The sequence below is a fragment of the Halobacillus trueperi genome (genome assembly GCF_003386945.1).
Lineage (GTDB): Bacteria > Bacillota > Bacilli > Bacillales > Halobacillaceae > Halobacillus > Halobacillus aidingensis.
The window spans coordinates 1-51,028 of the sequence record NZ_QUAE01000022.1; the positions used below are offsets into that span (position 1 = coordinate 1).

The following is a 51,028-nucleotide window of genomic DNA, read 5'->3' on the forward strand; positions in this document are numbered from 1 at the left end:
TCGCTTCCCGCGCTCGACTTGCATGTATTAGGCACGCCGCCAGCGTTCGTCCTGAGCCAGGATCAAACTCTCCATAAAAGTTAAGTTTGACTTGCTCATTTGCACACCGAATGTGCTTGTTTCAAATCTCTTCTATAAAGAAGAAATGTTTTGACGTACTGGTTGGTTCGTTCAGTTTTCAAAGATCAAATATTTTCTGTGCCGCTTCAAAACAGCGACTTAATTAATATATCATGTGCAGTTGTTTTCGTCAACAACTTTTTATGATTTATTTTGTTAAGCCGTTTGCGGCTGGCCGCTCTGTTAATGCGACAAGTAATAATATATCACGGGATCCAAAACCACGCAATAGGTTTTTCGTAAAAAGATAATTCAGATTATTGCCCTTCATATAGTGAGTGATCCTATAGATAAAAGAACAATCCCCCCAGAAGAATCCGGGGGGATTGATAACCTTATGATTCACGATTTCTCATTTGCGGGAACAGTAGAACGTCACGAATAGAAGGGGAATCTGTCAGCAGCATGACTAGACGATCGATTCCGATTCCTAGACCACCCGTTGGAGGCATTCCATATTCAAGGGACTCAAGAAAGTCTTCATCCATCATATGTGCTTCATCATTTCCTTCTTCTCTTTCTTTCAGTTGAGCTTCGAAACGTTCTCTTTGATCGATCGGATCATTCAACTCAGAGAAAGCATTCGCATGTTCACGTCCAACAATGAACAATTCGAAACGATCCGTAAATCTTCCATCCTCTGGATTTTTCTTCGCAAGAGGAGAGATCTCTGTCGGATGGCCATAAATAAAGGTAGGCTGAAGTAATTTTTCTTCTACGCGCTGTTCAAAGAATTCATTCACAATATGACCAAATGTCATCGTATCTTTAATTTCAATGCCATGCTCTTTAGCAAGCTCTTTGGCACGATCATCAGTCATTTGCTCCCAGAAGTCCACCCCTGTGTGTTCTTTGATGGCATCTACCATATGAAGACGTGTCCACTCTGGCTCTAAATCGATTTCTTGTTCATTGTAAGTGACTTTCGTTGTACCAAGAACCTCTTTAGCAATATGAGCAACCATGTTTTCCGTCAGGTTCATGATGTCATGGTAATCGGCATAAGCTTCATACAGCTCAATCATCGTAAACTCAGGGTTGTGACGAGTTGAGATTCCTTCATTACGGAATACACGTCCGATTTCATATACTTTTTCCAAACCACCTACGATCAAACGCTTCAGGTGCAGCTCGATAGCGATACGCATATACAACTGCATGTCCAGTGCATTGTGGTGTGTAATGAAAGGACGGGCGGAAGCTCCACCTGCGATCCCGTGCATCAATGGAGTTTCTACTTCTAAGAAACCTAAACCATCTAGATAACGGCGCATAGACTGAATGATCTTACTACGCAGTACAAACGTGTCTCTACTATCAGGGTTTGTAATAAGGTCTAAGTAACGCTGGCGATAACGTTGTTCGACATCTTGCAAGCCATGGAATTTTTCAGGAAGTGGGCGTAGAGACTTCGTAAGCAATTGATAGTCTGCTGCTTTCACGGAAAGTTCTCCAACGTTAGTCTTGAACATCACGCCGGAAACTCCTACGATATCTCCTAAATCAGCAGATTTGAACAGATTGTCGTAAGCTTCTTCTCCAATTTCATCTTTACGAACATAAAGTTGGATTTGGCCGGTCAGATCCTGAATATGTGCAAAACCTGCTTTTCCTTTTCCACGCTTCGTCATGATTCGTCCAGCAATGGTTGCTGGGAACTGCTTTTCCTCCAGTTCCTCTTTCGTATATTGATCGTACTTCTCTATTAAGTCTTGGGCGTAGTCTGTGCGGTCGAATTTGTCACCGAATGGGTCGATGCCCTGTTCGCGGTGAGTATTCATCTTATCGCGACGCACCCGCATATGTTCATTAAGTTCTTCCGTCATTGCTATCACTCCATTCCCTGATCTTTTTGGGTACTTACCGTTACAATAACAAAAACTGCCAGCATGGGACTGGCAGCATCTAACTATCGTTTAGTATAAAAAAGTACTATGAGCGTGTCAATGTTGAAAGGGTAAGGATTCTTGCATTTACTCCCCTATTTCAACAGCCATCGAATACCAAGCCCCTTCTATTTGACCTTGCACGATATCACTATATTCTTCCCCACTTCTTCATGCTTCTCACTTCTTCTGACGGAAGCAACCCAAGAACTTCTCCCGCTGTTTGTTGTAAATGAGGAAGGAAAGCTTGAGCATTCAAATCTGCTAAAGGGACCATCACAAACGCCCGTTCGTGCATATGAGGATGGGGGATCGTTAATTGCTCTGTTTTCATATCGTCCTGGTTATAAAGTAATATATCGAGGTCGATCGTACGCGGCCCCCACTTTATCACGCGCTTTCTCCCAAGTTCCTGTTCAATGCCCTGGCAGTACTCCAACAATAAGGGAGGGGACAAATCCGTTTCCACTTGAATGGCCATATTTAAAAAGTCGTTTTGTTCTGTGTATCCGACAGGGGCCGTTTCATAGACCGCTGACTTTTTTCGGACTGTTATATCCTCATGCTCCACTAGCAGCGAGATCGCATCTTTCAAAAATGCTTCCCGTGGTGAAATATTCGACCCTAAAGCAATATACGCGATATTCATGTTTCCCGTCTCCGGTAGATCTCGATCGCAACCGATTTATAATGACCAGGAATTGGAGGGTCAGGCTTATATACTTTTATGAGGCACCCTTCCAACAGGGGAAACTCTCCGAAAAGTTCATTGGCTAGTTTTTCCGCCACTGTTTCGACGAGTTTATAGTGTTTTCCTTCCACTGTTTTTTCAGTGACCTCGTAAATGGCACCGTAATCAATCGATTTTGTCATATCATCAGATTCTGCTGCTGGCCTCAAGTCCAACTCAAGCTCAAGATCCACATAGAACCGTTGTCCGAGTTTGTTCTCTTCGGGAAAGAGACCGTGATAACCCCAGAACTCCATTTGATTCACATATATTTTATCCAATTCCTTCACCCTTCCCGAGAATAGCATCCATCATTTTCGTCATTCGTACAATGGGCTTTACATCATGCACCCTTACAATATCAATGCCTTGTGCCACTCCATAACAGACAGTTGCACCTGTCCCTTCCATCCGTTCCTCTTTCGGAAGATCCAGGGCTGTACCGATAAATGATTTCCTGGAGGTTCCTAATAAAATCGGGTAACCGAGTTCCTTTAATTCTGCTAAATTTCGCATGACCTCCAAGTTTTGTGCTTGGGTTTTCGCAAAACCGATACCTGGATCGAGGATGATGTTCTCATCTTTAACACCCGCATCCTTGGCTATCTTAATGCTTTTTCGGAGATCATTTTTCATGTCATCCATTAAAGATTCGTAATTTCTGTCTGACCGGTTATGGGTAAGGATGATAGGTACACCATAACGGGCAGCGACTTCAGCAATAGCGGGTTCTTTAATCGCACCCCATACATCATTAATGATCGAGGCACCTGCCTCGACCGCCTTCTCAGCCACTTCTGCTTTATAAGTATCAATGGAAAGAGGAAGGGGAACTGCCTTTTTGACCGCCTGGATCGCAGGGATGACTCGTTCCAGTTCCTCCTCAGCTGTTACGGGTTGATGGCCGGGACGTGTGGATTCACCGCCGATATCAATGATATGCGCGCCTTCTTCTTCCATCATCTTCGCTTGTTTGACAGCGTGATCGAGATCAAAATAAAGCCCTCCATCAGAAAAAGAATCTGGCGTAATATTAAGAATCCCCATCACAAGAGTTTCCTTTGTTAGGTCGAACGTTTTTTCAGAAGTTCTTAATTTGGTGTTCATAAGTTTCCCTCGTTTCCATCATTCTCTTCCCCTATCTTACATCATTTAAAAATTTCTATCACACGTGCACGGTTGGAAACACAAATAAAAACTGCACCCCATAGAGGTGCAGTTGCCTAACCTTATTCTTCGTCGAACTGATAAAGAGGAGTAGATAGATAACGCTCACCATTACTAGGGATAATCGCTACAACCTTCTTCCCTTTGCCAAGCTTTTTGGCTACCTGCTTCGCAACGTGGATAGCGGATCCGGAAGAGATTCCTCCCAGAATTCCATCTTTTCTAGCGGCTTCCCTCGCAGCTTCGAATGAATCTTCTTTCGTCACTTTAATGACTTCATCATAGATTTCCGTATTCAGGATACCAGGTACAAAGCCTGCCCCGATTCCTTGGATCTTATGTGGACCAGGGTCTCCGCCGGATAAGACCGGAGATTCTTCCGGTTCGATCGCATAAATTTTGATGTCCGGGTATTTCTCCTTCAACACTTTACCCGCGCCCGTAATGGTTCCACCTGTTCCGATACCCGCAACGAATGCGTCCAATTGGTCACCCATTTGCTCGACAATTTCCGGTCCGGTCGTTTTTTCGTGAATGAGTGGGTTTGCTTCATTGTTGAACTGTTGAGGCAGGAAGTAGCCCTTCTGTTCTTGGAGTTCAGCTGCCTTTTTAATGGCGCCTTTCATCCCTTCACTCCCTGGAGTAAGAACGAGTTCTGCTCCATAGGCACGCAGAAGGTTACGACGTTCTTGACTCATCGTGTCTGGCATAACGAGTATGGCTTTGTAACCTTTGGCCGCTGCAATCATAGCCAGACCAATCCCTGTATTCCCGCTCGTCGGTTCAACAATAGTATCTCCCTCTTTGAGACTTCCATCTTTTTCAGCTTCTTCAATCATGGAAAGAGCAATACGGTCTTTAACGGAACTGCCCGGATTCATATATTCCAGTTTAAGATAAATATCTGCACTGTCTTCCTCCGCGCTTCCGTTCAGTTTGACCAATGGAGTTTGCCCAACTAATTCGCTTACGTTATTTACGATTCTCAATACACTCACTCCCAAAACCAAGTATTTTAATAGGATTTAAACCTAATGTACTGAATAAGAAGACAATTGTCAAACATTTCAATCATGCATCATTAAAGGAAAAGGCGAAACCGTGGTTTCGCCTTTTATTATATCATTTTTGGTTTTCGTTTATGATGTGGAATCCGTATCTTGAGATTGCAGCTCTTTTAGGTCGTCTACATTGAACTGGTAATCTTCGTTACAGAAGTGGCACTTCGCTTCTGCTCCCTGATCCTCGTTGATCATGCGTTCAATTTCTTCATTCCCCAGGCTCGCAATGGCCATTTCCACCCGTTCTCGTGAACAGTGGCACTGAAACTTCACTGGCACCGTGTCCAGTACACGCACATTTTCTTCTCCAAGAACCGTGTACAGAATTTCTTCTGGGGTTTTGCCGTCGCGTACGAGAGAAGAAATCGCAGGCATTTCTGAAAGTCTCTTTTCAATTTGGCTGGTCGTCTCTTCGTCAGCTCCCGGCATCATTTGGACAATGAATCCCCCGGCAGCAAGAATGGAATAGTCCGTATCTACAAGCACCCCAGCTCCAACAGCTGAAGGCACTTGCTCAGAGTTTGCAAAGTAATAAGTGAAGTCTTCACTGATCTCGCCGGAAACGAGGGGGACTTGACCTGTAAAGTGGTCTTTCATACCCAAGTCCTTCACGATACTTAACGTTCCTGACGTTCCAACAGCTCGGGCCACATCCAATTTCCCTTGGGCATTTGATTCGAAATCCACATGAGGGTTTTTGATGTATCCACGAACTTCCCCTTTAGAGTTTGCATCTGCGATAATGGCGCCAGCAGGACCGTCCCCTTCGACCTTCACTGTGAGCTTATCATTCCCCTTAAGCATCGCTCCCATCATGCCGCTGATGGTTAACGTACGTCCTAGTGCTGCTGATGTCGTTGCCCACGTATCTTGTCTGCGTCTTGCCTCTTCGACTGTTTCTGTTGATTGAATGGCATAAGCCCTCACCTGGCCGTCGAAACCTATGGCACGCACTAAATAATCTGACATGCTATTCATTCTCCTTTAAACGCTTTTTTCTCTTTGTTCCTTTGATATATCTTATGAAGACCTTTCAACGTCAAGTAAGGATCGACATGATCGATCGTCCTTGACTGACCGGCAATTAAATTGGCAAGACCGCCTGTAGCGATAACCGTCGGTGTCTGATCGGATGTTTCCTTCATACGACGAACGACTTCATCGACCTGACCTACATATCCATAGTAGACGCCGGACTGCATGGCTTCAACAGTGCTTTGACCAATCACATGTTCCGGACTCTTAATTTCGATTTTTGGAAGTTTGGCTGCTTTCGCGTAAAGAGCTTCCATCGAGATATTAACCCCTGGGGCAATGGCACCTCCAAGGTATTCCCCTTCAGCATTAATATAACAATAAGTTGTCGCTGTTCCAAAGTCGATGATGACTAAAGGAAGTGGATACTCATCAATGGCACCTACCGCATTGACCACTCGATCTGCTCCGATTTCATTCGGGTTTGGATATTTCATCGGCAATCCGTGATCCACCATCCCCTCACCTATGATCATCGGTTGCTTTTTAAAATAATATCGAGACATACGATCAAGTGCAAACATAATCGGAGGTACGACGGACGAAATTATTACGCCGTCCATATCTTCGAAACGCAACCCTTCGTGATCGAAGAGTGATTTAATTAACATTCCGAACTCATCTTCTGTTTTATGACGATCGGTTTTGATCCTCCACTGATATTTCAAAGAGTCATTTTCAAATACGCCTAGTACAGTATTGGTATTTCCCACATCAAGGACAAAATTCATACATGAAGCCTCCCGTGTCATTTCCTTCGGCTACCATCATATCACATGAACCCGCCGTTACGCTCTTTTAGCACACAGAAAAAGCCACACCACCCATTTCCGGGCTGATGTGGCTTTGCTCATGAACCTTTAAGAACGACGATCCTCTGAATCAGATGAATCTTCATCTTTTGAATCTTTCTTCGTTTCTTCATGAGTTTCTGTCTCTTCTTCTTGTTCATCTTCTTTGGATTGAATAGTCACACGGACATCCTCATTGTTGGAAGACGTGTTGTTCTTGATTTTCGCATTGTGTTCACGTGCGATTTCTTCAAGCTCTTCATCCGTCGGAAGACGACCTTTATCAAATAGAGAACGAATTTGAGTTGCATCAAGTGTTTCGACATCTAATAGTGTCTTCGCAATCAACTCAAGCTTGTCTTTATTTTCAGTAAGGATCGTTTTCGCACGGTCATAACAGTACTGAATGAAGTTCTTCACTTCCTGATCGATTTCATAGGCAATTTGATCACTGTAGTTCTGTTCATTCTGGATATCACGTCCAAGGAAGACCTGTCCGCCAGAATTAGAGCCGAACTGAAGTGGACCGAGTTTTTCACTCATGCCATACTCTGTGACCATTTTGCGTGCGATGCTGGTTGCACGCTGGAAGTCATTGTGAGCTCCAGTACTTACTTCACCAAAGATGATTTCTTCAGCTACACGACCACCGAGTAATCCTGTAATCTTATCGAACAATTCCGGTTTCGTCATAAAGTAACGATCTTCTTTAGGAAGCATGACGGCATATCCTCCCGCCTGCCCACGAGGAACAATCGTAACTTTATGGACCATGTCCGCATCATCAAGCACCATACCGATTACTGTGTGTCCACTTTCGTGGTGGGCAACAATATCGCGTTCTTTCTTAGAAATCACACGACTCTTCTTGGCAGGCCCTGCAATCACGCGGTCAATCGCTTCATCTACGTCATCCATATCGACTTTCTTCTTATCTCCACGCGCAGCTACTAGAGCAGCTTCGTTCAATAAGTTTTCCAGGTCGGCACCAGAAAAGCCTGGTGTACGGAGCGCAATCGTCTTCAAGTCGACGTTCTCAGACAACGGCTTGTTCTTCGCGTGTACAGCAAGTACTGCTTCACGGCCTTTAACATCTGGACGATCAACTGTAATTTGACGGTCAAAACGACCCGGACGTAGAAGGGCTGGGTCCAGGATATCCGGACGGTTGGTCGCAGCGATGATGATGATTCCTTCATTGACACCAAAACCATCCATTTCAACAAGCAATTGGTTCAACGTTTGCTCACGCTCATCGTGACCTCCGCCAAGACCAGCTCCACGTTGACGACCTACGGCATCAATTTCATCAATGAAGATGATGCCCGGTGCGTTCTTTTTCGCATTTTCAAACAAGTCACGGACACGGGATGCACCGACACCGACGAACATTTCAACGAAGTCAGAACCACTGATGGAGAAGAATGGTACTCCTGCCTCACCAGCTACAGCACGTGCAAGTAATGTTTTACCTGTACCCGGAGGTCCAACTAATAAGACACCCTTAGGAATACGGGCACCAACAGCAGAGAATTTACGAGGGTCTTTAAGGAAGTCAACGACTTCGACAAGCTCCTGCTTCTCTTCATCTGCTCCAGCAACATCTTTGAAGCGCACTTTCTTCTTCTCTTCTGAATACATCTTCGCCTTACTCTTACCAAAGTTCATGACACGACTTCCGCCGCCCTGCGCCTGATTAAGCAAGAAGAAGAACAAAATAAAGATAATGACGAACGGGATGATGGACGTTAGAAAAGTCACCCATGCGCTAGGCTGCTCTTCTTGTTCAACAGTCAGATTACTCTGTTCTTGAGCTGTCTGTGTGATTTGAGCAATCACTTCATCATTAGCTGGAAGTTGCGCGACGAAAGTTTCGCCCTCTTCCGCTCCCTGTTCTGTACCAGTTACACGAATCACCCCATTGACAGGCTGAATCGTCATTTCCTGGATTTCACCATTATTCAATTTATTGTAGAATTCATTGACATTATATTCTGTTTGCGGATCACCTTGACCTCGGAATAGACCGACCACGCCGATAACCACGAGGAAGATAAGTAAGTAAAATATGGTATTACGAAAGATCCGGTTCATTGCCTACCTCCTCCCAAACGAGAAAAACTATAGTAAATACTACCATACCAAAAACGGCCGACACAACTAATTACCCTTGACATGGACACTTTCAAACTTGCCATCGCAGGTTGACCCTCAGCCTCCATAAACCTCAGGCTTCAAGACTCCGACGTACGGAAGATTACGATACTTTTCTTCATAGTCTAAGCCATACCCTACAACGAATTCATCAGGAACTTCGAACCCGACTGTATCTGCTTTGATATCCGCGCTTCGTCCTGTCGGTTTATCAAGCAGTGTAACGATTTTGATCGACTTAGCTTTACGGTACTTGAACAAGTCGACAAGATAGGCAAGTGTTCGACCACTATCGATAATATCTTCAATGATCAAAATGTCTCGACCCTCAACCTTCGTATCAAGGTCTTTAACAATTTTGACTTCTCCTGAAGATTCCATACCTCCGTGATAGCTGGAAACATCCATGAAATCCATTTCCAAATGAGTTTCCATGCGTTTCAGCAAATCAGTCATAAACGGAAGGGCGCCTTTCAGTACCCCGATCGCCAAAGGAAAACGATCCTCATATTCTTTCGAAAGTTCCGCTCCCAGCTCTTTACACTTCGCCTGAATTTCCTCTTCAGAAATCAAGACCTTTTCAATTTCGTTATGCATGATTGCTCCTCCTACGTGTCTGCTTTGTTTTTATAATGTAACCGAAGCCATGGACCTGATGAAAGGCTGGTACGCTCCCCGCCTTTTTTCAAACCGACGACCCAAAGAATCTTTCCTGCTTGATCTGTAACGATCGGCCAGGTAGGGCGCAGACGGGCCGGGATCTTTTGGTCGATAAAAATATCTTTTACTTTTTTCGATCCGTTCATCCCTCTCAGACGCATTCGGTCCCCCTCCTGCCTCGTGCGGACGACAAGAGGAAGATTTACGTGATGAGAATCACATAGGTACGTATGAGCATCTTCTGTTCCGTCCCCGCTGAACCAATCCGCCCTGATTTGCGACCCATCAGGAAGTTGAAGCTCCTCTCCCATTTCGAGAATGTAGGAGTACCCTTTCCATTCTTGTTCTTTCGAAAAAGAAAAGGAGATGTCATCATAGGCACGGATGATTTTTAACCCTTCCGGAAAGTCCAGGGAAGCATTCGGTTTTTCATCATTCAAAAGGTTCATGAACATTTCTTCATGCAAGTAAGAAATGTCTTCGTTTTGGTTCACATACAGATAGTTCAATATTAGATGAAAGGCTGTCCTTTGTAAAGCAAGCGGGAATGTTTTGAAAGTTTGTTTTGATAATTGTACGAATTTCTCAACATTTGAAGAAAAATGGACAGTTTCCAAGACTTTTTGGGCCTGCTCATTTATGTATGACCTTTCTTCTCTAGCTCTCTCGCTCCACACCTGCATATGCTTATGAAATTGCGGATTGCTCTCTTTCATAAAAGGCAAGAGGTACTGCCTGACCGCATTCCGAGTGTACTCGGTTTCCTCATTGGATGGATCCATCCTTACCTTTAAGGCTCGATCTTCCAGATAAGAAGCGATTTGGTCTTTAGAGGCCGTAAGGAATGGACGAATGATTCTTCCGCAAGCAAAACGTCTTGTGGCGGGCATCCCCTGAACCGCTTCCGGTCGTGCACTTCGCATAAGCTGCATCAGAATTGTTTCTGCCTGATCGTCACCGTGATGCCCCATAGCGAGAGCATCCGCTTCATAGGCATACATCATCTTTTCAAAAAACGCATACCTCAATTCCCTGGCCGCTTCCTGCGTCCCTTTCCCCGTATCTTTCTTATACGCCTGGACATCCACAGAGGTTCCGACAAATTCGACTCCCCATTCTTCGCACATCGTCTCAACAAAACGAAGATCTGCTTGAGATTCTTCTCCTCTTAATTGATGATCGACAGAAAGGGCAATTAAACGAAGGGAAAGCTTTTCTTTCATCGCACAAAGAAAATGCAAAAGAGCGACCGAATCCGGCCCTCCGGACACAGCGACCAATATGGTCTCATGCGGCTGGATCATTTGGTGTTTCGAGATGAAGTTATGGACAGCATGATCCATCAGGTGTTTTCCCCCTGTCTCTGTCTGTATATCTCTTCCTATCGTATCACTATTCGTAAGCACTTCAAAAGATAAGCTTCCATTTCCTCGTTATTTTTATAAAGGAGACGATATCCTCTCCCCTATCCACCTGTTCTCATCTTCACAAGGTGGTCTGATTAGAAGAAGAAACTTACAATCGACACCGCAAAAAACACCCCCGATGCCACCGTTAAAGCAGCAAGTTCGACATTCTCAGATTTTTTATTGTGCACACGCCTCTGACGGGACGAAGCCGGTGGGCTTTTGCGTTTCATCAGTAGACCGGAAAGGTGGTCTTTCATTTGTGTCGCATTTTGTATATTCCCTTTCCAACATTGTTGAATCACCCGTCTATAGGGTTTCAGGATCGGTGATGAAGCCAGTTTATTTTCCAGCGTCTTTTGAGGGTGACTCCCTTTTTCAAACCTCTTCGGGTGGCCCATTTCCATCATGATCATCGTGACGGCAAATAAATCATACGTCGGTTCTGCTTTTCGAGAGCCCATGTTCCAATAGCCCCGATCATAAAATTCAGTGTATTCTTTAATGGCACGACCTATAGCCGTTACTCCGCCCACATCGATCCAGCGGACTTTTGAACCGGATACTAACAAGTTGTCTGTCTTCAAATCACCGAATACAAATCCCGCTTTGTGAAGATTCTCAAGGTCCGCGAGTAATTGGATAGCTAGAATGCCAATCCAATCCTTCGTCTTCCCTTTCAAAAATTCTGTCACGGGGGTTCCTTCTACGTATTCCATCACATAAAAAGGGTGCGTCCGGCCAGACACATCCACCCAATCATCCACATCAACAAAAGAAGGCCCAAGTTTCACCCCTTGGACCTTACTGAATTTTTTGAGCATATTCACTTCCAACATCATTCGCGAACTATCTTCCCCAAGCTTAAGGGCATACGTATCCCCTTGATGGGAACGGCATAAAAAAACAGTTCCGCAGGCTCCAGCACCCACTTTTTTGATGATGGTATAAGTACACCTGCTCCATTTACCGGTTACTCGACTTCCAGGGGATAAGTCAAAAACCTGTTTCTTCATATGGATCTTCCTCATTTCTCAACCGCTCATCGAGAGGTTTCCCTGCAAACGCATAAAGCGCCTCTTTCAACGCAGGTCCCGTTGGCGTGTATCCTCCACTGTTTAATTTGGAGAAAATCCCATGTATTTCACCCAATTCCGGTGTCCAACCCACCATTTTCGTAATGGTTTTCTTCGGATCCGGGAAGGCATATACACTGAATTGGTTAGATCCTGATCTCGCATTCAAGCTAAGGGACAAATCGAAAAGAGCCTCCTTCACGGTCGGCAGCTTATGATGCATACTTGCACTTGTATCCACGAGCACAAGCACCTCAAGGTCGCAGCTCTCTCCGAGTTCGTCCACCACTTCAACCACTTCTCCCCGCTGCTCTGGAGGAAGTTCTTCAATGGTCTGTTTTTTCCCTAAGATCTCTTGTAATTCTTTATTAACAACCCCTTGAATCGTCTGGGTCATGGCTTGTCTCGTCACCATTTGCACGGTTTGGGACAAACTTTTCTGATATACAATTTGACTGACGCCTCCACCTGCCTCAGCAATCGATTCTACTTCTTCAAGCCCTTGTGGCTTGCCACTTTGCCGATCGTCAAGAACGCCAATCACATTGACCGTTATTCCCTGATTCCTCGCAAGCGCTGCGACGACGACAGGGTCTTCTCCATGGTTCGAGCATCCATCCGTCAATAAAAGAATCTGCTTTAATCGGCCTGGTTTCATTGTGCATATCCCTCCTGATTCGTTGCTTCCATCATCGCCGAAAAGGAGAAATTCTATACTACAATCAGGCCTCTTTTTTCACCGAAGGAATCGACGTCCACTCCGGCATATAACGATCAATCCGCGCTACGATAATCGTCATATCATCCATGATCGTTCCAGATTGGGTCCGTATCACCTCTTCTAATAAAAGATCAGCCATCGCTTGGGGATCTTCATCTGATATTTCCCTGATCTTCCGCTTAAGCCACATGTCTACATTACCGATTTGCTTCGGACCTTCCAAAATCCCGTCGCTCATCATGATGAGGAAATCTCCTGCCTTCAATTGTTCACTCCTCATATCCACGTCGACATCCGGGATGATTCCCATCGGCAGGTTTCCGGCCTCGACGGTGAAAATTTTATCGCCTCGTTTTATATAGCTCGGCGTGCTGCCGACCTTAATGAACTTGGACGTCGCCTGATGCAGGTCAATCACCGCTAAGTCCAACGTTGAAAAAATTTCATCATTCGTCCGTAAAGACAATATGGAATTAATCGACTGAATGGCTACGGACTCCTGGATGCCCGATTGAAGAATCTGTTTCAACAGCCTCAGCGTTTCCATACTTTCCTCATGAGCACGTTCGCCGTTACCCATTCCATCACTAATCGCTAATGCATATTTCCCCCTTCCAAGCTCCATCATTGTAAAGCTGTCCCCTGAAACGAACCCTCCTCCCTTAGCTGCATGCGCAACCCCTGATTCAATTGAGTAATGCTTCGCTGATCCAAATGATAAATAACACCTTCCGTTTGGATATGGAGAGATTTCTTCCATTGTGACAACAATGGTTTCTCCCAGAATATCCGAAAGGACAGGTGCAATGATTTTCGCTCCTTCCCCTCTATAATTATCAATCTCAACAATTAACTCGAGGTCCATGTTCCCCGCATCCAAGGAATAGATTTCTAACTTTTGAATGTCCATCCCCATTCGTTCAAGCGCATGGTAAATCACCTGTTCTTTGTGCTCATGGTGTTCGCGCTCTTTCACGATTTCTTTTGCAAAATTATTCATGACATCAGAAACGCCCTGGAGCTGCTCAGCTACAAACTTCCGGCTTTCGTGCACCTGGCGCTTCAATTCTTTATTGGCATGATAAAAAGAAAGTTCATGATTCATCGTATCAATCAACTTTTGCGGCTTGACGCAATGCTGATCGACGTTTTTTCGCATGACACGGCTGGGTTCCCCTCTTTCATCCAACTCATGCATAAGATCCGTCATTAAGTTATGGGTGTCGTCGAATTGATTGACCCAACATTTTTCTTTCTTAAAACATGATTGGCAGGTTTTTTCCGTGACATGACTTAAAAAATAGTCCACTTCCTCTGCTTCCCCGCTATCCTCCTTTGGAGACTCTAAATGAGTGAAACTTTTTGATAAAGCCTGAAAAACGTCCGAAAACTTCCCGACCCTGACAGCCGTGACGTCTCGCACTTTTTGTAAGTATTTTTGCTGCTCCGAATGGTGTTCATCCGTCCCCGGAACATATCGTGATAATTGCTTGACCCACGAATTCGGGGTCAGCATGAACAAAACCACCGCACAAGCCGACGCCCATAGCGAAGATGGAAGATCAGCTCCACTGCTCACATAGAAACCAATCAATAAAGTACCGACGATGAGTCCTACGCTCACCCCGGCCTTTTTCCCTTCTTTTAATAACCCCCCTAATAAGCCTGAGAAAGCGAGCAGGCTCATTTGATAGATATGATCCATATTGGATAGGCTTAAAACCAGTCCGGTCACTACACCGACCGTTGATCCAATCGCAGCCCCGGCAGTATAGGCCATCAAAATAACTAAGTATCGAGCAAAAATATCGACGACGGCAACGCCCTGTACCTGCCAGCCGATCATTCCCGTTAAAACAGAGGCCAATAATATGATTAAACAAACAATTTCTTCATTTGTTAACGATGGTTGATATCTTTGTGGTGTTAAAAGCGGAATGCTTTGCATAAAGATGAGTACAAGGATAAAAGCTAGTACTCCTTCCGCCACCATCAAAGTAAGTTCGTAGAGCTGCCAACGATCCAGCAGAGCGAGACTCACTGTTCTCGGAATCAAGCTTGCCATCAACGCGATCATCGGCAGCCATTTCTGGGGGTGACTTGTTTTGCGCAATGCCAGACTTAAGAGCAAAAAAGTCGTGGACGCCCCTACAATAAAACCCGCATGACCGTAGCTGTATGTAGAAGCCCCGGCGGCCATCATAATTGTGACGGGTATGACAAGCGGACGCTTTAGCCACCAGATCACCGCTAAAAATGCTACGCCAAAAGGGGCCATGGACGATAGAATGATGGCTCGTCCTAATAATAACGCCAGCACCATGTGGAAAACCCCTTTGTTTGCCATAAAGGAAAACGTACCGAATGAAGCCTTTTGTAACCCTCTCACGATCCCGGATCCTCGGACGGCTGATGGACGACTTTCTCGTTTTGATACAGTTCCTAACATTTTCATCACTCCTTCTTTGTGAAACCTATTAAACCACACCCAGAACAAGCATTTTGTCAAAACAACAGGAGAGCAGAAACAAAAACTTCGATGGTTTTCACAAGAAGAAAGGTCGTTTCTACAAAATCTCCCCAACCGCATCCCTCTACTTTCCAAAAATCTTCCTCATTCCCTAGCGAAATAGACAGAGTTATCTGATATTTTTATTCCTTGTTGACAGTTTATTTATCATGGTGTAATATATTTTTTGTGCTTCCGAGAGAGCATTCAATTAAATGGCGGTGTAGCTCAGCTGGCTAGAGCGTACGGTTCATACCCGTGAGGTCGGGGGTTCGATCCCCTCCGCCGCTACCATTATTTTTTGCCATACATATTGGCCCGTTGGTCAAGTGGTTAAGACACCGCCCTTTCACGGCGGTAACACGGGTTCGAATCCCGTACGGGTCATCAGAAACATTCTTGTCCTAAAAAAGTCGCGTCTCTATTACAGAGACGCGACTTTTTTCTTTATTAAATAAATTATACTTCTTAAACAATATAGCAGAATTGTGGAAGACTCAGTTTCGAGACTTTTGTCGAGTGTATGGGGGCTACGGGGAATGGCTCGCTTTCCGCGGGAGCGCGGTGAGCCTCCTCGGACTGCGTCCTGCGGGGTCTCACCATGCACTTTTTTCCCGCAGGAGTCTCGCCATTCCCCTCCGCCCCTTTACCATGTGTAGTCTCTCGAAACCACTTCTAGAGTAAGCAGCCATTCAGTTTGATGGAATTGGAAGAAAAACTCCCACGCTCAGGTGTTAGAATCCTGAAAACTTAATACAGCGCGCTTTATGTTTCTAACAGTGGGATAGTGGAAGACAAATCCAACTTGGTAAAGGGGTTTGTTACTCACCTATACGAATGGGGTGGTTGGGAAGCTGCGAGACTCCCGTGGGAGAAGGAGATAGGCGAGATCCCGCAGGACGTAGTCCGAGGAAGCTCGGCGCTCCCCCACAGGAAAGCGAGTAGCTTCCCAACCACCCCTGACGCCCAACAGGACAACGAATCCCGGAAACATCTCGAAACTGAGTCTTCAACTAAAGGGAGCTTTAGTGGAGGAAATGATGGCATACAAAAAAGCAGATCCGTTATGGATCTGCTTTTTATTTATGAAGACGTGCACCTTTTACTCATTGTCCTAGACAGCAAGCTATCCTCTTTTAGCACCTCGACCTCCACGTTTGGATTCCGTGTGCTTCTTCAGTGATGCCAGTCGCTCGTCACTATCCTTGATAAATCGGTTCATTTTCTGTTCGAATGATTCAGCCGGCTTACGAGGTTTCTGTGGGCGACGACCGTAATTCTCTTTTGCTTTCTTAATGGAAAGACCAATCTTCCCATCATCTCCGACATTAATGACTTTCACATCCACCTGGTCTCCCTGGCTTAAGTGCTCATTAATATCCTTTACGTAGTTATCGGCAACTTCACTAATGTGAACCAACCCCGTCTTACCATCTGGAAGCTCGACGAACGCTCCGAAATTAGTGATACCCGTTACCTTACCCTGCAGCTTGCTGCCTACTTCAATTGACATAAAAAAAATGCTCCTCCTTAAATTTTCGATAAAAAAATTATCCTTCTTATATATTATATATAAGCTTTGAAAAGAGTGTCAATATGACGGGTCCTCATTAGGCATTTTAAATATAATTTCTCCTTCTTTTGAGAAGAAATAGTTCGTCCGCGCAATCTGCAGCACATACTCTTCATCCTTAAGAAGTTCAATTTCCTGCTCTAAACCTTTTTCCTCTTTTTTCAAAGCGGTCATCTCTTGTTGCAACTGTTCGTATTTCTCCTGCTTATCTGCATACAAAGACTGTTGTTTCATAGAATAAAACACCATGGAGCCAGCAACGATCGACACTAACAGGGCAAACATAACGAGACGGCGGACTAATCGCTTTTTCTTACGTTGGTGTCTGTCCATATAGGCATCGTAGTGCTTCATGTATGTAGAATCCAGACGTGCCACAGACTCCGTTTGTCTCTTTGCCATGAAAGTAGGCCTCCTTTACTTCTTGATTCGTTTCATCCAATTGTTCATTGTATTCTTCATTTTATCCAGAAACCCTGCTAAATCCCTTAAGTAATTTTTCATGTTTTTCGGCAAGAGTCGCCAAATGATTCGAAAAATTAGCCGGATCGGATAAAATACGACAAGAAACAATATAATGGTACCCTTTAAAAGTATCTTATAAACGCCAAGAAGTAAAGAAATTATAAGGAAAATGATGGATTTCGAGGGTATAAAAATTAAATAATACACGGTCTTTTTCAAAAAACGGAAAACAGCCATGCTGATCCGTATCCACATTTCAAGTGTTTTTAAGTAAAGGTTCTGAAACAACGCACGATACGCGGCAAAGCCACAAACGATCGCCACGAAAACATAAACCCGCAACTCTCCATAATTAGCGAGGTACAGCAAATAGAAGAGAAAAGAGGCTTGAAAGAGCCAAAAGCCCAGTTGATAAATGATTTCAAGCCAGCCCCTCTTTCTTTTTCCGAAAAAGCGCTCAAACGTATCCAGTGAAGCGCCGACAAACATCCCTCCCCCAATCATGGCAAGAATCGTTATGAACTGAGTGGTAAGGGTCATTTGAACAGCTTGCTAAACAGGCCTTTAGCTTTCTCCCCTTGATGCTCGTCCAAGTAGGTCATTTCATACATTTTCCCTTTGATCGATACGACTCCAGAATCCAAGTCCAGGTTTTTCATTTGCAGGTTTTGTCCACGGACAACAAGATACCCCATCGATGTCTGGAGGAGGAATTCTTCACTATCGAAGCTATCCACCTCTTTCACACCTGAGATTTCTATATTTCTTCTATTCCATACTTTCACATTATGCTCCACTGGTTGCTGACTGCGTATCCCTTGATTCTTTTCATAACCTTCCATCTCATCACAGCCCCCTTCTCTAGTACAAGCTATGAGAAAAAAGAAGAGATTAGAACTCTAGAATGCGGAAGCGCCTTAGGCAGCCCCGACGACAAGTCAATCAGATGTATGCCGTGCCTGGCACCCTTTTATACACGGGCGGTGCCTGGCACCAATGAGAGCTGCGCCAGGGTCAGGCATATAAAAGAAATACATAAAAGCAGAAAAACCACTGCCGAAGCTGGCAGTGGTTTTTGTCAGGATTGATTGACAGGCTCTTCTTTTTTGATTTCATAAAGAGTCGCCGCTTCATTTTTCGTGACATTCTCTTTTAATGATTTCACTTCAATCGTCAGTACTTTCTGTCCAAATTGAATTGTCAGTTCATCCCCGACCGCTACATTACTTGCCGCTTTACTTTGAGCACCATTGATGCTGATGCGCCCTTGATCTGCTACTTCTTTCGCCAGCGTACGTCTTTTGATTAAACGGGAGATTTTCAAAAATTTATCCAAACGCATGTGTCATTCCGCTCCTTTATGTTTTGCTTTCGCTTTTACCCACAATTCCTCTAATGAATCTAAATCATAATCTTTTAATTGGCGTCCTTCTGCGAGGGCATCCTTTTCCATGGATGAAAGACGGGTCCTGAATTTACGGTTCGTCCGCTGAAGCGCATTTTCACTACTGATCTTGTAGTGCCTTGCAAGATTAGCGATCGTAAACAGCCAATCTCCGAATTCTTTTTCCATCTCTTCACGGTCTCCGGAGTCGCGTGCTTCCTTAAATTCCTGCCACTCTTCTTCCACTTTTTCAATGACAGGAGCAACGGTATCCCAGTCGAATCCCACTTTAGCCGCTTTTTTCTGCAACTCTTCTGCTTGAAGGAGGGCGGGAAAACTTTCGGGAACCGAATCAAGAATGGAATCAGGCTGTTCCCCTTTTTCCTCTGCTTTAATGGCTTCCCAGTTGGTGACCACTTCATCTGAGGAATCCACTGTGATTTCACCGAACACATGAGGATGCCTGCGAATCATTTTTTCCGTTATGGATACTATTACGTCGTCGATTGTAAAATATCCTTCATCTTCCCCAATTTGGCTGTGCAGCATGACTTGAAGCAGCACATCTCCAAGCTCTTCTACCATATGGTCGTCGTCCATACGGTTGACGGCATCAATAAACTCATACGCTTCTTCAATCATGTATTTCCTTAGTGATTCGTGCGTCTGTTTGCGATCCCAAGGACAGCCTTCCGGACTCCTCAGAATCTTGATGACTTCTCTCAGGCGGAAGAATTGGTGATTGAGAGCCTCTTTTTTGACAGGCGGGATATAAACACTCGTTAAATTATTCACTTCCACACGGCGGTCCAGCTCTTCCAGAGGGACCGTCGTAATCTTTTCATGTTCACTTCCTGCAGCTGTGACTATGGTTACAGGATAATCGGCTGGTAAATCTTCCAGCAATGTCAATTTCACTTCCGATGCGACTAAAGAATCGTATACCTGGCAGAGGATGAGATGGTTCAAAAACTGAAGCTCTTCTCGTTTCAAATCTGTAGCGTCTACAAATTGAAACCCCTCAATCGGGTCAATTTCAAGCGCGGTGAACGTGGCATCAAGAAAACTTTGGCCGCCTTTGATATCAAGGGAAACTTCTCCTCTGTCCCTCGCTTGAATCAGCAATTGAACCGTTCGTTCAGCAAGCATAGGATGCCCAGGTACGACATAGGTTAAATCCTGTTCACCAGAAAAGGTAAGGAGACGAGAGACGATTTCTGTGTACACATCTTCAAATTGATCATGGGATTCATATACGGAATCAAAACTTTCAAATGTGATCCCTTCTTTTTGCAAGGCTTGAATGACTGGGTGGTCGAGAGTTCGTGCATAGAGATGGGATTGGTTTTGTGTCAATTCACGGTAGATCCCGAGCGGAAGCTGCTCTATATCTGCAGCCCCAAGTCCGATGATTGTTATGGTGTTCATTGGTCCATTCCTTTCGGCGAAAGTTTCCATACGACCTTACGAAAAGGTATGACATGTAATTCTTCATTTGTGAAGCTGCCCGTTCTCAGGAGAAGGACGGCATAAACCAAAGCACCAAATCCTGTGACAGACAACGTATATAGGAACAAAGGTAATCTTGCATCTAAGTCAAAAACCAGAAAGGCAAGCATTTTAGCCAGCCATAGTCCGAACAACATTCCTAAAAGAGAGATTAGGATCCCTTTCCAGGGGAGGCTGGTCCATTTTCCCCAAGGAACTTCATGTCTTAAGGTTACGATATTTCCGATCAAAACAAAAGCGACAGCCATCACTGAGGCGATTGCTGCTCCGTGTAAATCCAAAAAAGGAATCAAGAGCGTATTTCCAGCCCATTTAACGATCAGCCCCCCTGCAATCATCATGGCTGTTTGTTTCATATAACCAAGTCCCTGCAAAATGGAAGAGAGCGTAATAGACAGGGAACTGCCAAGGATGACGAGCATCAGAATTCTTAATGCACTCGTTCCTTGATCGTCCTGGAAAAAGGATTGATTGATGGCGGGAAATAAGAAAATCAGCCCCGCCGTCGCTCCAACACAAAGGAAGACAGTCATTTTCACGGCGCTCACCACTGACTTTTTCACTTTACCAGGATTCTGATTCATTCTTGATCTAGTGACAGAAGGAATGAGAGCGAGAGCAAGCGAAGAAGCAAGAACCGTCCCTAATTGAATAAGGGGCTGCCCCCTGTCGAATACCCCTTTCCACATACGCGCATCTTCAAGCGCTATCCCTGCTTTTTGGAGATTGGGGACCAATGTCAAGGCATCAACGAGCTGCAAAGATAAAAGCAGCATATAGTTTAAACAAATAAGGATGCCGTGCAGAAAAATTGTCCGTTTGTATGAAACCTGCTTGTCCCACCTGCGCCATGTCCACATGTCCCCCTTTTTCATCAACCAATAAAAAAGAACGGAGAACGCAGCGACTGCACCTGCCATTGAACCTAGTGACGCCCCTATTCCTATTGTATAAACATCTGTTCCCCGCATGACTAAAACAGCAGAACCTATAATGATTCCGACCCTGAAGACTTGTTCGATGATTTGGGATACAGCTGTAGGGCCCATATCATTCTTTCCTTGGAACGCGCCTCGAACGACTGAAACAAAAGGAACAAGCAGGAAGACAGAAAATGCCGTCTTTAGTGAAGCTGTTAATTTTTCATCCCCCATGACAGAAGCAATCCATGAGGAGGATAGAAATCCAGCAGCAAAAATCAGTCCAGATGCCATCATCACCCACCAGAAAACAGGTAGGTAAAACGACGGGATGGATAAAGGGGATGATTCATCGCCGATATCAGAAACGATTTTCGAAATGGCTGCTGGAAACCCATACAAGGCAAGGATAAGAGCGATGCCGAGAATGGGATACACTTGTTGGTAGACATAAAAGCCAAGATCTCCGGTTAAGTTTTGAAGCGGGACTCGATATCCCGCACTGATCACCTTACTGATCAATCCGGCTAGTGTTAGAATGAATGCCCCTTGTAAAACAGAGCGTGAACGTAATTTGGTCATTTTGGACCCTTTCTAATTTATATGTATTCAGAACATTCATTATATCATAGGAAAAGGTCAGACCCCGTACCCGCCCGGATCTGACCTTACTTGCTACTCCATTTGTTTGGCTAAAAAACTAGCGGCTGTCTGTACAGCTTTACTGACCCCGTCTTCCAATGGAGAACCTTCTTTGTTGAAGGCGACGACGCAGCCGATGGGATCCCCTTGCGCAATGATAGGATAAATAAGATATGATATCACATCTTCTTCCTGACCCCGAGTCAATTCAACCGGCTCCGGATGCTTCTCAAAAGACATTGTTCTAGAATCCATGACTTCTTCAATCTTAGACCCGATCGATCGGTTCATATAATCCTTTTTCGCACTTCCCGCCACCGCTATATACTCATCACGATCGCAAATCAACACAGGAGCTTCTAAAGACTCACTGAGCGCTTCTGCGTACTCTTTTGCAAAATCACCCAACTCGCTGATAGGTGAATACTTTTTAAGTATGACTTCACCTTCACGGTCTACAAAAATCTCTAAAGGATCACCTTCACGGATCCTCAGCGTACGGCGGATCTCTTTCGGGATAACAACACGTCCTAAATCATCAATACGTCGTACAATACCAGTTGCTTTCATTCTTTATGCTGCCTCCTTTTCTGTGATGACTGCCTATCTATACCTGTTGAAGCGCAAGCAGAACAAGCGGGTGATTAAAGATAGTATGATACAGCAATAAAAACCTATACACCCTTTGGATGGATTTTTTCATAAAAAATGTAAACTTGAAATGTGGAGGTGCCTTGGGCAGCTTCGACAAGCATATGCGAAGCATCTTTTGTGAGGTGCTTTTCCTCACAAAGATGATTTGCATATGACCTCGAGAAGCTAGGCACCGGAACTGGATCTCACCGGATGTGGAGGCGACTGGTTAGACACGACAAGCATAAGTCAAAACACGCAGTGGAGCGAACTTTCTCCACGTAGTGGATTGACTTATGTCTCGAGTGTCTGGGAGCCGGAACTGGACGATTTGAAATGTGGAGGTGCCTTGGGCAGCTTCGACAAGCATATGCGAAGCATCTTTTGTGAGGTGCTTTTTCCTCACAAAGATGATTTGCATATGACCTCGAGAAGCTAGGCACAGGAACTGGATCTCACCGGATGTGGAGGCGACTGATTAGACACGACAAGCATAAGACAAGACACGCTGGATCATCTCACCTACGAAGCGGACTGATACCCTCTCCATTGCTTTTCCCTGTACCAGGAATAACATTCTTTCTTATCTGTACCTGGTACCGGCCGACATGGACCTTGTACCAGGTATGAATGCTGAATTTAATTGAATAGATAAGAAAAACCTCACCCCTATGCAGGGGTGAGGTACAATCAAGCGGTTGATACTTCTCTCATCATTTCAGGCAGTTTACTGATAAACTCTTCAACAAGTTCATATCGTTTAAATTCTGTCTTACGGTCCCATGTAAAGGTCACTTTCAACCGGGAATCTTCCGTTCCCAGTTGAACCATACGGCCATATTTATTAGCAAATTCGAACAGTTTGGTTCCATCAATTTGCTGACTTTGCTCGGCTTCCATCAACATTTCGATTTTCTTTTTCTTCTCTGTCACGTTCTCAATTCTTGAGCGTTTTGCCTGCAGACGAATAGAGGAAACGCGGAATAAGTTATCAACCTCTTGCGGATAGTCCCCGAAGCGGTCAATCAATTCATCTCGCAAGTCATGGATATCCTCGATCGTTTCAATCGCCTGGAACACTTTGTACATGTCGATTTTCTGCTTTTCATCAGCGATGTATTCATCCGGAATATACGCATCCAGCATCATATCAAGCTCCGGTTGGAATGGCTGGACATTCTCCGGTTCTTTTCCTTGTCTTTTCGCTTCGATGGCGTCTTTCAGCATCTGTGAATACATATCGAATCCGACAGAGTCGATATATCCGTGTTGCTGCGCTCCGAGAAGGTTTCCCGCTCCCCGGATGGATAAATCACGCATAGCGATTTTAAATCCGGATCCGAGTTCCGTGAATTCCTTAATGGCCTGCAATCGTTTCTCGGCAACTTCTGTGAGCACTTTATCCTTTTGATAAGTAAAGTACGCATACGCCACTCGATTCGACCTTCCGACACGACCACGCAGTTGATACAGCTGACTTAATCCCATACGATCGGCATCATAAACGATCAGTGTGTTCACATTCGGAATGTCGACACCCGTTTCAATGATTGTCGTACTGACGAGCACATCAAATTCACCTTCAAGGAAGGAGAACATAACATTCTCAAGCTCGGTCTCATTCATCTGTCCATGGGCAGAAGTGACTCTCGCCTCAGGGACGAGTTCAGCAATTTGCTGAGCCATCCGTTCAATGTTTTCCACACGATTGAACAGGAAAAATACCTGTCCACCCCGGGCCATCTCCCGTTCCACCGCTTCCCGAAGGAATATCGGATTGTATTCAAGCACATACGTCTGAATAGGAAAACGGTTGGCAGGAGGTGTTTCGATGACAGACAAGTCCCTCACCCCAAGCATGGACATGTGTAACGTTCTCGGGATCGGGGTCGCCGTCAACGTCAGCACATCCACATTGTTTTTCAACTGCTTGATCTTCTCTTTGTGTTTAACTCCGAAGCGTTGTTCTTCATCGACGATCAACAATCCTAAGTCCTTGAACTGCATATCTTTGGATAAAATCCGGTGTGTGCCTACGACCACATCTACGAGGCCTTTCCTCAGACGATCTGTTGTTTCCTTCTGCTGCTTTTTCGTACGGAAGCGGCTCATAAGACCAATGTTAATCCCAAAACCCTGGAAGCGCTCTTGAAGGGTCTCATAGTGCTGCTGAGCAAGAATCGTCGTAGGGACAAGCAAAGCCACCTGTTTCCCATCGACAATTGCTTTGAAAGCGGCACGAATCGCGACTTCTGTCTTTCCATAACCAACGTCTCCACAAAGCAGACGATCCATCGGACGCACACGTTCCATATCCGATTTGATTTCTTCGATACAACGGATTTGATCTTCCGTTTCTTCGTATGGGAAGGCCGCTTCAAAGTCTTTTTGCATTTCTCCATCTTCACTGAAGGCAAATCCTTTGGAAGCTTCGCGTTCGGCATAGAGTTGAATCAAATCATCGGCAATATCTTCGACCGAGGATTGGACTCGGCTCTTCACCTTTTTCCACTCACTGCCGCCAAGCTTATAAACTTTCGGCTCTTTCCCTTCCGAACCCACGTATTTTTGAATCAGATCGATTTGGTCGATCGGCACATACAACTTGTCATTTCCAGAATAATTGACCATAAGAAAATCTTTATGGTTTCCGCCCATTTTCAGCGTTTCAATTCCTAAATATTTCCCGATTCCGTGGCTGGCGTGGACGACATAATCGCCGACCTTCAATTCCTGATAATTTTTAATCCGCTCGGCGTTCGACATTTTCTGTTTACGTTTCGGTTTAGCGGTCCTTTTTTTGAACAGCTCATTTTCGGTCATGACCGCAAGCTTATGCATCGGCCATTCGAACCCATGACTGATGTTGCCTGTGATAATGGTCGGTTTCACCAATGGAAGCTGGACGTCTCCTTCCGCAATAACCGCTTCCATATCATAGTCACGAAGCACACCTTCGATCTTGGACTTCCTATTTTCATCGGGAGCGAGGATTACGACAGAGTAATCCTGCTTTTCCCAGCGATCCATTTCATTTTTTAATAAATTCATCTGCCCATGGAATTGCTGCATCTGACGACTCGAGATATTCACGATATTCTGTGGCTGCGTATTAGGGATATGCCTCATAAAAACAGACAGATAGAGACGAGGATGCTCGATCTTCATCCAGGCATCCTGCCAGTCGAATGATAGATGAAGCTCTCGTACGGTCTGGTTAGCTTCCAGCATACTGTTGTGCCATTCTGCTTCTTCCTGGTCGAGACGATTGGCCGTTTCCTGGATCCGGCTCATTTCATCCAGAATGACAAGACCCGTTTCCGGCAGGTAGTCTAGTAGACTTACAGGTTCTTCATAGAAGTATCCAATGTACTTATAAATTTCCTGGAAATGCTCTTTGGCTTTCAAAAGATCCAAATCATGCTCGACTACTTGAGCGAGCGTCTCTTTCGCATCCTGTTTGGTCAGTTTCTTCAAGGAATGGCTCAGGGCGTTCTCCAGGCGATCATGGGCTCTGGCAAAATCTTCATCCTTGAGCAGCAGTTCCGTTGCCGGACCGATTTGGATCGCATCTAGTTTGTCATGAGAGCGTTGCGTCTCGGAATCAAACGTTCGTATTGAATCCACTTCAGTGTCGAACAACTCAATCCGATACGGAAACTCAGCGGTCAGTGGATACACATCCATGATTCCACCGCGCAGAGAGAACTCCCCCGGTGTGGCCACCATCTCTGTACGGTCATACCCCATGTTCACCAAGCGTTCTAAGTATTCGTCGAGGTTGATTTCTTCCCCAACACGAAAAGGGAGCTGACTTTGCTCCCAGTAAGATTTCGGTGGCATCATTCGTTTTAGTGCTGCCACAGGCGCAATCAGAATCCCTTTTTCCTGAGACAGCCACTGACTTAATGCGTCGATACGCTGACTTCTCAGTTCAGGGCTCGCAACAGCGATCTCCGATGCGATCAGTTCATTGACCGGATAAAGGTGAACATGTTCGGCATCGGTCAATTCTTGCATATCCTCATACAATTGTTGCGCTTGAATCAGTTGATGAGTCACGATGATGACCGGTCGTTCCAAGGACTCTTGAAGCATGGAAACCATTAAACTTCTTGAAGCCCCGGACAATCCGGCCACCATCTGTTCTTTCATCCCCGATTTAAAGCCTTCGACAACAGAATGAACATCATCCTGCGGAAATAAATAATCCTTAATACCTTGCATAACGAATTCCTCCACCACCCAGATTTCCGATCGATTCAGAAACCAAGATTTACTGTATAAAAAAGTCTAGCTCATGGTAATGTGGATTGTCGTCTAATGATTCTTTGCACGAGTCACAAATGGTTCGAATGTCCATGTCGCCGCTCGCTGTCATATGAACCATTTGCTCTTGGTCCTGATCATTTAAGATATCAAAGCCCAACTGGGACACATCCACATGTTTCGCATCTAATTCTCCGACCTGATTTTCACAATGACGGCAAAAATAACGTATTTTCATTTCCATCCTCCTTGAGGGGTTGATGGTAGATAGTTTTACCGTCATTCGGGACTGTTATACGAACACAGTAATCCCGTCACTTCACATTAAAATCATTCATCACTTCGTTAAACGGTTTTTCTATCCATGCTTCACAAGCTTTGACCGCATGATCAATGCTTTCTTCTACTGGCCCTTGTTCTTCTTTAGAGAAGCCACCTAACACATGATCGATGACCGTTTTTGAACCTTCCGGACGACCAACACCGACACGCAGCCGTTTGAATTCTTTTGTTCCCAGCTGGTCGATAATATTGCGAATGCCATTATGCCCGCCATGGCCGCCTTTTTTCCGTAAACGAATCTTCCCTGGTGGCAAATCCAAGTCATCATAGATCACCAATACATCTTCAATATCGATATCATAAAATTCCATCAAAGGCCTTAGTGCTTCACCGGATAAATTCATGTACGTTTGGGGTTTCAAAAGGATAATTTTCTCCCCGTTGAAACGCTCCATCGTAAATAAACCGTTAAATTTTTTCTGACTCAAGGACCACTGATTTCGTGAAGCCAATTCATCTATAATCATAAACCCGATATTGTGACGGGTCTCTTCGTACTTTTTCCCTGGATTTCCAAGTCCTACAATACACTTCATACATAACTTCCTTTTCTGTCTTTATACTATTGATTCATTATATCAAAAGGAAACGCGGAAAGATGTCAAAATGCGTTCCATACATGCAAAAACTTACTCCTAATCTGTCGTCCGTTTATACAATCCCCATAACCCGGGTTCTTAACCGCAGGACAGCGAAACTGGTACAACAATAGCATAAGCCCATCAACAGTTTAAAGCTTCTTTAACACCATTGATTGGCTTATGCCTACAGGAAAGGAATATAAAGGATGAACGATTAAAAAGGGCGCGCCTGCTCGGCCACGCCCTTTGTGTGTTTCCCATTACTGTTCTTTTTCTTCGGAATCTTCTTCTGCATCCTCTGATTTCTCATTAATGACTTCAGGTTCAGCATCAGAATCTGTATCCGGCTCGTCTTCCGGCATTTCTTCCGGAGGAGTAACGGATACAATCGTCGTATTTTCATCTTCGGTAATCTCATAGTTTCTTGACTCTTTCAAGTCACCAACCATGATGCTGTCACCGATATTCAATTCTGAAATGTCAACAACGATTTCCTCAGGAATATCGCGTGGCTTCGCACGGACAGCCAAATCGTAAAGCGGCTGCTGGACGACGCCGCCCTCTTTACTTCCTACCGCTTCACCTTCTAAATGGACAGGAACTTCGACATCCATTTCCTCAGACATGTTTACAACATAGAAGTCTGCGTGGATCAATTCATCTTTCAATGGATCGACTTGATATTCATGCAACATGACATCTACGGTGTCTTTTCCATCAATATCAAGGGAGATAATTGCGTTCTTACCTTCATCACGAACGGTTTTAAGTAACTCTATGCTGTTAACAGCAACCGTGATCGGTTCTTTATCCTTCCCGTATACGACACTAGGAATGTTACCTTCCAGGCGAAGTTCACGGGTTACAGATTGCTTGAGATTTTGTCTTTGATTTGCTTTTAATGTAATAGCCAAATTAATCAACCTCCAGTAATTTACCAATCATTATTCCAGTTTCCCGTTAAAAACAAGAGTTAAACCTAATTATTCAAAATTAATCAAATAAAATACTAATGGATTGACGTTCATGGACACGGACAATGGCTTCACTGATCAAGCCAGCTACAGACAGCTCTGTAATTTTCTCGCTTGATTTCTCTTCGCCAAGTGGAATCGTGTTTGTAACCACAAGCTCTTTAATTTTTGAATTATCGATACGCTCGATAGCAGGCCCAGATAAGACAGGGTGCGTACAACAAGCAAACACTTCTTTGGCGCCGTTCTCGACAAGAGCGTTGGCCGCCAGTGTAATGGTACCCGCCGTATCAATAATATCATCGATTAAAATCGCGGTCTTGCCTTCGATGTTACCGACGATGTTCATGACTTCGGCAACGTTTGGACGTGGACGGCGCTTATCAATGATAGCTATAGGGGCTTTTAGACGATCCGCCATCTTACGCGCACGTGTTACGCCTCCATGGTCAGGAGAAACGATGACAACATCCTCAAAGTTCTTCTCCTCAAAATAGTCGGATAGAATTGGAACACCAACAAGGTGATCGATCGGCAAGTTAAAGAATCCTTGAATTTGCGGTGCGTGCAGATCAAGCATCAATACGCGGGAAGCTCCTGCCGTTTCAAGCAGATCAGCAATCAATTTCGCTGTAATCGGCTCACGGGCACGCGCTTTTCTGTCTTGTCGTGCATAGCCATAATAAGGCATGACAATATTGATTGATTTTGCTGACGCACGTTTCAAAGCATCGATCATGATTAGGAGTTCCATGATGTGTTGGTTGACAGGCTCACATGTGGATTGGACAACATATACATCACACCCACGGATACTTTCTTCAATGTTGATTTGAATCTCTCCGTCACTAAAGCTCGTGACTGTACATTTACCTAGCTCGACTCCGATGTTATCAGCAATCTCTTTCGCTAACTCAGGATTTGAGTTGAGTGAGAATACTTTCAGTTTTGAATCCTTATATCCAGTTGCCATGGATGGAACCCTCCGTTAATCTTTTTTGATCGATTTCATTTTACTTGCATAGCCTTCTTTGTTCGTCTGACGGGAACGGGCAATCGACAAAGCCTCGGACGGGACATCCTGGTTAATTGTAGAGCCCGCAGCTACATAAGCACCTTTTCCTACGGTGACAGGAGCAATCAAGTTGGAATTGCATCCGATGAATGCATCATCTCCAATCGTCGTCAGATGCTTGTTCTCTCCATCGTAGTTCACCGTGATGGTTCCACAACCGATGTTGACACCACTTCCAACCTCAGCATCCCCGATATAACTTAAGTGAGAAGCTTTGCTTCCATCGCCGAAGGAGGCTTTTTTCACTTCCACAAAGTTTCCGACTTTCACATCGTCGCCTAAAGAAGATTGCGGACGAATGTGAGCAAAAGGCCCAATCTGGACACGGGAGCCGATTTTACTATCAGCAGCGACACTCTGTTTAATGGTCGTCTCACTACCCACGTAACTGTTTGTAATCGTCGTATGTGGCCCGATAAGAGCATCATCTTCAATGGTCGTTGACCCTTCCAAAACGCTTCCAGGATAGATGACAACATCTCTTCCTATGGTCACATCTGGACCGATATACGTTTGTTCAGGATCGACAAGTGTAACCCCATTTCTCATATGTTGCTCGTTAATCCGTTGTTTCATTAGCTTTTCTGCTTTTGACAACGCCACACGATCGTTAACGCCAAGAGATTCCGAAAACTCCGGTGTTTGATAAGCACTGATTGTTTCGCCCTGACCTTTCAGGATTTCAATGACATCTGGCAGGTAATATTCGCCCTGAACATTATCATTGGAGACGTTTTTAAGTGCATCAAACAACATAGCATTATCAAAACAATACGTACCTGTATTGATTTCTTGAATCGCCTGTTCTTCATCAGAGGCATCTTTTTGCTCAACGATTCGTTCCACCTGGCCATTTCCGCCACGGATGACACGTCCGTACCCATGCGGATCTTCGGCATGTGCCGTCAGAACCGTCGCCTTCGCTCCTTCTGCATCATGATGATCCAGGAGCTTTTGAAGCGTTTCCCCTGTCAATAACGGCGTATCGCCACAGACAACCACGGTCGTCCCTTCTTTATCAGCCAAAATATCATCCGCTTGCAAAACAGCGTGGCCTGTTCCCAACTGCTCCTCCTGGATGACATAATGACTATCCTCACCAAGCTGTTCCTGGACTTTTTCAGCGCCAAAACCTACAACGGTGATCAACTCTTGCAAATCTAATGTATTCAACTGGTCGACAACGTGCTGAACCATCGGCTTTCCACATACGGGATGCAAAACCTTATAAAGTTTAGACTTCATACGTGTACCTTGGCCAGCGGCTAGAACGACAGCATATCTATTAGTCATGAACGTACCTCCATCCTAAATATCCACTTTGAATCATATCTCAATACAACACGTATTTCAACATTTAGAGGAGGAACACGGACGGAAATCCCACCAAGCTCTAGCATTAAAAAAAGAGTCTAACCTGGTTCGGTTAGACTCGTGTTGTGCGTAAGTATTAGGAAGCGCCGGCTTCTTCGAATTCCACCTCAGCTTCTTCCTCATCACCAGCACGGTGATAAGCTTCAAGTACAGCGTCCTGGATCTTTCCACGAGTACCTGAATTAATCGGGTGTGCAATGTCACGAAACTCCCCATCCGGAGTGCGTTTGCTCGGCATCGCCACGAACAGTCCATTGTTGCCATCAATCACCCGTATGTCATGGACAACAAACTCCTGGTCCAAGGTAATAGAAGCAATTGCTCGCATTCTTCCATCAGTATTCACGCGTCGCAGTCTTACGTCAGTTACTTCCATTAGATTCACCACCTTTTATACAAAAGAACTTATGTAAGACAAATTCCACAAAACGGGAAAAAATCCTGCTAATTTTTCTAAAAAATTTTTTGATTCTGTATATTCGAGTGTGAAACCATGAAAAAAGCCCTCATACAAAAGGATGAGGGCTCTTTTCAAAACATATTTTTTATATATTTTCTAACAAGTTTCCAGGTCGGACTTCGATGGAGGATTTACGTTCATCTGCATTAATGATCTGCACAACCGATAAATAATCATCCACAACACGATCTTCCTCTTCGTCTTCTGCTTCAGCAAGTACACCGATTCCTGCCAATTCAGCATCAAATTCCATTAATAAGTTCCGCATTCCATTAATGGTTCCACCAGCTTTCATGAAATCATCAATGATGCATACCCTTGATCCTTGAGGAAGAGATCTCTTCGTTAAAACCATTGTTTGAATCTTCCGTGTCGAACCGGAAACGTAATTAATGCTCACCGTTGATCCTTCGGAAATTTTCGGATCTCTTCTCGCAATCACTACGGGAACGTTCAAGTAGGAAGCGACAGCGTAAGCGAGAGGAATCCCTTTCGTTGCTACCGTCATCACCACATCGATGTCTTTATCACGAAAAGCAGAAGCGAACAGTTTGCCGATGTTACGCGTCGTTTCCGGATCACCGAGCAAGTCACTCATAAATAAATAGCCACCCGGGAGGAGTCTCGCAGGATCCTCCAGCTTCTCACATAACTCTTCAACGAAACGATGGCTTTCTTCTTTTGAGAAAGCAGGGATATATTTCACTCCCCCTGCTGCTCCAGAAACCGTCTCTAAATAGCCGATTCCCTCATGTTGGAACATTTTGTTGACGATTCCTAAATCTTCACTGATAGATGATTTCGCAGCATCATACTTTTCTGAGAAAAAAGGAAGAGAAATAAGCTCTCGTGGTCGATCTAGAATATAATGAGTCATGGCGACAAGTCTTTCGCTTCTTTTCATACAAAGACACCTCTAAATCCGAATGTTTTCATTAAATATAACAAATTCGTACGTTATTTATCAAGTGGTTCTCTGTATCCGAGCATACGAACCATGAAAACTTCCGTACAAAAGCCCTTTAAACTGTTATAGATTCTTTGGGCCCGTGCATCGTGTTCAACGAGGGAAAAGACGGTGGGGCCACTTCCACTCATGAGAACAGCATCAGCTCCTGCTTGTTTCATCTGCTCTTTGATTTGACCGACTTCCTCATGCATCTGAAGCGTCACACCCTCAAGTGTATTGCCGACGTTCTTACAAATGCCGTAGTAGTCTCCTTTTTTCAAAGCTTCTACCATGGCTTCCGTATTCGGATGCTGAGCAGCACTCAAATCAAGGTTCTTATAGACCGACTGGGTCGATACACCAAGCGTAGGTTTGGAAAGGACCACCCAACATGGAGGAGGGGCAGGAAGGTGTTGGATTTTTTCTCCGCGGCCGGTCGCAAGTGCCGTTCCTCCATACACACAGAAGGACACATCCGAACCAATTTCCGATCCTAGTTCAGCTAATTCATCCATGCTCAAACCTAACCCCCACATCCGGTTCACACCTCGTAGGACAGCTGCAGCATCACTGCTGCCTCCTGCAAGCCCAGCAGCTACAGGGATGTTCTTTTCAATAAAGATTTTTACCCCCTGAGTCACGCGGAAACGATCTTTCAACAATTGGGCCGCACGGTAGGCTAAGTTACGCTCATCATTCGGGACAAAACGGCTTTCCGATTCCACTTTGATTTCATCGTCAGAGAGGAGGGTCAATTCAATGCGATCGGCAAGATCGACAGTTGTCATGACCATCTCTACTTCATGAAACCCGTCTGCACGTTTATGTAAAGCATCAAGAGACAAATTAATTTTCGCAGGAGCTTTTTCAAGTATTTGCATGCAAACACCTCATCTTCCATTTGATTCTGAAAGCATTGTACCATACTTGATGGGTTGGTGAGGGGCACGAGAAAGGAAAAAGCCCCTGGAGCATCAAGCGCCAGGGGAAAAGCTTACTGTTGGTTGTTCACCATTTGTTCTTCTGCCATTTGAATTGCTCGTTTTACCATATTGCCGGCATCCCGCCCAGAAATGCCGCCCCATCCGTCTTTTTCTACCTTGTCGTAAAACCCAAGTTCTTTCGCGATCTCTTCTTTCAACGAATCGGACATCATGCTACGCTTACGTCCCATCGTCTTCAGCTCCTTTCGCTTTCACTCAGCTACGACAATGTTAGTATGTGCGGAACATGTAACGGACAAGCAAGGGAGTTGTATGTAAGGATGGTAATGATTCCTTCTTTATCTTTGTGAATGATATTCCATTTTGCAGACAAAATAAAAAAAGCAGCAAACGGTTGGTTCACTGCTCAAGTGCCATAGTCTGTAGGTCGTCGAAGTTCAATTCGACTGTCTCTGTAAGTACATCTGCATAGCTGTAAGATACACGTTCAAAAGCATTTTCTTCTTGATCAAGCTCTACAATGAAAACAGCAGGATATGTCTCTGCCAATACACCGGATCGCTCGATTGTTTTACGGCGTCCGCCGTTTGCTTTCAAAGTTAGGCGTTTACCAATTTGCCCTTCAAGGGATTGCTTGATTTCTACTAACGTTTTAGCCACTGCACTCCACCTCACTGTAAATTAGTTTATCACAGACTTGGGACAAAGTCAAATAAAATTATTAATTATACCAACTGAGCATTCACAATGCAACAGAATGATATAAATAATCGGTCCTGGTTAGCTTATCCATTTCAAGGAAAAGTATGTAACCTTTTTTCATGTTTTCAAATCCCGTACATATACCTCTTTCACTAAAGCTCCCGATGGTGGAAGACTCAGTTTCGAGATCTTTGTTGGAGTTTAGGGCTCCGGGAAACAGTTCGCTTTCCATGGGGCGGGCGGTGAGCCTCCTCAGGCTACGCCTTCCGGGGTCTCACCTTTCCCACACGTCCCATAGGAGTCTCACCATTTCCCTCCGCCCTTTGGCCCAATAAGCGTCTCGAAACACCTTCAGGAATAGGTAACTTTCTATTGTAATGGAAGTACCTGGATCCCACTTTTAATACTGGCAGTCATTCGTACTAAAGCTTGCCATAAAGCTATTTTCAACTAGAAAGCAGTAGGTGTGCATGACGCTTCATGCGAGAGTGGGGTTCGTTTCTCACCTATAAACAAATGGGGTGGTTGGGAAGCTGCGAGACTCCCGTGGGAGAAGGAGATAGGCGAGATCCCGCAGGACGCAGTCCGAGGAAGCTCGGCGCTCCCCCACAGGAAAGCGAGTGGCTTCCCAACCACCCCTGACGCTTAACCAAGCAACGAACCGCGGAAACATCTCGAAATCAAGTCTTCCACAATCCTGCCAGTTAGTTGAAGATGAATATAAAAAAGCCGTCATGGGGAGATGACGGCTTTTTTATGGTTCTTCAGTCTCTTCTGTTTGGTTTTCAGTGTAGGGCATACCGATCCGGAGCAATCCTTTGGTTTCAATCCCGCCAAGGCCATCTTCTCCGCTGATGGTATTACGAATGACTTCCCATATATTAATATGGTCCATAAACGAAGTGTACGCCACACGAGCAGCGACGTAGACCGGGTCGATGGCGTGAATGTTAACTCGGGCGGGGGAGCTCGCAAAGTTCGCTCCTGCCCGTATGATTGACTCAAAATGGGATTGGCAGGCACCCGCAAAGACGACCATTTGATCGAAGTTCGGATATTTCCTCCTTATGTTCCGGACAGCTTCTACAAAGTATTTGGAATGGCGATAGGACTCTAACTCCCTGACAGTTCCTTTCGCTTTGGAGTAAGAGTCGTGTCCCGTCAAAACGACAATTTCCGGGTGCACTTTTTCGATTAGAGAAAGGACTTGGTTCGGCATTTCTTTTTCATGAAGGTATTGCCCATGGACTTGCAAACCAAGTTGTTCATATAAAGCAATACATTTCTTCAAAAACAATGGATCTCCATCTATATGAAGAATGCGGGGTGGTATTTGAAAGTAATTGGTTTCTTTCTTTTCTGCATACCCGCTCCCCGCTTCTGCTTCTCTTTTTTCTTTGAGGAGCCTGTAATCCTGACGAAACAATCGGTAGGAATAGGCTTCTTTCTCATCGACTTCACTTTTTCTACGGTGATACTCAGCTCCGGTTACTTTTTCAAGATCATCGAGAGGGGCGTCGGCCTCGAGTCGTACATGCTCGCCCATCAATTTTAAGAGCGGTCCCTTCTCTGACTTTACTCGAAAAATGATGTCGTGCTGATAGGATTTCCGTGTTACAAGGTCTCCACTTGATATCATCACTTCCCCACCTCACTCTATACACTACTGTAGTGTATGTGTGAGCATGGGCTTTGTGTCTCTTTACCGCTACTTATATAAAACGTTGGCCAGGTCAGCAAATTCCTTCATCGACAAAGATTCCCCACGCCGAGATGGTTCGATATTGATCTTTTCCAGCCGGCTTCTGAGCTCTTCCTTATCCATTTCCCCTTTAAAATGACGGGCTAGGTTGTTCATTAACGTTTTTCTGCGTTGACCGAACGTCGCTTTTACGACGTCGAAGAAGAACTCTTCATCCTCTACCTCCACGGGTGGTTTCTCCCTCATTTCTAAATGCAGAACGGAAGAATCAACGTTTGGTTGGGGCATAAAGACGGTCTTAGGTACATTCAAGACGACACTTGCTTCTGTATAATACTGGACGGCAATGGAAAGGGAACCATAACTTTTTGTATTCGGTTCAGCAGCCATACGATCCGCCACTTCTTTCTGGATCATGACCGTAATGCTGTCGATAGGTAATTGGTCCATCAGAAGTTTCATCAGAATAGGCGTCGTAATATAATAAGGAAGGTTAGCTACGACACGAACCGGTTGACCAGGTTTGAAATGGTCAGCGATGACACGCGCGACATCCGCTTTGAGAATATCCTGGTTGATGACTTCGACATTGTCGTAGCTCCCAAGGGTTTCTTCCAAAATCGGAAGGAGGCGCTGGTCGATTTCAAAGGCAACCACACGGTCAGCGTGCTGAGCCAGCTGCTCTGTTAAAGCCCCGATTCCTGGTCCAATCTCTATCGCATTCGCTGAACGGTCGATTCCCGCCTCTGCAATGATATTTTTTAAGATATTGACATCAATTAAGAAGTTCTGCCCCAAGCTTTTCTTAAATGAGAACCCGTAGGTCTGTAAAATTTCTTTCGTTCTTGTCGGTGTGGCTACTGCTTTACTGTTCATCTCTTTCCTCCTGTATGATCTGATCCATCACTTCATTTAGCTGGTGGGATGTAATGTGGAACATATTCAATCGCTTCAGCAACTGTTTTCCGTTCGTCTTGCCTATTCTGAGGGCGAGTCCCAATTTTTCCCGGCGCTTGGCAGCTTTTGGCCCTCCGATGAGCCCGTAGTTGACGAGATCAGCTTTTGCTATTTCGCCTTCTTGGATATCCACTAATTCATAAACCGCAGAAAGTGCCTCCTGGATATCAGCAATCGTCGCATGCTCAATCCCGATTCCCTTATCATGCTTCGCACGCGCACGATGTTTTGGTAAAAAGGCATGCTTGCACGCAGGAATGTGTTGGCTTACGATATGCCTGATCCGTTCTCCGGGGTAATCGGGATCAGTAAAAATGATGACCCCTCTTTTATCCTGTGCATGTTGGATTTGCTCAAGAACGCTCTCATCAATCGCAGAGCCATTCGTTTCAATGGTATCTGCATCCACGGCCGATTTAATTCGGGCGGTATCATCTTTCCCTTCCACGACAATCACTTCTTTAATTTTCACTGTCTTTCCTCCTGTTGCGTTCCCTTCATCATCTTTCCATAGCATACCATGAGTCTATACACGGAAAAAAGCAGAGGAACGATTCCTCTGCTATCTCCATTAATCTAATATTTTAACTTTTACATTACGAGACCCGAATTTAAGAGCTTCACTCCTGGAAGGAACGAATAGATCGATTCGGTTTCCGTTTATGGCTCCGCCTGTGTCTCCGGCAACGGCATACCCATATCCCTCTACCCAGACGCGACTTCCAAGTGGAATAACGCTCGGGTCGACCGCTATGACTTTTTGGTTAGGATTCGCTTTCAAGTTGATGCCTGTAGCTGTAATACCGGAACATCCTGCACAATTAGCGGTGTAGGCCGTGGCATGCATATATAAAGTCTTCGCTTCACTTGTATCGTTACGCGAAACCGTCGTAGAAGCTTGACTGGAAGTAGAACGGGAAGAGCTAGACGAGTTGGATGAACTTGAAGCAGCAGCTGTCGCTTTTTTCTCTACTTTCGTTCCAAGAGCAACCACTTCTGTCTTACTCTCTTGTTCCACCGTTTCTTTGATCAGTTCACGGCTTGCTTCCTCGCCGTTTTTCAAAATCACTTCGTATTCCTTCGTAATCAACCCTTTTTCACCACTGGAAACGACTTTCTTTTCCCCTTTTGGAAGGGAGTCGTCCTTCTTTGTTTTCACTGTGAAGTCCACTTCCTCTTCCACAATGTCGGTCACTTTTTCAACTCTAGTAATCATGACCTTTTTATCAGAGGAGAGCTCTTCTTCTTCACTTAGATTCAACTCATCCAGTTCGTTCAGGGTGATTCCCTCTTCTTGAAGCAATTCGTCAACCGTGGATGCGGTCGTCCAGATTTTTCCGGATTCCCCGCCATCATTGACGATCACTTGGAAGGCCTGCTGGACTTCGATGTCCATGCCTTCTTTAATGAGAGCATCAGGATTATGGGAAACTTCATCCCGCTTGTTGAACTCCAGACCCTCCTGCTCAAAGAATTCCTCCACCGTCGAGGCTGTTGTATAGTATTCTTCTGTATGGTTACGATCGATGGCTAGATTGATAGACTTAGATGCTATGTACGTGACATCCATTCCATATTCAACCGGATCGGATAAGTTATGCGATAATTCATCATGTTGTTGCACAGTGACATCGAGCTCTGATAATAATTCATCGATAGTATCAGCATGAGTGCGTATCAGTTCTTTCTGCCCATTTTGTGTCACTTGCACAGAAGCTTTAGTAGCTTCATACGAAACGGTTACTAAAAAGGCGATGCATAGGACGGCAATCACAGTTGCCCATACCATCATGTGACTAATGGCTGATTTTAACAGGTTTCCTATTTTCATCCTTTGGCCTCCTTTCTAAAGCACGCGTTTTATTGTAGTCAAGTGACAAACTCATGTCAAATGGATCTCCTTTAAACAAAAACAGAGGAGTCAGCATGACTATCACTGACTCCTCTATTATGCTATTATACCTAGACGATTAACATAACAAACATGTTACAGTTCCCATACAATTGGATGAGTTTTGTAATATACCTTCCAAGGTCCCCTTTATTGCGACTGGATTCCAAAGAATTCGAGGGCATTCGAGGTCGTGGTTTCGCTGACCTCTTGATAGGAAATCCCCTTCAATTCAGCGATTTGTTCCGCAACGAGCTTCACATATGCAGGTTCATTTCGCTTCCCGCGGTTCGGATGCGGAGCAAGGAAAGGGGAGTCTGTTTCTACTAACAAATGCTCAAGGTCCACCGCTTTGGCCACTTCTTTCGGTAATTTTGCATTTTTAAAAGTGACAGGACCTCCTAAGGAAATCATAAAGTTCATATCGATGCATTCCTGCGCCGTTTCGACAGGCCCACTGTAACAGTGCATGATGCCGCCGACTTCCGCCGCATTCTCTTCCTTAAGAATTTCAACGATATCATCGGTCGCCTCACGATTGTGGATGACAATAGGCATCTTCACTTTCCTTGCCAAACGGATCTGTTTACGGAACACTTCTTTTTGGACGTCTTTCGGTGATTTATCCCAATGGTAATCCAGTCCCATTTCCCCGATCGCGACGACTTTAGGGTGTTGTGACAATTCCTCGATCCATTGTAGGTCCTCATCCGTCATATCAATAGCATCAACCGGATGCCAGCCTACAGCGGCATAAATGTTTTCATACCGCTCGGCAATGTCCATCGCTTTCGGGATCGTTTTCCTGTCAAAGCCTACAACGGTCATATACTGAACACCAGCTTCTTGAGCCCTTTCAATCGTTTCTTCCAAGTCCTCCTCGAACTGATCTGCATTCAAGTGGACGTGCGTATCAAACAACATTCATTCTCCCACCTTCATCAAATAATCGTCATGTAAAAAAAGGGAAAGCACTATGGAGAGCTTTCCCTTTTTGTTGGCATGTTATTTCACTTTCGTACCATTCTTCAACGTCTGGTCCACGGATGCTAAAGATAGGCCATTGTCATCTTCACCCGCAAGAATCATCCCTTCAGACAATTCGCCACGGAGTTTGACCGGCTTCAAGTTGGCTACACAAATGACCTTTCTTCCCACAAGATCTTCCGGTGTGTAATGTTCAGCGATCCCAGAAACAACTTGGCGCTGCTCATATCCGAGATCAAGTTGGATTTTCAGCAGCTTATCTGCTTTTTTCACCTTGTCGACTTTCGTGACTTCGGCGACACGGAAATCAAGCTTCATGAAATCATCGATCGTTACTTCTTCTGCTTGATCCTTCTTCTCCTCTTTCTTTTCTTCTTGTTGAGGAGCTGATTTCTTCATCATGTCTTTGATGATTTGAGTTTCCTCTTCCGCATCGAGACGCGGGAAAATCGGCTGGTCTTTTTGAACCTTCGTTCCTGCTGGCAGGATGCCGAATTCGCTTAGGCTCTCCCATGCTTTATGCTCATCTGCTGTGACACCAAGCTGCTGGAAGATGCGCTCAGGCGTCTGCGTCAAGAACGGCTGAAGCATGACGGCGATTTGCCGAAGAGATTCAGCCAGGTGAGCCATCACATTACCAAGGCGTTCTTTTTGGTTTTCATCTTTAGCCAGCACCCAAGGCTGTGTTTCATCAATATATTTATTCGTACGGCTGACGAATTTCCAAAGATCTGCAAGAGCCACAGAAAACTCCATGTTTTCGAGAGAATCTTCTACAGATATTCTCGTCTCTTGGGCAAGTTTTTCAAGGCTTTGGTCAAATTCATCTTCACCTAGTGTCAGTGCTGGAATTTCACCATCGAAATATTTACTGATCATCGCGACCGTACGGTTCAACAGGTTCCCCAGATCATTCGCAAGGTCATAGTTCGTGCGCTCAACGAATGCTTCTGGTGTAAAGACCCCATCAGAACCGAATGGTACTTCACGAAGCAAGTAGTAACGCAGCGCATCCAGACCATAACGATCGCTCAGTTGGACCGGGTCCACGACGTTTCCCTTGGATTTGGACATTTTTCCATCTTTCATCAAAATCCAACCGTGGGCAAATACCTGCTTCGGTAAAGGAAGATCCAGAGCCATCAGCATGATCGGCCAATAGATCGTATGGAAACGTACAATTTCCTTCCCGACAAGCTGGACATCTGCCGGCCAGTATTTTCGGTATTTAGAATCATCATCACTATCGTAGCCGAGCGCTGAAATGTAGTTACTCAAAGCATCGATCCAAACGTAAATGACGTGCTTTTCATTTCCTGGTACACCAATTCCCCAATCGAATGTGGTCCGGGATACCGCCAAGTCTTCAAGGCCTGGCTTAATAAAGTTGTTGATCATTTCATTCTTACGGCTTTCCGGCTGGATGAATGTAGGGTTCTTTTCGTAGAACTCAAGCAATTGATCCACATAGTTGCTCATCTTGAAAAAGTAGGATTCTTCTTTTACTTTTTCCACTTCCCCGCCACAATCCGGGCAGCGGCCGTCTTCCAGCTGACGCTCTGTGAAAAAGGATTCACACGGAGTACAATACCAACCTTCGTACTCATCCAAATAAATGTCGCCCTTTTTCATTAAGTAATCGAAAATTTTCTCTACCACTACTTTGTGGCGATTCTGCGTTGTACGAATGAAGTCATCATAGGAAATATCGAGTTTATCCCATAATTGCTTAATTCCGCTCACAATATCATCAACGTAAGCTTGTGGGGACACTCCTTTTTCCTCTGCCTTCCGCTGGATCTTCTGCCCATGCTCATCCGTTCCGGTCAAATACATGACATCATAGCCCCGCAAACGTTTGTAGCGTGCCATCGCATCACCCGCTACGGTCGTGTAGGCATGTCCAATATGCAAATTACCACTAGGGTAATAAATAGGTGTCGTTATATAAAACGTCTTGTTTTCCTCAGGCATTCTTTTCCCTCCTCAAAATCTTCATACCATAAGTCATAAAAGGTCATGGTATCATTCTATCGATTTATCTCCTTTATTTCCATTCCTAACATTAAAATATACCGAATTTTACGTAAAACTGTCAAAAGAACCAAACATTATAATTTCACATCTGTAAATACTCTGGTAAAATAAAATGTATATAGACAGGTTGGATAAACCAACCAGATATGGGATGAAAGGGATGGGTTGAGTTGGAAAGAGGCCTGGATGAAACGCTACACTCACCCATTTTCAATACCTGCACCAGTATGTGGAGTTGGAAATTCTTATCCCTTTTTAAGTAATTGACACGTCTGGGAATGGTTGGTACTATATTGTCGAGACATATGTCGAAACATGACAGCTAAACTTTTGATTGAGGGGAGACAGAAATATGAAATCTACAGGTATTGTACGTAAAGTCGACGAGCTCGGTCGCGTGGTTATTCCGATCGAACTTCGCCGCACACTAGGAATTAACGAAAAGGACGCGTTGGAGATTTATGTGGACGATGACCGCATCGTTCTAAAAAAATATAAGCCCAACATGACTTGCCATGTCACAGGGGAAGTTTCAGATGAAAATATGAAACTGGCAAACGGCAACCTAGTCCTAAGCAAGGAAGGCGCGCAAATGCTCCTTTCAGAACTACAAGACAACCTAAAATAAATTAGATTTAGAGATAAATAGAAAAGAGACGATTGACTGGTAATAGAGAGAAAAAAGACATATGTTAAAGCAACCCCTTACTGTTCACAGGCCTGACAGTAAGGGGTTTTTTGATGCTTTTTTTATTTTTCTTCTACATGATAAGCCTGATAGACCTCCCGTTTCGGGAGCTTCCGGTCTAAAGCCGTCTGCTTGATCGCTTCTTTATTCCTCATTCCATCGTTTTCGATATAGTGCTCGACGTGATCGACGACCGATAAGCTGGCCCACCACTGGCCATCCGCAGGTTCTACATCGTCGGCCCCTTCAATCACTACACAAAATTCCCCACGAACTTGTTCAGTATGAGACCAATCGACTAATTCTCCCAAATCCCCACGGACATATTCTTCATACCGTTTCGTCAGTTCCCGGACTAACGAGGCCTTTCTATCCCCAAGCACTTCATGGACATGGCTCAACATCTCTTTTAATCGGTGAGGGGATTCATAAAAGATCAGAGTAGCTTGAATGGATTGAAGCTGCTCTAAAACGGCAGCGCGATCTTTCTTTTTCCTAGGAAGAAACCCATGAAAATAAAACCCTTCTGTGGGAAGCCCTGATCCGGCGAGGGCAGGCAAGGCGGCATTCGCCCCAGGTAGAACAACGACTGGCACATCTGCTTCCACTGCTCTTTGGACGAGGTCTGTTCCAGGATCTGATATTCCCGGCATGCCGGCATCACTGACGATGGCGATATTTTCACCAGCGCGAAGTCTCTCAATCAACTCCGGCCCTTTCGTATGTTTATTATGTTCATGGTAACTAACAAGTGTTGTAGAGATCTCAAAGTGATTGAGCAATTTTCTAGAATTTCTCGTATCCTCAGCGCCAATCATATCCACTTCTTTTAAAGTGTGGACGGCACGGAAGGTCATATCTTCCAGGTTCCCAATGGGAGTGGGGACAATATAAAGCGTCCCTTGTTCATGATCCATGAAACTTTTTTGTACATTCATCCACGCTCACCCCTTCCTTTCTTTGTTCAATCCAGTATTCTTTCTCTTTCCTTGTCATCCGTTTCAACCGATATTCTTGTTGTAAGGCTTCTGACTTCGTTTCATACACCTCATACGCTTCTAATACTAGTGGGCCCCTTCCTCTCGTGTACTTGGCTCCTTTGCCTCTCTGATGCTTATCTAGTCTAGCTTCCAAATTGTTGGTGTAACCGGTATAAAGGGTCCCATCTTTACATTTGAGCATATAGACGAAATGACTATTCTCCATAAAGAATTTCCTTTAGTTCCTGGGTATATTCGTCATCATTCGTAAGGGCGTACAACGGAGGTGAAAATTTCAGTCCTGGCTTTCCGTCCCGGACTCCTTCAACCAGCAGAATGTTCGCCTCTTTTCCTTCTTTCGGATATACGAGCCGCATCCGTTTCGGTTCCAACTTGTACTTCTTGAATAGTTGAATAATTTCTACCATGCGCTCAGGGCGATGAACCATAGATACTTTTCCCCCGGACTTGGCAAGCCTGCTGCAAGACTCTACAACGTCTTCTAAACTGCAATGGATTTCATGCCTGGCGATCGCCAAATGCTCATTCAAGTTCTGTTCATCCACTTTTGGAGTAGGAAAATAAGGAGGATTGCATGTGACAAGATCGAATTTGTCATTGCCGTAATGGCCGGGCATGTCCTTCAAATCCCCATGAATCATATCAAGTTGATCTCCGAGATCATTCAGCTCTATATTACGGAGAGCCATGTCATAGAGCCGCTCCTGAATTTCCACCCCGGTAATCGGAACATTTGAGCGGGTGGAAAGAAAAAGAGGGACGACCCCATTCCCTGTACATAAATCAAGGATTTTCCCGCGCGTTTTTGGTACGTAAGTAAAATCAGCGAGTAACACCGCATCCAACGAAAAAGCGAATACGCTCGGGCTTTGTATAATCCGCATGTTTTCTTTCGCTAATAAAAAGTCAATTCTTTCATCTCCATATAATTGAACCATTTCCGCTTTCCTTTCTATTTCTCGCTTTATTTTCTATCACTATTAGCTCCCTATTCTGGAAGACTCAGTTTCAAGATAACCGGGGTTCGTTAGCCGTATTAGGAGGCAGGGGTGGTTGGGAAGCTACTCGCTTTCCTGTGGGGGAGCGCCGAGCTTCCTCGGACTTCGTCCTGCGGAATCTCGTCTATCTCCTTCTCCCACGGGAGTCTCGCAGCTTCCCAACAACCCCATTCCATGTGGAAGAGAAACGAACCCCTATACTAAGATGGTGCGTCTTCCACACCCTCCTCAGAAGCAGGCATAAGGGGCTCTATATCAGGCTTTCGAACTTGGAATGACTACTGGGTAGAGTATTATATTTGCTTGCAGCGTTTCCAGAAATCGTTTCGAGACAATTACATGGCAAAGGGGCGGAGGGGAATGGAGAGACTCCTGCGGGAAAAAAGTGCATGGTGAGACCCCGCAGGACAAAGTCCGAGGAGGCTCACCGCGCTCCCGCGGAAAGCGAGCCATTCCCCGCAGCCCCCATCCACTCAACAAAAGTCTCGAAACTGAGTCTTCCACAATCCTGCCAGATTATTTAATAATTCTCTTATGAAAAAATCAACCGAACTCAGCCATGATATAAAGAGAGCCCTTCCTCGAACGAGCAAGGAAAGGCTTGGACCTGGAATTATTTCTTTTTGTTCAAGAAAGATAAGCAAAACAGACAATCTTCGTCTCTCGGGCTGCCAAAATGAAGATTACAAATATGAAAGCCTTCTTCGTATAACCTCGCGAGGTTATCATAGCCTTCCCCGACGACCGCACCCTTGTCCTGTTTGGATCCTGAGGAAGATTGTTCTTTTTCATTCTCTTTCTCTAACCGTTGTCGCAAGTGATGATTTTCAAGCGATAAATGCTGGTTTTCTTCTAAGAGATAGGCCAGCTGTTTTTTTAAATCGCCGAGCTGTTCATAGAGCTCACCGATTTGACTTTCAAAATGGGATACTTGTTCAAATATGGCTTTCTTCTTCACGCTCGACTCCACCCTTTATTCTGAGGCTTCGGTTTGAAGAACTCCTTCATCGATCAGCTCTTGCAGAGAGTATTCAAGGACGCGCTCTTTGTCGCGGAATTCAATCTGCACCATACGCTCCAGCATATTAAGCCCGACGACTTTTCCTTTACCAAAGGAAGTCGCAATGCTTTCACCGAGGTCAGGAAGCTCTTTCTTCGCATTTTCGTAATCATCATTTTCGTACTTGAGACAACACATCAAGCGGCCGCAAAGTCCAGAAATTTTCGCTGGGTTCAAGGATAAGTTCTGGTCCTTGGCCATTTTTATAGAAACAGGTTCGAAATCACCTAAAAACGTTGAGCAACAAAGCATCCGTCCACATGGACCGATCCCCCCGAGCATTTTCGCTTCATCCCTGACACCAATTTGGCGCAGTTCGATCCTCGTCTTGAAGACAGACGCAAGATCTTTGACTAATGTACGGAAGTCCACACGGCCATCAGCCGTAAAGTAGAAGATGACTTTGTTACGATCAAACGTGTATTCGACATCCACAAGATTCATGTCCAATTTATGTTCACGGATTTTCTTTTCGCAAACCCGGTAAGCTTCTGCGGCGTTGTCTTTGTTTTCATCCACCGTCACTTTATCTTTATCATCTGCCATACGGATGACTTTTTTAAGAGGTAAAACAACGTCTTCTTCATCTATGGATTTATTAGCAATGACAACTTTTCCGAATTCGATCCCGCGTACGGTTTCGACGATGACATATTCATCCGTCGTCATCCGCAGTCCCCCCGGATCGAAATAATATACCTTACCCGCCTGCTTAAATCGGACACCTACAACTTCGATCATTCGATCATCACCTCTGTAGTTGAAGGGTAAGTTGTTCCATCACTAAATTAGGATGGACATTTTGATTTATCTTTCGTTTCGCCTCAAGAATATCCGTTAAGCTCCGCGCTGCTGACTGACGTGACCAACGCATAGCTGCCTGGTTCAAATTTTCTCTCTCTGTCGTAAAAATGATCGATTCTTCCCGGTCCAAAAGTTGGTTGATCACATCTTGGAACCAGAGCATCAATACATCCAGACCACGCTGCAGCTGCGTTCGCTCTTTGAAATGAGGCATCCACTGATGGTTGATAAACAAAAGTCCTTCATTTGGTTTATTTTGAAGCACTTCAATTAATTGTATCACTAGTTTTCGCACATTCGCAAACCACTCATCTTCATTCATCTCGAGGGCTTCTGTCAAGTTATTCGTTAACGATGACAAAAGTCTCGCATTCGATTCAGAGACACCTTCTTCGACCAGTTTCTCCCGGACACGCAAGGGATTCAGAGGCTGAAAGGCGAGCAATTGACAGCGGGACCTGATGGTATCAAGAATGGTCGGGCCGCTCTCTGTGATTAGCATCGCTGTCGTCTGCTGGTTCGGTTCCTCTAAAAATTTCAATAACCGGTTCGAAGCGTTGGCCGTCATTTTTTCTGCATCGACGATGATATAGACTTTCCGATTTGACTCCAGACCTGTGTACGTAAATTCTTTTTGCAAGTGAAGAATTTGTTCTTTTTTAATGGATTGCCCCTCAGGCTCTATCCAATGTAAGTCAGGATGGTTCCCTGAATCGATTCGGTGGCAGTCCCGACAACTCTGGCAAGGTTCCGCCCCTTCTCTGTTTTTGCAAAAAATGCTTTTCGCAAAAAGGATGCTCATCTCCCGTTTACCGGTTCCGCGATTCCCCTGAAATAAGTAAGCATGTGAAATCCGATCCTTTTTGAAACTGTTCATCAGCATTTGTGCAGCTAGAGGCTGGATGTCTTTCATTTGTGTCCAAGTCTGCATACTACTTCCGTCCTTACGTATATAAATTAATGAGCAAACCTTTGATTTCACCGATCAGCCCAAGCAGATCAACCGTACGCTTTTCTTGATCCATGACTGCCTCTGTCAGTTCAGAAAGCTTCTCATCGACTGATTCTACAATCGTCAACTTACGGGTCTGCCCATGTGCATTCCAACTGTGAGAATGCTTCAGATTCATCCCATATTGAACGGATTCTTTCATGAATTCTTTGATGAGACGCTTATATTTAGCCAAATCACGAAAGGACCGAGCCCTTGCCACCCGTTCCCCCTGTGCCGTTATACTATTCATCAGCCGGTTTAATTGGGCTTCTTGAAGCTGCCGTGATTGGGACTGCACCATCGCATCAAAACTAGGCTTCCCGTTCGTCTGATGAGAGGAATGTTTTTTTGCCGCATCCATCTGTGTCCGTATCTCTTGATTGATCTTCATTCTTGTACCCCTTCTAAGTTAAAACTGAAAAAAGGAATCGACCGGCAAAATAAATACAGTGGCTCCTCCTACCTCGACCTTTACTGGTTTTGGAATGTAAGAGTCCGCATTCCCCCCCATCGGTGAAATCGGTGCAACCATCTGTTCACGCTGGCTGCAATTATCTTTAATAATATCTAAAGCATCATCCACTTCATCATCATTACAACCGATCATGAACGTTGTATTTCCTTCTCGTAAAAATCCACCTGTCGTTGATAGTTTGGTCGTTTTAAAATCATTCTCCGCTAAGGCATCCGTCAAACGATTGCTATCCTTGTCCTGAACGACCGCAATGATCATCTTCATGCAATCATACCCTCCTGTTGGGTGTTTTCTCCTATTATAACAAATGGCTGGAAATTATGATGGCAAGTGACCACTTAAAACGTGGTACGCATCTTTTTTGACCGACTCGAACTGCTGATCAGCATCAATCACCTTGATGCGGTCCTTACTTTGCGCAGCGAGTCGTTGGTAGGCATCATAAACTTTTTCGTGAAAATCGATATGTTCAAGGTCAAGACGGTTTTTCTCTCTTCCCTGGTTCGCAGCAATCCTCTCCAACCCTCGTTCAGGCTTGATATCAAACAACAAAGTCAAGTCCGGCATATGATCATCGATTGCGAATTCGTTAATTTTAAAAACTTCATCCATGCCCAGGTCCCGGGCCACTCCCTGATAGGCAAGACTGGAATCCACAAACCGGTCACAAAGCACAATTTTCCCTTCGTTTAATGCTGGTATGACTTTTTCCACGAGATGCTGCCTGCGCGCAGCTGCATAAAGCAGAGCTTCTGTACGACCATCCATTTCTGTGTGAGAAGGATCAAGGATGACTTCTCTTATCTTTTCTGCGATGCGGATCCCGCCAGGCTCTCTCGTTTCCAGCACGGAATACCCTTGCTCTCTCAATTCTTTTCCAATCTCAAGCAGGATGGAGGATTTACCAGCTCCATCGCCACCTTCGAATGTTACAAACAATCCTTTCACATCTATTCTCCTTTAAAAACAAGAACGCCTTGTTCCATACCTGTATTTTGAAAGCGTGCACCCTGACCCAGCAAGGCATGCACCTGAGCTATGTGTTGCTCATCCAACCGCTCCCCCTTCATGACTAAAGGAATGCCGGGTGGATAGGGGATAATCGCTTCTGCTGCGACATACCCTGCAGCTTCCTGCCAACCCACTCTCACCACGTCCATTCTTTGCATGAGCGAATAGCTGTATTCCAGCTTTTGAATCGCTGGAAATTGGATTTGATTCTCTATTATTGTAGCACGGTTTGTTTGCTTTTTTAATTGGGAATCCAAGGTCTTGAGCCGTTCTTCCAATAGCAGCAAATCCACACTCGGAGCGAGTCCAAACACGAGTAAAACTTGATTCGTTGTTGCAAGTTCCGGTACGATTCCCACGGCATCCAGGGCATCCGCCCATTCAAACCCTGTACCGCTTAGAACCTCCAACGTAAGCTTCAACGGATCATCCGTAGCTTTCACATCCCAATAATTATACGACCTGAACAAGGACTTCACTTGTTCTAAGAAAGAAAATAGGTACTCCTTATCAGAGGCATTCCATGAAGCTAAATAAGCCCTTGCCACATCTAAACTCGCCATCAGTGGATAGGAAGGACTGCTCGACTGCAGCATTTGCAAATAATGACGGACCCGGTTCAGGTCAATTCTGTTTCCTTGTACGTGAAGGAACGAAGCCATGGTCATCGCAGGAGCCATTTTGTGCGCAGACTGGGCCACACCATCTGCGCCTGCAGTTAAGGCAGCCTGCGGGAAGGGGGGTCCGAGTTGAAAGTGAACCCCATGGGCCTCATCAATCAGTAAGGGTACACGGTAGCGATGAACGACTTCTGCGATTTTTTTCAAATCATACGTCCTTCCGAAGTAATCCGGGTAAGTCAAAAATACGGCTTTACTGTCAGCGTGGTCCTTCAAAGCTTGCTCGACATCCTCTGCAGAAACGTGACTATGTCGCCCTGTTTCCCTTTCATACCTTGGAGAGATAAATACAGGAGATGCACCCGAAAGTTCGAGAGCATTCAGTACGGACTTATGACAATTTCTCTGCACAATAATTTCGTCCCCAGGATGACAAACAGATAAGATCATAGCCATATTGCCGACCGTCGTGCCATTTATCAAGAAAAAGGTATGATCACTATGAAAAAATTCACTCGCTAACTGCTGAGCTTCTTGGATCACACCTCCGGGGGCATGCAGATCATCTAGTCCTTCTACTTCTGTAGCATCCAACTGCAGGATGGATTGAAACTTTTCATAGGCCTGCTTCTCAAACACTTTTCCATACTTGTGGCCAGGCACATGGAAAGATAAAGGGTTTTGTTCTATATTCCGTTTAAGCGCTTCGTACAGCGGTATATATGTAGAATCCATATGATTCACCTTCTTCCATGTTCAAGCTTACATAAATAGCCTCAGACAAGCAATACACCCTTTCGGCATAGAACAAAGTCTCAGGGTCCCTGGTAGATACGAATGTTTATATCACGCCTGGATATAGGTGCCCTTCCCCAAGACGCATAGCTTTTAGTGCTAGTGTCTGACGTTGATAACTAGATGCGGGTTCCCGCGCCAATAAAAAAATCCATCCTACATACAAGGATGGATGTGTATTCTTCTTCATAGCTGCTACGCTCATTTATATTAAGACGGAATCATAGACCGATGGGCTTTGGCCATACGCTTCACAAAGTAATCATACTTCGGGTCATCGGCAGGTGTGTCGATCATTTCTTCCTCACAATCTTCACAAATAAAAACCCTTAATAGATAAATTCCCTTTTCTGTTTCTTTTTCACATATACTGCAATGATCTTTACGACTCACTCGTTCTCCCCCTCCCTTTAATCACTACGTCTTTACACTTAGTATCTCCGAATCTATCAACCTTATACATTAAATTTAAAGAAAGTAGATTTTCATGGAACAGAAGAGAATGGATGAGTTTTAATATTAAAGTACAAAAAAACCTTCAGGAATCAATCCTGAAGGTTTTCCAAATGACGTGGCGGCGTCCTACTCTCACGGGGGTAAACCCGACTACCATCGGCGCTGAAGAGCTTAACTGCTGTGTTCGGCATGGGAACAGGTGTGACCTCTTCGCCTTCACCACCACATCAATATAAAGTTTGAGGTGAACCCTCAAAACTGGATAAGGAAACATCTTGTTTGAAAGAGTACAATCTTTTCACGAATGATTTTCATCAGATAGATAAGTCATCGATCCATTAGTATCCGTCAGCTCCACGTGTCACCACGCTTCCACCTCGGACCTATCAACCTCATCGTCTCTGAGGGATCTTATTTGCTTAAAGCAAAGGGAAATCTCA

At 44.8% G+C, this 51,028-nt stretch carries 50 protein-coding genes, 2 tRNA genes and 3 rRNA genes; 3 read left to right on the top strand and 52 right to left on the bottom strand.

What is annotated here, in order from left to right:
* The 14 genes from DYE48_RS17735 to spoIIE all read right to left on the bottom strand — a co-directional run.
* Positions 1–78: ribosomal RNA gene (locus DYE48_RS17735) — 16S ribosomal RNA — on the bottom strand; the annotation flags it as partial.
* A 377-nt stretch (positions 79–455) separates the two neighbouring features.
* Positions 456–1,946, bottom strand: a complete 1,491-nt coding sequence (gene lysS, locus DYE48_RS17740) for a lysine--tRNA ligase (protein ID WP_115824757.1) — start codon at positions 1,944–1,946, stop codon at positions 456–458.
* A 211-nt stretch (positions 1,947–2,157) separates the two neighbouring features.
* Positions 2,158–2,655: a 2-amino-4-hydroxy-6-hydroxymethyldihydropteridine diphosphokinase gene (gene folK, locus DYE48_RS17745; RefSeq protein WP_115824758.1), complete on the bottom strand. Its 498-nt coding sequence runs from the start codon at positions 2,653–2,655 to the stop codon at positions 2,158–2,160.
* Complete coding sequence (gene folB, locus DYE48_RS17750; RefSeq protein ID WP_115824759.1) at positions 2,652–3,017, bottom strand: dihydroneopterin aldolase; 366 nt, start codon at positions 3,015–3,017, stop codon at positions 2,652–2,654. The genes folK and folB overlap by 4 nt, the downstream gene beginning before the upstream one ends.
* Positions 3,010–3,843, bottom strand: a complete 834-nt coding sequence (gene folP / locus DYE48_RS17755) for a dihydropteroate synthase (protein ID WP_115824760.1) — start codon at positions 3,841–3,843, stop codon at positions 3,010–3,012. Before folP ends, folB begins: the two co-directional genes overlap by 8 nt.
* Positions 3,844–3,965: 122 nt before the next feature.
* On the bottom strand, positions 3,966–4,892 hold the full coding sequence (cysK, locus tag DYE48_RS17760; protein ID WP_181898744.1) for a cysteine synthase A: 927 nt from the start codon (positions 4,890–4,892) through the stop codon (positions 3,966–3,968).
* 150 nt (positions 4,893–5,042) lie between these two features.
* Positions 5,043–5,933 carry an Hsp33 family molecular chaperone HslO gene (hslO, locus tag DYE48_RS17765; RefSeq protein WP_115824761.1) on the bottom strand — a complete coding sequence of 297 codons (891 nt, stop codon included), beginning with the start codon at positions 5,931–5,933 and terminating at the stop codon, positions 5,043–5,045.
* 5 nt (positions 5,934–5,938) lie between these two features.
* A complete protein-coding gene (locus DYE48_RS17770) occupies positions 5,939–6,730 on the bottom strand; it encodes a type III pantothenate kinase (RefSeq protein ID WP_089654579.1) in 792 nt (263 codons plus the stop codon).
* 129 nt (positions 6,731–6,859) lie between these two features.
* The gene (gene ftsH / locus DYE48_RS17775; protein ID WP_089654580.1) at positions 6,860–8,884 is read right to left on the bottom strand and encodes an ATP-dependent zinc metalloprotease FtsH; all 2,025 of its coding nucleotides are present in this window, start codon (positions 8,882–8,884) and stop codon (positions 6,860–6,862) included.
* A gap of 117 nt (positions 8,885–9,001) precedes the next feature.
* Positions 9,002–9,541 (bottom strand): hypoxanthine phosphoribosyltransferase, encoded by a 540-nt coding sequence (gene hpt / locus DYE48_RS17780; protein ID WP_115824762.1) that lies wholly within the window; start codon positions 9,539–9,541, stop codon positions 9,002–9,004.
* Positions 9,542–9,552: 11 nt separating this feature from the next.
* Positions 9,553–10,947, bottom strand: a complete 1,395-nt coding sequence (gene tilS, locus DYE48_RS17785; protein WP_115824763.1) for a tRNA lysidine(34) synthetase TilS — start codon at positions 10,945–10,947, stop codon at positions 9,553–9,555.
* A gap of 158 nt (positions 10,948–11,105) precedes the next feature.
* Positions 11,106–12,026, bottom strand: a complete 921-nt coding sequence (locus tag DYE48_RS17790; protein ID WP_115824764.1) for a protein kinase domain-containing protein — start codon at positions 12,024–12,026, stop codon at positions 11,106–11,108.
* Positions 12,007–12,744, bottom strand: coding sequence for a vWA domain-containing protein (locus tag DYE48_RS17795; protein ID WP_089654584.1), 738 nt, complete (start codon positions 12,742–12,744; stop codon positions 12,007–12,009). The genes DYE48_RS17790 and DYE48_RS17795 overlap by 20 nt, the downstream gene beginning before the upstream one ends.
* 64 nt (positions 12,745–12,808) lie before the next feature.
* On the bottom strand, positions 12,809–15,256 hold the full coding sequence (spoIIE, locus tag DYE48_RS17800; RefSeq protein ID WP_115824765.1) for a stage II sporulation protein E: 2,448 nt from the start codon (positions 15,254–15,256) through the stop codon (positions 12,809–12,811).
* 277 nt (positions 15,257–15,533) lie between these two features.
* On the opposite strand from spoIIE, the gene DYE48_RS17805 reads away from it, so the two are divergent.
* Together DYE48_RS17805 and DYE48_RS17810 are read left to right on the top strand one after the other, a co-directional pair.
* Positions 15,534–15,610: transfer RNA gene (locus DYE48_RS17805), tRNA-Met, on the top strand.
* Between the two features lie 21 nt (positions 15,611–15,631).
* Positions 15,632–15,703 (top strand) — tRNA-Glu (locus tag DYE48_RS17810).
* A 739-nt stretch (positions 15,704–16,442) separates the two neighbouring features.
* Here the strand turns inward: DYE48_RS17810 and DYE48_RS17820 are convergent.
* From DYE48_RS17820 to metG, 25 genes are all read right to left on the bottom strand, one after another.
* A complete protein-coding gene (locus tag DYE48_RS17820) occupies positions 16,443–16,829 on the bottom strand; it encodes a S1 domain-containing RNA-binding protein (RefSeq protein WP_089654586.1) in 387 nt (128 codons plus the stop codon).
* 78 nt (positions 16,830–16,907) lie between these two features.
* The gene (locus DYE48_RS17825; protein ID WP_089654587.1) at positions 16,908–17,291 is read right to left on the bottom strand and encodes an FtsB family cell division protein; all 384 of its coding nucleotides are present in this window, start codon (positions 17,289–17,291) and stop codon (positions 16,908–16,910) included.
* Positions 17,292–17,306: 15 nt separating this feature from the next.
* The gene (gene yabQ, locus DYE48_RS17830; RefSeq protein ID WP_115824767.1) at positions 17,307–17,894 is read right to left on the bottom strand and encodes a spore cortex biosynthesis protein YabQ; all 588 of its coding nucleotides are present in this window, start codon (positions 17,892–17,894) and stop codon (positions 17,307–17,309) included.
* Entirely contained in the window at positions 17,891–18,196 is a 306-nt protein-coding gene (gene yabP, locus DYE48_RS17835; RefSeq protein WP_089654589.1) for a sporulation protein YabP, read from the bottom strand. The genes yabQ and yabP overlap by 4 nt, the downstream gene beginning before the upstream one ends.
* 236 nt (positions 18,197–18,432) lie before the next feature.
* Positions 18,433–18,696: an RNA-binding S4 domain-containing protein gene (locus tag DYE48_RS17840; protein ID WP_089654590.1), complete on the bottom strand. Its 264-nt coding sequence runs from the start codon at positions 18,694–18,696 to the stop codon at positions 18,433–18,435.
* Between the two features lie 3 nt (positions 18,697–18,699).
* Positions 18,700–20,166, bottom strand: a complete 1,467-nt coding sequence (gene yabN / locus DYE48_RS17845) for a bifunctional methyltransferase/pyrophosphohydrolase YabN (RefSeq protein ID WP_115824768.1) — start codon at positions 20,164–20,166, stop codon at positions 18,700–18,702.
* A complete protein-coding gene (locus tag DYE48_RS17850; protein WP_115824769.1) occupies positions 20,163–21,749 on the bottom strand; it encodes a putative polysaccharide biosynthesis protein in 1,587 nt (528 codons plus the stop codon). Before DYE48_RS17850 ends, yabN begins: the two co-directional genes overlap by 4 nt.
* A gap of 93 nt (positions 21,750–21,842) precedes the next feature.
* On the bottom strand, positions 21,843–22,379 hold the full coding sequence (gene spoVT, locus DYE48_RS17855; RefSeq protein ID WP_089654593.1) for a stage V sporulation protein T: 537 nt from the start codon (positions 22,377–22,379) through the stop codon (positions 21,843–21,845).
* 753 nt (positions 22,380–23,132) lie between these two features.
* A complete protein-coding gene (gene mfd / locus DYE48_RS17860) occupies positions 23,133–26,669 on the bottom strand; it encodes a transcription-repair coupling factor (RefSeq protein WP_115824770.1) in 3,537 nt (1,178 codons plus the stop codon).
* Between the two features lie 49 nt (positions 26,670–26,718).
* Positions 26,719–26,949: an anti-sigma-F factor Fin gene (fin, locus tag DYE48_RS17865; protein ID WP_115824771.1), complete on the bottom strand. Its 231-nt coding sequence runs from the start codon at positions 26,947–26,949 to the stop codon at positions 26,719–26,721.
* 76 nt (positions 26,950–27,025) lie between these two features.
* Positions 27,026–27,589: an aminoacyl-tRNA hydrolase gene (pth, locus tag DYE48_RS17870; RefSeq protein WP_115824772.1), complete on the bottom strand. Its 564-nt coding sequence runs from the start codon at positions 27,587–27,589 to the stop codon at positions 27,026–27,028.
* A gap of 305 nt (positions 27,590–27,894) precedes the next feature.
* Complete coding sequence (locus DYE48_RS17875) at positions 27,895–28,548, bottom strand: 50S ribosomal protein L25/general stress protein Ctc (RefSeq protein ID WP_115824773.1); 654 nt, start codon at positions 28,546–28,548, stop codon at positions 27,895–27,897.
* Positions 28,549–28,627: 79 nt separating this feature from the next.
* Positions 28,628–29,581, bottom strand: a complete 954-nt coding sequence (locus DYE48_RS17880) for a ribose-phosphate diphosphokinase (RefSeq protein ID WP_089654598.1) — start codon at positions 29,579–29,581, stop codon at positions 28,628–28,630.
* 15 nt (positions 29,582–29,596) lie between these two features.
* Positions 29,597–30,976, bottom strand: a complete 1,380-nt coding sequence (glmU, locus tag DYE48_RS17885) for a bifunctional UDP-N-acetylglucosamine diphosphorylase/glucosamine-1-phosphate N-acetyltransferase GlmU (protein WP_115824774.1) — start codon at positions 30,974–30,976, stop codon at positions 29,597–29,599.
* A 157-nt stretch (positions 30,977–31,133) separates the two neighbouring features.
* Positions 31,134–31,433, bottom strand: coding sequence for a septation regulator SpoVG (gene spoVG / locus DYE48_RS17890; protein WP_075038302.1), 300 nt, complete (start codon positions 31,431–31,433; stop codon positions 31,134–31,136).
* A 169-nt stretch (positions 31,434–31,602) separates the two neighbouring features.
* Positions 31,603–32,421, bottom strand: coding sequence for a pur operon repressor (gene purR / locus DYE48_RS17895; protein ID WP_115824775.1), 819 nt, complete (start codon positions 32,419–32,421; stop codon positions 31,603–31,605).
* A gap of 53 nt (positions 32,422–32,474) precedes the next feature.
* On the bottom strand, positions 32,475–33,347 hold the full coding sequence (gene ispE / locus DYE48_RS17900) for a 4-(cytidine 5'-diphospho)-2-C-methyl-D-erythritol kinase (RefSeq protein ID WP_089654601.1): 873 nt from the start codon (positions 33,345–33,347) through the stop codon (positions 32,475–32,477).
* Positions 33,348–33,460: 113 nt separating this feature from the next.
* On the bottom strand, positions 33,461–33,640 hold the full coding sequence (locus DYE48_RS17905) for a small, acid-soluble spore protein, alpha/beta type (protein ID WP_089654602.1): 180 nt from the start codon (positions 33,638–33,640) through the stop codon (positions 33,461–33,463).
* Between the two features lie 169 nt (positions 33,641–33,809).
* Entirely contained in the window at positions 33,810–34,070 is a 261-nt protein-coding gene (gene veg, locus DYE48_RS17910) for a biofilm formation stimulator Veg (RefSeq protein WP_035511778.1), read from the bottom strand.
* A 796-nt stretch (positions 34,071–34,866) separates the two neighbouring features.
* Positions 34,867–35,751, bottom strand: a complete 885-nt coding sequence (gene yabG, locus DYE48_RS17920) for a sporulation peptidase YabG (RefSeq protein ID WP_208599195.1) — start codon at positions 35,749–35,751, stop codon at positions 34,867–34,869.
* A 69-nt stretch (positions 35,752–35,820) separates the two neighbouring features.
* Positions 35,821–36,690, bottom strand: coding sequence for a 16S rRNA (adenine(1518)-N(6)/adenine(1519)-N(6))-dimethyltransferase RsmA (rsmA, locus tag DYE48_RS17925; protein ID WP_089654604.1), 870 nt, complete (start codon positions 36,688–36,690; stop codon positions 35,821–35,823).
* A complete protein-coding gene (gene rnmV / locus DYE48_RS17930; RefSeq protein ID WP_089654605.1) occupies positions 36,680–37,243 on the bottom strand; it encodes a ribonuclease M5 in 564 nt (187 codons plus the stop codon). Before rnmV ends, rsmA begins: the two co-directional genes overlap by 11 nt.
* Positions 37,244–37,342: 99 nt before the next feature.
* Positions 37,343–38,602 carry a G5 and 3D domain-containing protein gene (locus DYE48_RS17935; RefSeq protein ID WP_115824777.1) on the bottom strand — a complete coding sequence of 420 codons (1,260 nt, stop codon included), beginning with the start codon at positions 38,600–38,602 and terminating at the stop codon, positions 37,343–37,345.
* 210 nt (positions 38,603–38,812) lie between these two features.
* Complete coding sequence (locus DYE48_RS17940; protein ID WP_115824778.1) at positions 38,813–39,586, bottom strand: TatD family hydrolase; 774 nt, start codon at positions 39,584–39,586, stop codon at positions 38,813–38,815.
* Positions 39,587–39,667: 81 nt separating this feature from the next.
* Complete coding sequence (metG, locus tag DYE48_RS17945; RefSeq protein WP_115824779.1) at positions 39,668–41,623, bottom strand: methionine--tRNA ligase; 1,956 nt, start codon at positions 41,621–41,623, stop codon at positions 39,668–39,670.
* A 415-nt stretch (positions 41,624–42,038) separates the two neighbouring features.
* Between metG and DYE48_RS17950 the strand changes: the two genes are divergently transcribed.
* Positions 42,039–42,314, top strand: coding sequence for an AbrB/MazE/SpoVT family DNA-binding domain-containing protein (locus tag DYE48_RS17950; protein ID WP_075038313.1), 276 nt, complete (start codon positions 42,039–42,041; stop codon positions 42,312–42,314).
* 122 nt (positions 42,315–42,436) lie between these two features.
* Here DYE48_RS17950 and rsmI read toward each other — a convergent pair whose 3' ends face one another.
* From rsmI to DYE48_RS18015, 13 genes are all read right to left on the bottom strand, one after another.
* Positions 42,437–43,312 carry a 16S rRNA (cytidine(1402)-2'-O)-methyltransferase gene (rsmI, locus tag DYE48_RS17955; RefSeq protein ID WP_115824780.1) on the bottom strand — a complete coding sequence of 292 codons (876 nt, stop codon included), beginning with the start codon at positions 43,310–43,312 and terminating at the stop codon, positions 42,437–42,439.
* Positions 43,281–43,580, bottom strand: coding sequence for a GIY-YIG nuclease family protein (locus DYE48_RS17960; protein ID WP_115824781.1), 300 nt, complete (start codon positions 43,578–43,580; stop codon positions 43,281–43,283). Before DYE48_RS17960 ends, rsmI begins: the two co-directional genes overlap by 32 nt.
* The gene (locus DYE48_RS17965; protein ID WP_115824782.1) at positions 43,570–44,313 is read right to left on the bottom strand and encodes a tRNA1(Val) (adenine(37)-N6)-methyltransferase; all 744 of its coding nucleotides are present in this window, start codon (positions 44,311–44,313) and stop codon (positions 43,570–43,572) included. Before DYE48_RS17965 ends, DYE48_RS17960 begins: the two co-directional genes overlap by 11 nt.
* A gap of 673 nt (positions 44,314–44,986) precedes the next feature.
* On the bottom strand, positions 44,987–45,331 hold the full coding sequence (gene yabA, locus DYE48_RS17970; protein ID WP_115824783.1) for a DNA replication initiation control protein YabA: 345 nt from the start codon (positions 45,329–45,331) through the stop codon (positions 44,987–44,989).
* A 15-nt stretch (positions 45,332–45,346) separates the two neighbouring features.
* The gene (locus tag DYE48_RS17975) at positions 45,347–46,174 is read right to left on the bottom strand and encodes a PSP1 domain-containing protein (RefSeq protein WP_115824784.1); all 828 of its coding nucleotides are present in this window, start codon (positions 46,172–46,174) and stop codon (positions 45,347–45,349) included.
* A gap of 7 nt (positions 46,175–46,181) precedes the next feature.
* Positions 46,182–47,168, bottom strand: coding sequence for a DNA polymerase III subunit delta' (gene holB, locus DYE48_RS17980; RefSeq protein ID WP_115824785.1), 987 nt, complete (start codon positions 47,166–47,168; stop codon positions 46,182–46,184).
* A 13-nt stretch (positions 47,169–47,181) separates the two neighbouring features.
* The gene (locus DYE48_RS17985) at positions 47,182–47,622 is read right to left on the bottom strand and encodes a YaaR family protein (RefSeq protein WP_089654615.1); all 441 of its coding nucleotides are present in this window, start codon (positions 47,620–47,622) and stop codon (positions 47,182–47,184) included.
* A gap of 18 nt (positions 47,623–47,640) precedes the next feature.
* The gene (locus DYE48_RS17990) at positions 47,641–47,970 is read right to left on the bottom strand and encodes a cyclic-di-AMP receptor (protein ID WP_089654616.1); all 330 of its coding nucleotides are present in this window, start codon (positions 47,968–47,970) and stop codon (positions 47,641–47,643) included.
* Between the two features lie 54 nt (positions 47,971–48,024).
* Positions 48,025–48,654: a dTMP kinase gene (tmk, locus tag DYE48_RS17995; protein WP_115824786.1), complete on the bottom strand. Its 630-nt coding sequence runs from the start codon at positions 48,652–48,654 to the stop codon at positions 48,025–48,027.
* 2 nt (positions 48,655–48,656) lie between these two features.
* On the bottom strand, positions 48,657–50,072 hold the full coding sequence (locus DYE48_RS18000) for an aminotransferase class I/II-fold pyridoxal phosphate-dependent enzyme (RefSeq protein WP_115824787.1): 1,416 nt from the start codon (positions 50,070–50,072) through the stop codon (positions 48,657–48,659).
* Between the two features lie 270 nt (positions 50,073–50,342).
* Entirely contained in the window at positions 50,343–50,525 is a 183-nt protein-coding gene (locus DYE48_RS18005) for a sigma factor G inhibitor Gin (protein ID WP_089654619.1), read from the bottom strand.
* Positions 50,526–50,701: 176 nt separating this feature from the next.
* Positions 50,702–50,815, bottom strand: a 5S ribosomal RNA gene (gene rrf, locus DYE48_RS18010).
* A 91-nt stretch (positions 50,816–50,906) separates the two neighbouring features.
* Positions 50,907–51,028, bottom strand: a 23S ribosomal RNA gene (locus tag DYE48_RS18015); the annotation flags it as partial.

Excerpts from the sequence above, each read along its gene's own strand:
- lysS (WP_115824757.1), bottom strand. The coding sequence starts at position 1,946 with ATGACGGAAGAACTTAATGAACATATGCGGGTGCGTCGCGATAAGATG.
- folK (WP_115824758.1), bottom strand. The coding sequence starts at position 2,655 with ATGAATATCGCGTATATTGCTTTAGGGTCGAATATTTCACCACGGGAA.
- folP (WP_115824760.1), bottom strand. The coding sequence starts at position 3,843 with ATGAACACCAAATTAAGAACTTCTGAAAAAACGTTCGACCTAACAAAG.
- hslO (WP_115824761.1), bottom strand. The coding sequence starts at position 5,933 with ATGTCAGATTATTTAGTGCGTGCCATAGGTTTCGACGGCCAGGTGAGG.
- DYE48_RS17770 (WP_089654579.1), bottom strand. The coding sequence starts at position 6,730 with ATGAATTTTGTCCTTGATGTGGGAAATACCAATACTGTACTAGGCGTA.
- ftsH (WP_089654580.1), bottom strand. The coding sequence starts at position 8,884 with ATGAACCGGATCTTTCGTAATACCATATTTTACTTACTTATCTTCCTC.
- hpt (WP_115824762.1), bottom strand. The coding sequence starts at position 9,541 with ATGCATAACGAAATTGAAAAGGTCTTGATTTCTGAAGAGGAAATTCAG.
- tilS (WP_115824763.1), bottom strand. The coding sequence starts at position 10,947 with ATGGATCATGCTGTCCATAACTTCATCTCGAAACACCAAATGATCCAG.
- DYE48_RS17790 (WP_115824764.1), bottom strand. The coding sequence starts at position 12,026 with ATGAAGAAACAGGTTTTTGACTTATCCCCTGGAAGTCGAGTAACCGGT.
- DYE48_RS17795 (WP_089654584.1), bottom strand. The coding sequence starts at position 12,744 with ATGAAACCAGGCCGATTAAAGCAGATTCTTTTATTGACGGATGGATGC.
- spoIIE (WP_115824765.1), bottom strand. The coding sequence starts at position 15,256 with ATGTTAGGAACTGTATCAAAACGAGAAAGTCGTCCATCAGCCGTCCGA.
- DYE48_RS17820 (WP_089654586.1), bottom strand. The coding sequence starts at position 16,829 with ATGTCAATTGAAGTAGGCAGCAAGCTGCAGGGTAAGGTAACGGGTATC.
- DYE48_RS17825 (WP_089654587.1), bottom strand. The coding sequence starts at position 17,291 with ATGGCAAAGAGACAAACGGAGTCTGTGGCACGTCTGGATTCTACATAC.
- yabQ (WP_115824767.1), bottom strand. The coding sequence starts at position 17,894 with ATGACCCTTACCACTCAGTTCATAACGATTCTTGCCATGATTGGGGGA.
- yabP (WP_089654589.1), bottom strand. The coding sequence starts at position 18,196 with ATGGAAGGTTATGAAAAGAATCAAGGGATACGCAGTCAGCAACCAGTG.
- DYE48_RS17840 (WP_089654590.1), bottom strand. The coding sequence starts at position 18,696 with ATGCGTTTGGATAAATTTTTGAAAATCTCCCGTTTAATCAAAAGACGT.
- yabN (WP_115824768.1), bottom strand. The coding sequence starts at position 20,166 with ATGAACACCATAACAATCATCGGACTTGGGGCTGCAGATATAGAGCAG.
- DYE48_RS17850 (WP_115824769.1), bottom strand. The coding sequence starts at position 21,749 with ATGACCAAATTACGTTCACGCTCTGTTTTACAAGGGGCATTCATTCTA.
- spoVT (WP_089654593.1), bottom strand. The coding sequence starts at position 22,379 with ATGAAAGCAACTGGTATTGTACGACGTATTGATGATTTAGGACGTGTT.
- mfd (WP_115824770.1), bottom strand. The coding sequence starts at position 26,669 with ATGCAAGGTATTAAGGATTATTTATTTCCGCAGGATGATGTTCATTCT.
- fin (WP_115824771.1), bottom strand. The coding sequence starts at position 26,949 with ATGAAAATACGTTATTTTTGCCGTCATTGTGAAAATCAGGTCGGAGAA.
- pth (WP_115824772.1), bottom strand. The coding sequence starts at position 27,589 with ATGAAGTGTATTGTAGGACTTGGAAATCCAGGGAAAAAGTACGAAGAG.
- DYE48_RS17880 (WP_089654598.1), bottom strand. The coding sequence starts at position 29,581 with ATGGCAACTGGATATAAGGATTCAAAACTGAAAGTATTCTCACTCAAC.
- glmU (WP_115824774.1), bottom strand. The coding sequence starts at position 30,976 with ATGACTAATAGATATGCTGTCGTTCTAGCCGCTGGCCAAGGTACACGT.
- spoVG (WP_075038302.1), bottom strand. The coding sequence starts at position 31,433 with ATGGAAGTAACTGACGTAAGACTGCGACGCGTGAATACTGATGGAAGA.
- purR (WP_115824775.1), bottom strand. The coding sequence starts at position 32,421 with ATGAAAAGAAGCGAAAGACTTGTCGCCATGACTCATTATATTCTAGAT.
- ispE (WP_089654601.1), bottom strand. The coding sequence starts at position 33,347 with ATGCAAATACTTGAAAAAGCTCCTGCGAAAATTAATTTGTCTCTTGAT.
- DYE48_RS17905 (WP_089654602.1), bottom strand. The coding sequence starts at position 33,640 with ATGGGACGTAAGCGTAGCATGATGTCCGATTCGTTGAAAGAAGAGATC.
- yabG (WP_208599195.1), bottom strand. The coding sequence starts at position 35,751 with ATGATATCAAGTGGAGACCTTGTAACACGGAAATCCTATCAGCACGAC.
- rsmA (WP_089654604.1), bottom strand. The coding sequence starts at position 36,690 with ATGAACAGTAAAGCAGTAGCCACACCGACAAGAACGAAAGAAATTTTA.
- DYE48_RS17935 (WP_115824777.1), bottom strand. The coding sequence starts at position 38,602 with ATGAAAATAGGAAACCTGTTAAAATCAGCCATTAGTCACATGATGGTA.
- DYE48_RS17940 (WP_115824778.1), bottom strand. The coding sequence starts at position 39,586 with ATGTTGTTTGATACGCACGTCCACTTGAATGCAGATCAGTTCGAGGAG.
- metG (WP_115824779.1), bottom strand. The coding sequence starts at position 41,623 with ATGCCTGAGGAAAACAAGACGTTTTATATAACGACACCTATTTATTAC.
- DYE48_RS17950 (WP_075038313.1), top strand. The coding sequence starts at position 42,039 with ATGAAATCTACAGGTATTGTACGTAAAGTCGACGAGCTCGGTCGCGTG.
- rsmI (WP_115824780.1), bottom strand. The coding sequence starts at position 43,312 with ATGAATGTACAAAAAAGTTTCATGGATCATGAACAAGGGACGCTTTAT.
- DYE48_RS17960 (WP_115824781.1), bottom strand. The coding sequence starts at position 43,580 with ATGGAGAATAGTCATTTCGTCTATATGCTCAAATGTAAAGATGGGACC.
- DYE48_RS17965 (WP_115824782.1), bottom strand. The coding sequence starts at position 44,313 with ATGGTTCAATTATATGGAGATGAAAGAATTGACTTTTTATTAGCGAAA.
- DYE48_RS17975 (WP_115824784.1), bottom strand. The coding sequence starts at position 46,174 with ATGATCGAAGTTGTAGGTGTCCGATTTAAGCAGGCGGGTAAGGTATAT.
- holB (WP_115824785.1), bottom strand. The coding sequence starts at position 47,168 with ATGCAGACTTGGACACAAATGAAAGACATCCAGCCTCTAGCTGCACAA.
- DYE48_RS17985 (WP_089654615.1), bottom strand. The coding sequence starts at position 47,622 with ATGAAGATCAATCAAGAGATACGGACACAGATGGATGCGGCAAAAAAA.
- DYE48_RS17990 (WP_089654616.1), bottom strand. The coding sequence starts at position 47,970 with ATGAAGATGATCATTGCGGTCGTTCAGGACAAGGATAGCAATCGTTTG.
- DYE48_RS18000 (WP_115824787.1), bottom strand. The coding sequence starts at position 50,072 with ATGGATTCTACATATATACCGCTGTACGAAGCGCTTAAACGGAATATA.